Below are 47,857 nucleotides of genomic sequence, written 5' to 3'. Positions count from 1 at the left end.
CGTCGCCGAGCAGGTAGAGGTAGGCGCCTTCGCCGGCGGCGAGGGCCGGGACGCGGGTGGGGGCGGTGCCGTGGACGTCGGCGAGGAACGCGCCCACGCGGGCGTCGAGGTCACGGGCGAAGCGGGCGACCTGTTCCCCGGCGGGCGTCAGGGCCAGCCGGCGGCCGTGTCTGGTGTAGAGGGGGCGGCCGAGGGTCTCGGCGAGTTTCTGCACCTTGACGTGGAGGGAGGGCTGGGAGATGTGCAGGTCTTCGGCGGCCCGCGTGAAGTTGAGGTGGTCGGCGAACACGGCGAACGAGGCGAGCGCGTCGGTCGAGAGGCGGCTCATCTCCATAGATGACGACTATAGCTTCAGGACCGATCAATAGTTCTGCTTGAGGAGCGCGGGACCGAGGGTTGAGGCATGAACATCGAACCTCGGCTCGGCGTCGATTTCGGCCGGGTCATTCACGGCGGGCTCCTGGCCCCCGGCGACGACGACACCGCGTTCCTCGGCGGGAGCTTCGAGGACGCGCTCGCCTCACCCGCGACCCGGGGCGTGTACGAGGTCCTGCCGGGGCTGATCGAGGACTTCGGCGGACGGGCCTGGATCATCTCCAAGTGCGGCGACCGCGTGCGGAAGCGGACATTGGCCTGGCTCGACCACCACGACTTCTATGCGCGGACGGGGCTGCCCAGAGAGAACGTCCGGTTCTGCCGGAAGCGAGAGGAGAAAGCGCGGCACTGCCGCGAACTCGCGATCACCCACATGATCGACGACCGGCTGGACGTGCACCGGGCCATCCGGGACGTCGTCCCCCACCGGTACCTGTTCGGGCCGAAGGAAGGGCCCGGATGGGTGCGGCACATCCCCGACTGGGCGGCCGCCGAGGTCATTCGCGCAGATATTCCGGCGGGACGAGGCCGGCGAGCCACACCCCGTTCGCGCTGACGCGGAACTCGTGCCCGTCGGCGGCCATCCGCGCGGCCTGGACGACCAGGACGACGGGTTCGCCGCGGCGGGCGCCGACGCGCCGGGCCGTCTCACGGTCGGGGGAGAGGTGGACGGCGTGCCGCCCCATGGGCAGGAGACCGTCGCGCAGGATCGATTCCACGGAACCTCGCACGGTGCCGTGGTAGAGCGATTCGGGCGGGGACGCCGAGGGCAGGTCGAGATCGACCTGTATCGAATGCCCCTGGACGGCCCGGATGCGCTCGCCGTCGATGACGTAGCGCTTCTTGTCGTTGACCGCGACGACGTGTTCGAGTTCGGCGCGGGTGAGCGGGAAACCGTGCCGGGCGGCGGCCGCGAGCAGTTCGGTGACGCCGGCCCAGCCTCCGGAGTCGAGGGTGAGGCCGATCCGCCCGGGGCGGTGCCGCAGATGCCGGGCGAGGTACTTGGAGATCGTCACCGCGCGCCGCTCGTCCATGGACATGCGTCGGGGCCGGCGCGTCACCGGCCGGCCCCGTGCGTGCGGCTCTTACTTGGCCGCCTGCAGCGCGGAGGCGCGCTTGGCGATGGCCGACTTGCGGTTGGCGGCCTGGTTCTTGTGGATGACGCCCTTGCTCACGGCCTTGTCCAGCTTGCGCGCGGCGTGCTGCTGCGCGGCGACGGCGCCCTCGACGTTGCCGGCGTCGGCGGCCTCGCGGAACTTGCGGATCGCAGTCTTCAGCTCGGACTTGACGGCCTTGTTGCGCAGCCGGGCCTTCTCGTTCTGCTTGTTGCGCTTGATCTGGGACTTGATGTTAGCCACGTCTGTAGTGCCTCAGCTTGGTCGCGATCCTCGCCTGCGCGGACGGCAGGCTCTGACGAAGGGTCTGAACGGGGGCGGGACGGTACCCCCCGGGGCACGACGCTACGCCACACGCAGTCGCATAGCCTACCAAGCTCCAGGCCCCTCCCCAAACCGGGTTCGTGCACGGAGCATCGAGTCCGGCATGGGACCATGGGAGTACACATGTCCTTGCCCGTCAGTGAGTTTTTGCGAACGGACCCCGGTGGCAGCGCCCGAGCCTGACAAGACCGATCCCGCGATCATCCGCAACTTCTGCATCATCGCGCACATCGACCATGGAAAGTCGACTCTCGCGGACCGGATGCTGCAGTTGACGGGTGTGGTCGAGGGGCGCCAGATGCGCGCCCAGTACCTCGACCGCATGGACATCGAGCGCGAGCGCGGCATCACGATCAAGAGCCAGGCGGTCCGGCTGCCCTGGACGGCCGGCGGCACCGACCACGTCCTGAACCTGATCGACACCCCCGGGCACGTCGACTTCTCCTACGAGGTGTCGAGGTCGCTCGCGGCGTGCGAGGGCGCGGTCCTGCTGGTGGACGCGGCGCAGGGCATCGAGGCGCAGACGCTCGCCAACCTGTACCTGGCGCTCGAGGCGGACCTGCACCTGATCCCCGTCCTCAACAAGATCGACCTGCCGGCGGCGCAGCCGGACAAGTACGCCGAGGAGCTGGCCGGGATCATCGGCTGCGAGCCGTCGGACGTGCTGCGCGTGTCGGGCAAGACCGGCGAGGGCGTCCGCGAGCTGCTCGACAAGATCGTCGAGGAGGTGCCGGCGCCGGTCGGCGACCCCGACGGCCCCGCCCGCGCGCTGATCTTCGACTCGGTGTACGACACCTACCGCGGCGTGGTGACCTACATCCGGATCATGGACGGGCGGCTGTCGCGGCGCGAGAAGAGCATGATGATGGCGACCGGGGCCGCGCACGAGACCCTGGAGGTCGGCGTCATCGCCCCGGAGCCGAAGCCGGTGCAGGGCCTCGGCGTCGGCGAGGTCGGCTACCTGATCACCGGGGTGAAGGACGTCCGGCAGGCGCGCGTCGGCGACACCGTGACCGGCGCGTCGCGGCGGGCGCCCGAGGCGCTCGGCGGCTACCGCGACCCGAAGCCGATGGTGTTCTCCGGCCTCTACCCGATGGACGGCGACCAGTATCCGGAGCTGCGCGACGCGCTGGACAAGCTGCGGCTGAACGACGCCGCGCTGGTCTACGAGCCGGAGACGTCGGCGGCGCTCGGGTTCGGGTTCCGCTGCGGTTTCCTCGGCCTGCTGCACATGGAGATCGTCCGGGAGCGGCTGGAGCGCGAGTTCGACCTCACGCTGATCTCGACCGCGCCGAACGTCGTGTACCGCGTGGTGATGGAGGACGAGACGGAGCACATCGTCACCAACCCCAGCGAGTTCCCCGAGGGCAAGATCGCCACGGTGTACGAGCCGGTGGTGCGGACGACGCTGCTGAGCCCGGCCGAGCACATCGGCGCGATCATGGAGCTGTGCCAGGGCCGCCGCGGGGTGCTGCTCGGCATGGACTACCTGTCGGAGGATCGCGTCGAGATCCGCTACACGCTGCCGCTCGCCGAGATCATCTTCGACTTCTTCGACCAGCTGAAGTCGAAGACCCGCGGCTACGCGACGCTGGACTACGAGCCCAGCGGGGAGCAGGAGTCGGACCTGGTGAAGGTCGACATCCTGCTGCAGGGCGAGTCGGTGGACGCGTTCAGCCAGATCGTCCACCGGGACAAGTCCCGCGAGTACGGGCTGATGATGACGTCCAAGCTCAAGGAGCTCATCCCGCGGCAGCAGTACGAGGTGCCCATCCAGGCGGCGATCGGCGCCCGGATCATCGCCCGTGAGAACATCCGCGCCATCCGCAAGGACGTCCTCGCCAAGTGCTACGGCGGCGACATCTCCCGCAAGCGCAAGCTGCTGGAGAGGCAGAAGGAGGGCAAGAAGCGGATGAAGACCATCGGGCGGGTGGACGTCCCGCAGGAGGCGTTCGTCGCGGCGCTGTCCACCAGCGGCGGCGAGCCCACCGACAAGGGCCGCAAGTAGCCACGCGGGCCGGACCGCGCATCCGCACGGCCCGGCCCCGGCACGGGCCTACTTCTTCAGAATCGGCCAGGCCACGACGGGCGGCACGGCCCGGAACTCGCCGCGGTTGGCGGCCCTTCCCGCGTAGACGAGGTAGAACATCACGGCGGCCGTGAACAGCAGCGGCGCCCAGATGAGCACCTCGACCGCCAGCGACAGCAGCAGGCCGACGAACCACACGGCGATCGCCGCGAGCCCCATGTTGAGGCCCTGCGCGGCGTGCCTGCGCACGAACGGTGAGCGTGCCTTGCCGACGTAGACGATGGCGGGGGCGATCGCACCGATGAGGAACTGGCCCACGTACGCCATCAGCGACCACGTCTTGTCGTCGTGGGAGACGGGGCCGAAGTCGGCGGGCATCTGGGCGGTGCCCCCGCCCTGCTGCTGCGGCTGCTGCTGCCATGCCGAGCCGCCCTGCTGATGGGGCTGCTGCCAGGCGTTTCCGGGCTGCTGCCACGGGGCCTGCTGCTGCCATCCCGGCTGCTGCCCCTGACCGTGCGACGGGGGAGGCCCGTAGCCCATGGCGGAAGTCCTCTCCTGTGTTCGCTGTGCACTTCTTGGCGAAGTGTATGACTCCTTGGACGCGCCCGGAGTTCGGGTGGCTCCTCGCTTTCGCCGGACCGTGGCCGTTTCGCGCCACGACCGCCGGTCAGGCGGGCCCGGGGCGCCAGAGGACGGCCGACGGGCTCTCCCGCGTGAGCGTCACCGAACCCCGCCATTCGATGGACGACGGCTGCGGCAGGTACGACTCGTCCAGGAAGAACCCCCGGTTGATCGCGGTGACCGTGGCCGGCGCGCCGTTGTCGCCGATTCCCGTCGCACGGCGCAGCGCCTCGACCGCCGCGATGTCGGAGACCTCCGTTCCCTCCGGGAGTTCGACGGTGGTGGCGACGGCGCCGTCACGTTCGGCCGACCAGGTGGGCTGATCGTGGTCGGAGCGGTAGAGCGTCGCCGGATCGGACTTCAGGCGGACGCCGAGCGCCACCCCCGGCACCGAGCCCCACGCGGTCGCCGCGCCGGTCGTCTTGGCGAACTCGGCGAACAGGTACGTCCGCTGGTCGCCGACCTCGCGCGTAGCCGGATCGGACGGCCGCTCGATCTTGCCCTCGCGGACCATCTCCTGCGCCGCGACGCGGTACGTCCAGGGTTCGCGGTCCATGACGGCCTCGCGGGCCCGTCCGGCCGGACGGGTCCGGGACGTGTCGAGCAGGAAGCGCAGCGGCGGATCCGGCGAGACGACGTCGCACATGTTGTTGTTGTGCGTGCACGTCTGCAGCACCGGGTGATCGCCCTCGAAGCGGCCCGTGAACCGGAACGTCAGGTGCAGCGGCGCCTGGTAGACGGCGGTGCCGTCCACGCGCCGCCCGGACCCGTCCACCTCCACCCGGTACACCCACTCGATGTCGGTCGTGCGGCCCCAGCGGGCCATCAGCGCCGGCGTGTCGGTGCCGCCGTCCTCGTTGCTCCACACCATCGAGTACTCGATGATCCGGTGCCCGGGCGTGGCCGCGGGCCGCGTCTCGTGCCACGCGGTCAGCGGCGTGTCGGTGGTGGCGTTCTGGTAGGGGTCGCCGAACGGCCAGCCCGTCCGCCCGACGACGATGGGCGCGTGCCGCAGCACGACGGCGCCGGCGGACGGCATCCGCACGCGGGTGCGTCCCAGCCTGACCCGTTCGGCGGCCGGGGCGCTGCCCTCGGCGAACCGCAGCGTCACCCTGTGCTCGCCCTCCCGGACGTGACCGAGCCCGAGGCTCCGGGCCACCGGGTCGGACGACGGCACGACCAGGTCGGTGACATGCCGCCCGTCCACCGCGATCGACACGACGGCGGACTCGGCGCCCTCGCGGCCCCAGGAGACGCCCGGGGCGGACGCGGCGAAGGAGATCACGGCCTCCCCGTCCCGCGCCGCGGTGAACGCCAGCGACCGGGCGGGCCCGCCGCGGTCGACGATGATCGTCCCCGGCCCGGAGGCCCCGGCGGGCCCGGCGGGGACCAGGGGAGCGCCGGCGAGGGCGGCACCGGTCAGTACGAGCACGCCTCGGCGCACACGGCTTCTCATGATCGCCGAACCTAGACCGGCCGGGTCGCGATCCGGTGACGGCCCGGTCCCCCGTCGGTGTCGGGTTCGTCGTTGTCCGGCAGCGGGCCGTCAGGCCCGTCCGGCCCGCGTTTGCAGCGGGCTCCGCATCGGCCCCGCCGCGGACGGCGGCCGGAGGGACACGCCGGTGAACCGCTCCGCGGCGGCGTCGGCGCCGTCGGGTTCGTAGAGCGTGAGCCCCGCCGCGGCGAGCCGCGCGGTGCGCCCCCGCCGGACGACCTCGTGCCCGAGTTCCCGCAGCAGCGCCACCACGTCCTCAGCGGGCTCGTCGAGCAGCTCGACGCTCTCGAACCGCAGCCGCATCTCCGGGTTCCCGCTCCAGCCGGGCGGCCGCGTCGCGCAGATCTCGGCGAGCCGCTCCACGCCGTCCTCACCCCGGCCGGTGGACAGGGCCAGCCTCCCGCGCCCCACCCGGACGCTGCGGTGACCGGCCCAACCGCACAGGAACTGCGACGTCGGCGGACGCGTCCCGCAACGCTCCGCGACCGCGGCGAGCGTGCTCCATGCGTCCTGCGCCCGCGTCGAGAACAGCAGGCTCGCGTCCGGGAGCAGCGCGCCCCGGCCCGGTTCGAGCGTGATGGCGAACGGCGCGACCTGGCCCGGGAACCGCGCGGGATCGGCCTCCCGCAGCGTGACCAGGCCCTCCCACATGACGGGCTCGTCCACCGCGAACCAGGTGATGACGGCCTCGACGCCGAGATCGCGGAACGTCGCGTCGGTCAGCCGTTCCGCGACGACCTCGCGCAGGCCCTCAGCCGTCTCCGCCAGGCGCCGCCTCCACCACGCGGGCTCCGGCCCGGACCCCGCGTCCGTCTGCCAGCGCGTCCCCGCCCCGGCGAAATCCGTACGCCGCTCCACCCCCGAAGCGTCCACCGCCACGCAGTGCCACCCGTCCGGCTCACCGCACAACACCACCCGCGCAGGAGCTCTTTCTGTTTGCAATGCCCTCCTCCTTCGGGCGCGGGGCGCCCTCCAGTGTTCATGGCGTTTCTCTCCTCCTTCGGGCCTTGGGGCCCTCCATCGTCGAGAAACGCGTGCGATCGCTGGCATCGCTCCGACTCGCCTGGCGGCTCGCTGCGCGATCAGATTCTCGCATGCTCGAATCTGCCTTCGGACGCGATCGCGAGACCTGGGGTGGTCGCATGGCTGAGGCGGTGGTGATGTTGGTGAGTTCGCAGACGACACGGGTGGGCTGCCTTGTTTGTTCAGGGCTCATTGTCGGTACGGTCGGTTGGGTACCGTGCCGATCAAGCGGCTCTGACGACCTCCCGGAGGTAGCGTGACCCACCCCGAGCAGGTTCTGCGTTCCCCGAAGGAACGGGAGACGGTGAACGGCGCAGTGCGCGCGCTGCGGTCCGCGGCCCCCTCGGGCTGGGAGCGGCTCGACTTCAAGTTCCGCGCGACGGTCGGCATCGACAGCGCCTCCTTCGAGGTCGAGGACGCGGACGGCGAACGCCACACGGCCATGCCCCCCGGCCAGGCCGTGGGCAAGATGGACGAGCTTCGCCGTGTCATGTACCGGCGCGGCAAGGGCGCCTGGTTCACGGCCCGGCTGCAGATCGACCGTTCGGGCCACTTCAGCGCCGAGTTCGACTACGACGGCGAGCCCGACTTCACCCCGCCTCTCAACCCGTCCGCCTACGCTCTGGACCTGGACCGCTTCCCCCGGAGCGAGGAGCACATCCCCGACTGGCTCCGCGAGATGCTCAAGGAGGACTCGCCGGACAGAGCAGGGAGTTGAACGGGGCAGACTTGAAGGGTGCCTGCGACTCTTCCTGACGGTGATCCTGTACCGGCCGACGGTTCGCTGCCCGGTAGTGCCTTGGCGGGGCTGGGGGAGCGGCCGTTCGCGTTCTATGTGCATGTGCCGTTCTGTGTGACGCGGTGCGGGTACTGCGACTTCAACACGTATACGGCGGCGGAGCTCGGGCCGGGCGCGAGCCGCGATTCCTACGTCGGCACCGCCATCGGTGAGGTGCGGTCGGCCCGGCGGGTGCTGGGCGACGTGGATCTGCCCGTCGAGACGGTTTTCGTGGGCGGCGGTACGCCGACTCTGCTGCCGCCGGACGATCTGGGTCGTGTCCTGACCGCGATCGATGAGGAGTTCGGCCTCGCTCCGCACGTGGAGGTCACTACGGAGGCCAATCCCGAGTCGGTGGACGAGGCGTACGTGCACAGGCTGCGGGAGGTCGGGTTCACGCGTGTTTCGTATGGCATGCAGAGCGCCCGTGAGCATGTCCTGTCCGTGCTGGAGCGCACGCATACGCCGGGGCGCGTTCCGCAGGTGGTGGAGTGGACGCGCAAGGCCGGGTTCGACCACATCAACCTCGACCTGATCTACGGGACGCCAGGGGAGAACGACGACGACTGGAGGGCCTCGCTGGAGGCGGCTCTGGAGGCGGAGCCCGATCACGTGTCGGCGTACGCGCTGATCGTCGAGGAGGGCACCCGGCTGGCGGCGCAGGTGAGGCGGGGCGAGCTGACGGCGCCCGACGACGACGCCATGGCCGACCGGTACCTGATCGCCGATGAGATGCTGAGCGCGCACGGGCTGCGCTGGTATGAGATCTCCAACTGGGCCGCCGACCCCGGCGCCGTCTGCCGGCACAACATGCTCTATTGGACGGGTGCCGACTGGTGGGGTGTCGGCCCCGGGGCGCACAGCCATGTCGGCGGGACCCGCTGGTGGAACGTCAAGCATCCCGCCGCCTACGCCGCCCGTCTCGCGGAGGGCACCACGCCCGCGCACTCCAGGGAGCTCTTGGACGAGGACGACCGGCACATCGAGCGGGTCATGCTCGAACTCCGGCTCGCTCAGGGCTGCCCCGCCGGCCTCCTGGACGGCAAGGCCGTCCGCAGGGCGATCGGTGACGGCCTGATCGAGGCCGCGCCGTACGAGGAGGGCCGTGCGGTGCTCACCCTGCGCGGGCGCCTTCTGGCCGACGCCGTCGTCCGCGATCTGACCTAGCCGGCCTGGGGGACGGTGACGAAGTCGATGAGCTCTTCCACGCGGCCCAGGAGGGCGGGCTCCAGGTCCGTGAAGGCGTTCACCGAACCCAGGATCCGTTTCCAGGCCGCGCCCGTGTCGTCGCCCCAGCCGAGTTCTGCGACGACGCCCTCCTTCCAGGGGATGCCCCGGGGGATGCGCGGCCAGGCGCGGATGCCGACGGACGCGGGCTTCACCGCTTCCCAGATGTCGATGAACGGGTGCCCGGTGACCAGGACGTGAGGTGAGGAGACCTGGGCGGCGATCCGGGACTCCTTGGAGCCGTCCACCAGGTGGTCGACGAGGACCCCGAGACGGCGGTCCTCCTCCGGGCCGAACTCGTCCACGATGGCGGGCAGGTCGTCCACGCCTTCGAGGTACTCCACGACGACGCCCTCGACCCGCAGGTCGTGTCCCCAGATCTTCTCGACCAGCTCGGCGTCGTGGACGCCCTCCACATAGATGCGGCTCTCCTTCGCCACCTGGGCCCGCACCCCCTGGACGGCGATGGAGCCGGACGCGGAGCGGGCGGCCCCCCGGGGCGCGGAGGCCGGCCGGACGAGCGTCACGGGCTTGCCGTCGATGAGGAACCCGGACTTGGCCAGCGGGAACACGCGCCGCTTGCCGAACCGGTCCTCAAGCGTCACGCCGAACTTGTCGCAGCCGACGACGGCGCCGCAGAACCCGCTGCCGGGGTCCTCGGCGACCAGCCCGTTCTCGGCCGGGATCTCGGGGATCTGTCCTTTGCGGGGCCTGCGCCAGTCGCCGGCCAGCACATCGTTTCCATAGTCCTTGCTCTGCACGGGTCCGCACATTAACCCGGCGGGACGCCCGCGCGGTGTCGTCCCTCGTCCCTCGGCGTGGCGGCCGCGTCCGTTAAGGGTAGGATCGCGCAGCCGTGCGGGCTGTGCGCGGGCACTCCAGACCGGGGCCTCCGGGCCGTACACTTGGCACTCGGGAGTAATGAGTGCCAGCAGCGCGTGCGCGGAACGCCGCACGGGCCGCCGGCGAGGAGCCGATCGGGGGCCCATGGCAGGGGATGAAGGAGGTGACACGGTGCTGGACGACCGGAAGCTCGCGGTCCTGCGCGCCATAGTCGAGGACTACGTCTCCACCAACGAGCCGGTGGGGTCCAAGGCCCTCGTCGACCGGCACAACCTCGGCGTGTCCTCGGCCACCATCCGCAACGACATGGCGGTGCTGGAGGAGCAGGGGTACATCGCCCAGCCGCACACCAGCGCCGGCCGGGTCCCCACCGACAAGGGGTACCGGCTGTTCGTCGACCGGCTGTCCAACATCAAGCCGCTGTCGGTCGCCGAGCGCCGCGCGATCGAGACGTTCCTGTCCGGCGCCTACGACCTCGACGACGTCGTCGGCCGCACGGTGCGCCTGCTGGCGCAGCTCACCCGGCAGGTCGCGGTGGTGCAGTACCCGTCGCTGACCCGCTCGGCGGTGCGGCACGTCGAACTGGTGCCGGTCGCCGAGGGCCGGCTGCTGCTCGTCCTGATCACCGACACGGGGCGGGTGGAGCAGCGGGTCATCGAGACGGGCGCCAACGTCTCCGAGGAATCGATCGGGCACCTGCGGGCGTTGCTCAACACGTGCCTTGACGGGCTCGGCCTCGGAGAGGTGCCGACGGCGGTGGCGGACCTGCCGGACAAGGTGGTCCCGGACGACCGGCCGCTCGCGGCCTCGGTGCTGTCGGTGCTGCTGGAGACGCTCGTCGAGAAGCACGAAGAGAAGATCGTCTTCGCCGGCGCGGCCAACCTCGCCGCGGTGGACTTCTCACCGAGCCTGAGGGAGGTTCTCGTGGCGCTCGAAGAGCAGGTCGTGTTGATGCGGCTGCTCGGGGAGACCGGCGATTCCTCTACAGTTACGGTGCGGATCGGCACCGAGAACCCCGACCTGGGGCTCCGATCGACTTCGGTCGTCGCCGCCGACTACGGCGTGGGCGACCTCACTCTGGCCCGGCTGGGAGTGCTCGGGCCTACACGCATGGATTACCCCAGCACGATGGGAGCGGTACGGGCAGTGGCACGCTACGTGGGACAGATCCTGGCGGGGTCGTAAGGTGGCAAACGACTACTACGCGGCCCTGGGTGTCCGGCGGGACGCCAGCGCCGACGAGGTCAAGAAGGCATATCGCCGGCTCGCGCGGGAACTCCACCCGGACGTCAACCCGGATCCGGAGACCCAGGACAGATTCAAGGAGATCACCCAGGCGTACGAGGTGCTCTCCGACCCGAAGAAACGCGAGATGTACGACCTCGGCGCGGACCCGTTCGCGTCCGCGGGCGCGGGAGGCGCCGGCGGCTTCGGCGGCGCCGGGTTCCCGTTCAGCGACATCATGGACGCCTTCTTCGGCAGCGCGGCGTCCCGGGGCCCGCGGTCGCGGGCGCGGCGCGGGCGCAACGCGACGCTGCGGGTGGAGCTCGACCTGAGCGAGACGGCCTTCGGCACGACCCGGGAGCTGTCCATCGACACCGCGGTCGCCTGCACCGGCTGCGAGGGGACGGGCTGCGCGCCCGGCACCCACCCGGACACCTGCGAGACGTGCCACGGGCGCGGCGAGGTGCAGCAGGTCCAGCGCTCGTTCCTCGGCCAGGTCATGACGGCCCGGCCGTGCCCGGCGTGCGGCGGCTTCGGCTCGGTGATCCGCAACCCGTGCACCGAGTGCTCGGGCGACGGCCGGGTCCGTACCCGGCGGACCGTCAAGGTCAAGATCCCGGCCGGGGTGGAGAACGGCATCCACATCCAGCTCGCCGGCGAGGGCGAGGTCGGCCCCGGCGGCGGCCCGCCCGGCGACCTGTTCCTGGAGATCGCGGAGAAGCCGCATGCGATCTTCGAGCGGGAGGGCGACGACCTGCACTGCACGGTCGAGATCCCGATGACGGCGGCGGCGCTCGGCACCAGCGTCACGATCGAGACCCTCGACGCGGCCGAGAGCGTCGACATCAAGCCCGGCACGCAGTCCGGGCAGGTCATCACGCTCTACAACCGGGGCGTCCGGCACCTGAACGAGAGCGGCCGCGGCGACCTGATGATCCACGTGAACGTGGAGACGCCGGAACGGCTCGACGAGGAGCAGGAGGAGCTGCTGCGCCGCCTGGCGACGCTGCGCGGCGAGGAGCGCCCGCCCGGCAGGTTCGCGCCGGGGCAGCGCGGCGTGTTCTCGCGGCTCAAGGACGTCTTCAACCAGCACTGAAGAGCAGCGGCGGCGGCCTACGAAGAGGGCCGCCGCGGCGACTCCGCGCATGGTGACCAGGGAGGCCCATGAGCCCGCCGGTTTTCCTCGCCGGGTCGGACGCGCTGGAACGCGCGAGCGTCGTCCTGGACGGCCCGGAGGGGCGGCACGCCGCGGCCGTGCGGCGGCTGCGGCCCGGTGAGCGCGTCGACCTGACCGACGGCGAGGGCCTGCTGGCCGAATGCGTCGTCACCGAGGCCGGCCGGGCGTCCCTGACGCTGGACGTGCTGGCACGGCACCGGCAGCCGCCGCCGTCGCCGCGCATCGTGGTCGTCCAGGCGCTCCCCAAGGGCGACCGGGGGGAGCTGGCGGTCGAGACGATGACCGAGGCGGGCGTGGACGAGATCGTCCCGTGGTCGGCGGCGCGCTGCGTCACGCAGTGGCGGCCGGAACGCCGCGAGAAGGCCCTCGGGCGCTGGCGCGGCACCGCCCGGGAGGCGGGCAAGCAGGCCAGGCGGAGCCGGCTGCCTCAGGTCGCCGGGCTCGCGTCCACCGGCGACGTCGCCGGACGGGTCGCCGCGGCGTCCCTGGCCCTGGTCCTGCATGAGGAGGCCGACCTGCGGCTCAGCACCGTGGAGCCGCCCGCGGACGGCGAGATCGTCGTGGTGGTGGGGCCCGAGGGCGGCATCACCGGTGAGGAGCTGGAGCGGTTCGCCGCGGCGGGAGGCCGCCCGGCCCGGCTCGGCCCGACCGTCCTGCGGACGTCGACGGCGGGGGTGGCGGCCGCCGCCGTCCTGATGGCGGCGACCGGCCGCTGGTAGCGGCGGCGGGCTCGCGGCCCGCTCAGGGGGTGCCGGCGGCGGCGTCGCCCTGCTCGGTGCTCTTCGTGGTTTCGCTCGGCGGGGGCGACGAGGGTTCCTGCGTCGGCTTGCCCGGGTCCGGCGTCGTGGACGTCGGCGGCGTCGGCGTCGTGGTCGGCGCCTGCGACGTGCTGCCGCTCGGGCAGGGCTTGGGCGTCGCGGCCCCGGTCGGCTCCGACCCGGGGGACGCCGCGATCGTGGGCGACTCGGGCGGCGGCTGGATGCCGCAGGACGACAGGCCCGGCGAGGAGCTGGAGTTCGGCGTCTCCGAGGTGCTCGGGGAGCCGGACGTGCTGCCGCCCGGCGTCGACGGGCCGGGGGACGCCGGGTCGCCCTGGGTGCCGGTGTGGTCGCCGGCGGCGTGGTCGCGTTCGCCGCCCGCCGAGCCGTTGCTGCCCACCGACTGCTGGATGAGGTCGATGGTCTGCGGCGCGGTCACGCCGAGCCCGGCGATCGCCACGGCGGCGGCCACGGCGAGGACGGGACGCGCCCAGTTGACGGTGAACCGGTCGAACCCGAATCCGAACCGGGCCGGGCCGAACCGACCGAGACCGAACCGGCGGCCGGAGCCGTCGGCTACGCGGGCCCGGATGCGCTCCAGGCCGTCGCCCGCGGGGTTGACCGAGTCCGCCTCCGCGTTCAGGGCACGGCGGAGGATCTCGCCGTGCTCGTCGTGGGGGTCGGTGGTCATGAGAACTGCTCCAGGACGTTGCGTAGCGCGGTCATGCCGCGTGCCGTGTGACTCTTCACGGCACCGCGGGAGATGCCCATCGCGCTGGCGATCTCCGCTTCGGACAGATCCGCGTAGTAGCGGAGGACGAGCGCCTCCCGCTGGCGGGCGGGCAGCCGGGACAGCGCGTCGATGACCGCCGAGCGTTCCAGCTCCCCGATGGCCCCGGCCTCCGCGCTCGGCGCGTCCGGCAGGCCCTTCGGGGCGTACTTCTCGACGACGGCGCGGTGCCGGAGCACCGATCGCGACCGGTTCACCACCGACTGGCGCAGGTACGAAAGGGCCTTGTCGGGGTCGCGCAGCCGGCGCCAGCCGCCGTGCATCGCGACGAACGCGTCCTGGACGACCTCTTCGGCCGTTCCGGCGTCCCGCACGAGCATGGCTGCGAGCCTTACCAGCGAGCGATAGTTGGCGCTGTAGAGCGCGGTCACCGCCTGATCGGCATCCCAGGCGACGGCCACCGCCCCCGCCGTGCCCCTGGCCACGAGGGTCTCGGTCACGTCAGTTGGACGCGCACCCTCGTCGGTGGGTTTACGAAAGGGCATGTTCTGGTTTGCCTCGGTCACCTGTCCGCCACCTTTGCCGTCCCCCGGCCGCCCATTCGTACGGTCGCCTTCGGAACGGCGTGGATAGGGCGCGCCCGCCCGATCCAGGCGCGCCGCAATGCGTCGCGAACCGGGGGGTACGCCCTGAGCTGACAACCCTAACCAGTAGCGGGACGCGATGCCGACCGCCACGGAAGGTTGATCGCCGAAAACCTTATCCAGTGCGGGCCGCCGGGAGCCATGCTTCGCGGGTCTCGGTAGGATTCCGGGGCGGTCGCGGGCCGCCGGCGAGGGGAGAAGGATGACCGACTGCCTGTTCTGCAAGATCGTTTCCGGGGACGTGCCGGCCAAGATCGTCCGGGAGTCGGCGGGCACGGTGGCGTTCCGCGACATCAACCCGCAGGCGCCCACGCACGTGCTCGTCATCCCGAGGGCGCACCACGCGACCGCCGGCGAGCTCGCCGCGGCCGACGCCGGGCTGCTCGCCGAACTGGTGCGCGAGGCCCACCAGGTGGCGGTGGACGAGGGCATCGCCGGGACCGGCTACCGGGTCGTGTTCAACACCGGCGCGCAGGCCGGCCAGACCGTGTTCCACGTGCACGCCCACGTGCTCGGCGGCCGTGGCCTCAACTGGCCGCCCGGCTGACCGTCCCGCCCGATCGTTCCCCGCCTGCCCGTTCGCCGGGCGGCGCGGTTCCGCGCGCCCGGCGGCGCGGCGAAAACCATCCGCGTCGCGCCGGGCACGGCCAGTACGATGGAACCGGTACATCTGGACACCAGGAGCAGACAGAAGGCAGGTCGGAGAGGCCGCAAGGCCCGGCTAATGGTCGAATCAACTCACACGAGGTCGACTCGCACGGAGTCCACCAGCACGGGGCGCGACGACCGGACAGGCTCGCCCTCCCAGATCAGGATCGTGGTGCCGGACGACCATTCGATGGTGAGCCTGCTGGGCTCCCGGGATGAGCTGCTCCACGCGATCGAGCAGGCGTTCGGCGACGACATCGACATCCACGTCCGCGGCAACGAGATCACCGTGACCGGCCCCGAGGGCGAGACCGCCCTGGTCTCGCGGCTGTTCACCGAGATGCTCGAACTGCTGAAGGGCGGCACCCAGCTCACCCCCGACGCGGTCGAGCGCAGCCTGGCGATGCTGCGCGGCGAGAGCGACGCGCGCCCCGCCGAGGTGCTGACGCTGGACGTGCTGTCCAGCCGGGGCCGCACGATCCGCCCGAAGACGCTGAACCAGCGGCGCTACGTCGACGCGATCGACAAGCACACGATCGTGTTCGGGATCGGCCCCGCCGGCACCGGCAAGACGTACCTGGCGATGGCGAAGGCCGTCCGCGCGCTGCAGGACAAGAAGGTCAACCGGATCATCCTGACGCGTCCCGCGGTGGAGGCGGGGGAGCGGCTCGGGTTCCTGCCCGGCACGCTGTACGAGAAGATCGACCCGTACCTGCGTCCCCTCTACGACGCGCTGCACGACATGGTCGACCCCGACTCGATCCCCCGCCTGATGGCCGCCGGCACCATCGAGGTCGCGCCCCTCGCCTACATGCGCGGGAGGACGCTGAACGACTCGTTCATCATCCTGGACGAGGCGCAGAACACCTCGCCCGAGCAGATGAAGATGTTCCTCACCCGGCTCGGGTTCGGCTCGAAGGTCGTGGTGACCGGCGACGTCACGCAGGTCGACCTGCCGAACGGGCAGCAGAGCGGGCTGCGCGTCGTCCAGGGGATCCTGGAAGGCGTCGAGGACATCCACTTCTGCCACCTCGACAGCCGCGACGTCGTCCGGCACAAGCTGGTCACCGACATCGTCGACGCCTACAACCGCTACGACGAGGAGCAGGTGCCGGCGTTCAAGCAGGGCGCGGCGGGACGCGGCGGGGCCCGCAAGCGGGGGCGGTAGTGAGCATCGAGGTCCTCAACGAGTCGGGTGTCCCGGTCGACGAGAACGCCATCGCCGGCCTGTCCCGGCACGTCCTGGACGGCATGCGCGTCCACCCGCTGGCGGAGCTGTCGGTGCTGCTGGTCGACGAGGCCGCGATGACCGAGCTGCACGAGAAGTGGATGGACGAGCCCGGCCCGACCGACGTGCTGTCCTTCCCCATGGACGAGCTGCGGCCCGGTCACATGTCCGGCGGCGCCGACGAGGACGGCGACGGCGACCCCGGGCTGCTCGGCGACGTCGTCCTGTGCCCCGAGGTGGCCGAGCGGCAGGCGCGCGAGGCCGGGCACGGCACCGCGGAGGAGCTGGAGCTGCTGTGCGCGCACGGCATCCTGCACCTGCTCGGCTACGACCACGCGGAGCCGGAGGAGCACCGGGAGATGTTCGGCCTGCAGGCCGGGCTCCTGACCTCCTGGCGGGAGAAACGCGGCGGCTGATGAGCACCGCTCAGGCGTGGTTGCTGGCCCTCGCGGCGGGCCTGGTCCTCATGGCGGGCCTGCTGGCCAGTACGGAGGCGGCGCTCGCCCGGGTGTCGCGGGTCACCGTCGAGGAGATCGTCCGCGACGGGCGGCGCGGCGCGAGACGGCTGGCCGAGGTGGTCGCCGACCCGGCCCGCTACGTCAACATGGTGCTGCTGCTGCGCATCGCCTGCGAGCTGGTCGCCACCGTGATCTTCGCGGACCTGTGCATCTCGTGGCTGGACGAGACGTGGCGCGCCTACGTCACCGCCGCCGCGATCATGATCGTGATCAGCTACGTGGTGGTCGGGGTCGCGCCGCGCACGCTCGGCATCCAGCACGCCGACCGGATCGCGCTGGCCGGCGCCGCGGTGATCCATCCGGTGACGCGGGTGTTCGGGCCGCTGCCCCGGCTGCTGATCGCGCTCGGCAACGCCCTCACCCCCGGCAAGGGGTTCCGGGAGGGGCCGTTCGCGTCCGAGGCCGAGCTGCGCGACCTGGTGGACCTGGCCGAGCAGCGCAGCCTGATCGAGCCGGTCGAGCGGGAGATGATCCACTCGGTGTTCGAGCTGGGCGACACGCTCGTCCGCGAGGTGATGGTGCCGCGCACCGACATCGTGTTCGTCGAGCGCCGCAAGACCCTCCGGCAGGCGATGTCGCTCGCGCTGCGCAGCGGCTTCTCCCGGATTCCCGTCGTCGGCGAGAACGAGGACGACGTCGTCGGCATCGCCTACCTCAAGGACGTCGTCCGCCGCAGCCAGGAGCACCGCGAGGGCGAGTCCGTCGAGACGGTCGACTCGGTGATGCGGCCCGCCACCTACGTTCCCGACAGCAAGCCGATCGACGAGCTGCTGCGCGAGATGCAGGCCCGGCAGATCCATCTCGCGGTCGTCATCGACGAGTACGGCGGCACCGCCGGCCTGGTCACGATCGAGGACATCCTGGAGGAGATCGTCGGGGAGATCACCGACGAGTACGACCGGGAGACGCCGCCGGTGACCTGGCTGCCGGACGGCGCCGCCAGGGTCACCGCGCGCCTCCCGGTCGAGGACCTCGCCGAGCTGTTCGACGTGGAGATGGACGTGGAGGAGGTCGAGACGGTCGGCGGCCTGCTCGCCCACGCGCTCGGCCGCGTCCCCATCGAGGGCTCCACCGCCGAGGTCGGCTCCGGGGACGGGGACCCCGTCCTGTCCCTCAAGGCCGAGGCCATCGCCGGCCGCCGCAACCGGGTCGGCACCGTGCTCGTCAGGCGGCTGGGCGCGACCGCGGAGGGCGCACCGGACACGCAGGATTCCGGCCAGGCCCGCCAGTGAAGGGCCTGCCGATCACGAGCCCGCCGATCACAGGCCCGCTGGTCACAGGCCCGCTGGTCACAGGGTCGCCTTGACGCTTCCGTCGGGACCCGCCACGAGGACGGGGGCCTTGGCGCCCAGGTCCCGGACGGCGGTGACGTCGGCCGCGGCCGGGCTCTCGGCGGCGGTGACCACGGCGGCGGCCTCCAGGTCCTCGGCGCCGCTGGAGACGGCCATCGCGACGGCGACCTTGAGCGCCGAGAGCTTCAGGGACGGCAGGTCCACGCTCGTGGCGGAGTAGGTGCGGCCCGTCTCGTCGCGGACGGCGGCGCCCTCGGCGGCGCCCGTGCGGGCCCGCGCCGACCTGGCCAGGGTGATGATCTTCGCGTCCTCGGGGTTCAGCTCGCTCACGCCCCCAAGGGTACGGGCCCGGTGAACGGGCATCGCAAGCGGCGCTTGCGGCCGCGTGGTCCTCTCGCAAGTCACCGCCAAGTGGACGGCAAGGGACGCGCGCGATCCTCAGGATGACGAACAGAGCCGTTCTGGGGGAGAAAAGATGTCCCGTCTGCTTTACCGCCTGGGGAGGGCCGCGGCCCTGCGGCCCTGGCGGTTCATCGTCGTGTGGGTGGTCCTGGTCGCGTCGATGGCCGGCCTGGCGGGTGTCGCCGGAGGATCCCTGCACGACAACTACACGCTGGAAGGGACGGGGTCGCAGCAGGCCACCGACCTGCTGGAAGGGCGCTTCCCGGCGCTGTCGGGGGCGGACGCGAGGGTCGTCGTCCACGCGGACTCCGGGACGGTCGACCGGGCGGCGCTGTCGGCGGCGGCCGCGGAACTGGGCGAGCTGCCGCACGTCAGCGCGGTCGACCCGCCGCAGCCGAGCCCGGACGGCGCGACCGCGCTGATGACCGTCCGGTACTCGGTGCCGGTCACGGACCTGGCGCCGGGGGAGACGCTCGACCTGCTGAGGTCGGCGACCGGGAACCTCGACGCCGCGGGCTACCAGGTGGAGTTCGGCGGCCAGGTGCCCGAGAACGTCACGGCCCCCGGAGGCACCGCCGAGGCGATCGGGATCGGGGCCGCGCTGGTGATCCTGCTGCTGGCGTTCGGGTCGGTCGTGGCGGCGGGCCTGCCGCTGGTGGTGGCGCTCGCAGGGCTCGGCGCGGGCGTGTCGGGAATCACGCTGCTGGCCGCGTTCACCGATGTGGCGACCACCGCGCCGACCCTGGCCATCATGGTCGGGCTGGGCGTCGGCATCGACTACGCGCTGTTCATCCTGACCCGGCACCGCGAGGGCATGGCGGCGGGCCTCGGCGTTCCCGAGTCGGCGGGACGCGCCAACGCGACCGCCGGGCTGTCGGTGATCTTCGCGGGGTGCACGGTGCTGCTGGCGCTGTGCGGGCTGGTGCTGTCCCGGATCCCGGTCTTCATGACCATGGGTTTCACGACCGGGCTGGTCGTGGCGACGACGATGCTGAGCGCGGTCACGCTGCTGCCGGCGGTGCTGGGGCTCGCCGGGCGCCGGGTGCTGCGCCGCCGCGACCGCGCGTCCGGGGCGAAGATCGTGGTGGAGTCGCCGCGGGTGCGGCGGTGGGCCGAGCACGTCGGGCGGCGCCCGCTGCCGTGGCTGCTGGCCGGGACGCTGCTGATGCTCACGCTGGCCGCGCCCGCGCTCGGGATGCGCACGTGGCCGAGCGACGCCAGCAGCGAGCCGACGTCCAACACCGCCCGGCAGGCCTACGACCTGGTCGCCGAAGGCTACGGTGACGGCGCCAACGGTCCGCTCGTCGTCGCCGTCGACCTGGAGAAGGCCGACCAGAGCGCCCTGCCCGGCCTGGGCGAGCGGCTCGCCGGGACGGGCGGTGTCGCGGCCGTCGCGCCACCCCGGCTGTCCCCGGACCGCGACGCCGCGGTGATCATGGTCACGCCGGAGTACGGGCCGCAGGACGAGCGCGCCACGGACCTGGTCGACCGGATCCGCGCGGACGTGCTGCCGCCGGGCGCGGAGATCACCGGCCTGACCGCCGCCTATGTGGACCTGTCCCGGGTGCTGTCCGACCGGCTCTGGCCCGTGATCGGCGCGGTCGTCGCCACCTCCTTCATCATGCTGATGATCGTGTTCAGGTCCCTGCTGGCGCCGCTGAAGGCGGCGGTGATGAACCTGCTGTCGATCGGCGCCGCGTACGGGGTGCTCACGGCCGTGTTCCAGTGGGGCTGGGGCGCCGGGCTGCTCGGACTCCCGCACAGCGTGCCGGTGTCGAGCTTCATCGTGCTGCTGCTGTTCGCCGTGCTGTTCGGCGTGTCGATGGACTACGAGGTGTTCCTGCTCTCACGGGTCCGGGAGGAATGGCTGCTGAGCGGCGACGCGCACGGCTCGGTGTCCTCCGGCCTGGCCGCGACCGGCCGGGTGATCTCCAGCGCCGCGCTGATCATGGTGGCGGTGTTCCTCGGCTTCGCGGCCGACCCCGGACTGGTCATCAAGCAGATGGGGGTGGGGCTCGCGGTGGCGGTGGCGCTGGACGCGACGATCGTCCGGCTGGTGCTGGTGCCCGCCACGATGTCGCTGCTCGGGCGGGCGAACTGGTGGCTGCCGGGGCCGCTCGCGCGCGTCCTGCCGCACATCGACGTGCACGGCGGCTCCCGGCCCGCCGAGAAGGCCGGACGGGAACCCGAACCCAGCCGCGTGTGACGGCGGGGGAGCGATCACGATGGGGGGACATGTCCCGGTTAGGCTGATCGGGACATGTCGCCTGTCGTTCGCGTGCTCGGGGCCTTCGGCGCCGAGGTCGCCGGGGAGCCCGCCGACCTCGGCGGTCCACGGCAGCGTTCCGTCCTCGCGCGGCTCGCCGCCGCGCGGGGCCGGATGGTGACCGCCGACCGGCTCGTCGAGGACCTCTGGGCGGGGACCGCCCCGCCCAGGGCCGCCGCCGGCCTGCAGTCGTTCGTGTCCCACCTGCGCCGCGCCCTCGAACCGGACCGCCCGCCGCGCACGCCCGCGCGGATCCTGGTCACCGAGCCGCCGGGCTACGCGCTCCGGCTGCCGGACGGCAGCGTCGACGCGTGGCGGTTCGACGCGCTGATCGACGAGGCGACCGGGGCGCTGGAGGCCGATCCGGCGCGGGCCCGCCGCTGCGCGGAGGCGGCGCTCGCCGAGTGGCGCGGCCCCGCCTACGCCGAGTTCTCCGACCTGCCGTGGGCCGCCGCCGAGGCCGCCCGCCTGGACGAGCGCCGCCTGCTCGCCGTCGAGCGCCGCGCCGCGGCGATGCTGCGGCTCTCCTGCGCGGCCGAGGCCGTCCCCGACCTGGAGACCCACGCCGCGGCGAACCCGCTGCGCGAGGAGGCGTGGCGGCTGCTGGCCCTCGCCCTCTACCGCGCCGGCCGCCAGGGCGACGCGCTGGCCGCGATCCGCCGCGCCCGCGCGACCCTGACCGAGGAACTCGGGGTCGAACCCGGCCCGGCGCTGCGCCGCCTCCAGAGCGACATCCTGACCCAGTCTCCCGACCTCGGGGAGGCGGTGCGGCCCGCCGAGCGGCCAGCCGAGCGGCCCGTCCTGCGGGCGGCACCCGAACCCCGGGAGGAACACTCCGACTTCGTCGGACGCGACCGGGAACTCGCCCGGCTGGACGAGGCCGCCCGGGACGCCGCCGGAGGCGGGGGCGGCGTCGTCCTGGTCGGCGGCGACGCGGGGATGGGCAAGACCGCGCTCGCCGAGAGGTTCGCGCGGACCCTGGCCGAGCGGGGCTGGACGTGCGCGTGGGGGCGCGCCCTGGAGACGGCGGGAGCACCCGCGGCCTGGCCCTGGGCCGAGCTGCTGCGCGAGCTGGCCGGAGCCGTGCCGCCGGGAGCCGGGCTCGCCGCACGCCTCGGGCCGCTGCTGGACGACGCCTTCACCCCCGGCGGGGACGCCGACGTCGGTACCGGACGGTTCCGGCTGCATCTCGCCGTCGGCGACTACCTCACCGAGGTCGCGGACGCGGCGCCGCTCCTGCTCGTCCTCGACGACCTGCACTGGGCGGACGAGGAGACCCTCGCCCTCCTCATCAGGCTCGCCGGGCGGCTGCGCGACCGTCCCGTCCTGGTGCTGACCACGTTCCGGCAGACCGAGGTCCCGCCCGGGCTCGCCGCCGCGCTGGCCGCGCTCGCCCGCCACGAGCCGGTGCGGCTCGAACTGGGCGGGCTGTCGGCGGCCGAGGTCGCCGCACTGGTGCGCGGCATCTGCGCCACCGGGCTCGGCGACGCGGAGCTGTCGGCCATCGCCGAGCGGACGGGCGGCAACCCCTTCTTCACCCGGGAGACGGCCCGGCTCCTGGACGCCGAGGGCCTGCCCGCCGCCACCCGCCGGGTGCCCGCCGGGGTCGGGGACGTGCTGCGCCGCCGCATCGCCAGGCTCCCGGACCCGGTCCGGACCGTGCTGCGCGACGCGGCCGTCATCGGCCGGGAAGCCGGCCTGGACGTCCTGTCCGATCTCGCCGGGGACGAGGAGACCGTGATCGACGCCGTCGAGGCCGGCCTCGCCAGCGGCCTGGTCACCGAGCCCGCGCCCGGCCGGATGCGGTTCGCGCACGCCCTCGTCCGCGACACCCTCTACGACGGGATCTCGCGCGCCCGCCGGACCCGGCTGCACGGCCGGGTCGCCGCCGCGCTGGAGCGGCACGCCCCGGGCGAGGTCGCCGCGATCGCGCACCACCACCTCGAATCGGGCACCGACCCGGACGGCGCCGTCCGGTACGCGCGGCGCGCGGCGCAGGCCGCCGAGGCCCGTTTCGCCCACCGCACCGCCGCGGACCTGTGGGTCCGCGTCGTCGAGACGCTGCGCGCCCAGGGCCCCGGGGCGGCCCGGGACCGGCTGGAGGCCGAGGCCGCCGCGATCCGCGCGAGCGCGCTCGCCGGGCACGTCGTCGACGCCCGGGACCGGCGGCTGGCCGTCATCGCCGACGCCCGCGCGTTCGGCGACGTCCGGCTGCTCGCCCGGATCATCGTGAGCTTCGACGTCCCGACGCTGTGGACGAGCCGGGAGTACGGGACCCTCGACCAGGCCGTGGTCGAGGCCACCGAGGAGGCCCTCGCACGGCTCCCGGACGGCGAGCGCGAACTGCGCGTCCGGCTGCTGACCACCCTGGCGATCGAGCTGGAGGGCGAGCAGCGCGAACGCGGGGTCACCGCGTCCGGCGAGGCGGTCCGCACGGCCCGCGCCCTGGACGCCCCCGAACTGATCGCCGTCGCGCTGAACGGCGCCTACATCAACAGCTACCGCTCGGCGGACGGGCTCGCCCGGCGGCACCGGATCGCCGCCGAGCTGCTCGATCTCGCGACCCGGCACGACCTCGGCACCTACCTCGTCCTCGCGCACCTGCAGATGCAGCAGGCCGCCCTCGCCGGACTCGACACCGCCACCGCGCAGCGGCACCTGGAGGAGGGGCGGCGGCTGGCCGACCAGTACGGGCTGCCGCTCCTCGCCGCGATCGGCGGCTGGTACGCCGGGCTGACGCACGCCTTCAGCGCCACGTTCGAGGAGGCGGAGCGCACGTACGACCGGCTCAGCGACGCCATCGGCCGGACGAGGATCTGGTCGAGCGAGCTCGTCGTCGGATTCCTCGGCGTCTTCTGCCTGCGGATCGTCCAGGGCCGGACCGCGGAGATGCTGGAGGGCTCGGCATGGCTGCACCGCCAGTGGAGCCACGTGGCCGCCACCGCCGACCTGCACGCCCTCGCGCTGGTCGCCGCGGGCCGCACCGCGGAGGCCGAGCGGGTCATCGCCGGGGCCGGCCCGGTGCGCCTCGACTACTTCTTCGACCTCACCATGGCGGTGCGGGCGCTGCGCGCGATGGCCCTCGGCGACCGCGATCTGGCCGAGGAGGCCTACACGGCGCTGGCGCCCTACGCCGGGCAGTTCACCGGCGGCGCGACCGCCGTCGCCACCCTCGGCCCCGTCGCGCAGGTCCTCGGAGATCTCGCGGTGTTCCTCGGGCGTCCCGCCGAGACCGCCGCCGGGCACTACCGGAAGGCCGCCGAGGTCGCCCACCGGCTGGGCGCCACCCGGTGGGCCGAGGAGGCGGGCGCGGCGACGGCCCGTCTCGGCAGCCCCGCGGCGTAGTCCGGGACGTCCGGGTCCCGCAGGTGGGCGACAATTGGGGGGTGACAGTGATGGACAGTGGTGCGCGCGAGGGGTATCGGGCGGGGTTCGCCTGCTTCATCGGGCGGCCCAACGTCGGCAAGTCGACCCTCATGAACGCCCTCGTGGGGACCAAGGTGGCGATCACCAGCAGCCGCCCGCAGACGACGCGGCGGGCCATCCGGGGGATCGTGCACCGGCCGGACGCGCAGCTCGTCATCGTCGACACCCCCGGCCTGCACAAGCCCCGGACGCTGCTGGGGGAGCGGCTCGACAGCCTCGTCCGGGGCACGCTCACCGAGGTGGACGCGATCGGGTTCTGCGTGCCCGCCGACCAGCCCGTCGGGCCCGGCGACAAGTACATCGCCCGCGAGCTGGCGGCCGTGAAGAAGACCCCGGTCGTGGCGATCGTGACCAAGACGGACCTCGCCCCGCCCGAGCGGGTCGCCGAGCAGCTCCTCGCGGTCGGGCGGCTGGGCGAGTTCGCCGACATCGTGCCGTGCTCGGCCGAGAGCGGCTTCCAGGTCGGCCTGGCCGGCGACCTGCTGATCTCCCATCTCCCGGAGGGCATGCCGCTCTACCCGGAGGGCGACCTGACCGACGAGCCCGAGCAGATCCTCGTCGGCGAGCTGATCCGCGAGGCCGCGCTGGAGGGCGTCCGGGACGAGCTGCCCCACTCGATCGCCGTGGTGGTGGACGAGATGACGCCGCGCGAGGGCCGTGACGACCTCATCGACATCTACGCGCACCTGTTCGTCGAGCGGTCCAGCCAGAAGGGCATCATCATCGGGCACAAGGGGGCCCGGCTACGCGAGGTCGGCGCGGCGGCGCGGCGGCAGATCGAGGCGCTGCTCGGCTCCAAGGTCTTCCTCGACCTGCGCGTCAGCGTCCTCAAGGACTGGCAGCGCGACCCCAAACAGCTCCGCCGCCTCGGCTTCTACGACTAACCGTCCTCCAGCCCCCACCCGCCGCCTTCCAAAGGACGAGCTCCGCTCGACTGACCGTTCTCCAGCCCCCCACGCGCCGCTCGCTAATCCTTTTTGGGCTCGCCGGTGTCGCGCGGGGCGTCCTCCTCGGCCGCGCGGCCCCAGGCCTGGTCCTCCTGGGGCCAGACGGCGTGCGGGTCGTCCGGGTACTGCTGGTCCCAGTACCGCTGATCCGCGTACTGCCCCTGGTCCGGATACCCCTGGTCCGGATACCCCTGATCCGCGTACTGCTGGTCCGTGTACGGGTGCTGCGGCTGCTCCTCCGGGCGCCGCTGGGGCTTGGACACACGGTCGGCGATGGGGCGGGCCAAGCTGAACCCGACCACCAGCACGGACATGATGACGGCCACGTACCAGCCGTAGCGGACGGTGATCTGGTAGCCGAAGTCCAGGCCGGTCTGGGGCAGGTTGTCGCGGACGTCGCCGAGCCGCAGGACGAAGATGCCGCAGACGAGCAGGGCGAGCGTGCCGGGGATCGCGGCGAGCCCGCCGATCCGCGCGTCCCGCCCGATCAGGTCCCAGAAGGCCAGCGCGATCGCGACCACGGCCAGCACCGGGACGGCGACGATCATGGTGTCGGCGTCGATCCCCGCGAGGCTTCCCAGGTCGCGGGCGATCGGCCGGCCGAACAGCTGGATGACCATCTGCGCGTGCGCCCACGGCAGGAACGCCGACACCAGCAGCACGGCCGCCGCGGTGATCGTGGCGACGATCCAGGGGGCGCCGCGCCGCGGCTGCCCGGCGGACTCGCCGGGTGGGGGCCTCCAGGCGGCCTCCTGCGGCGGCGGATAGCCGTCGACGGGCGGCAGGAAGGACGGGCGCGACCGCTCGCGGCCCGCCCCGGAGTCCAGGTCACCGGTCATGGACCCAGCGTAAACGCAGGAACGGCATTGCCTGGTACGGCCACGTCGGGCCCCATGGGTCGGTAGTTTGGAAGAAGTCCGTTATGGGAGGAGTTCCCCGGTGTTGCTCGTTTTCGGCCTGACGGCGGTGTCTCGTACCGTCAGCGAGGGGACGTTCCACTGCCCGCAGTGCGGGGGCGACCGTGCCTACCGGAGGCGCGCCGGGCGCCGCTGGTTCTCGATGTTCTTCGTCCCGCTGGTGCCGCTGTGGCGGCTCGGGGAGGCGGTGGAGTGCCGCGCCTGCCGGGGCCGCTTCCCGGTGCCGGTCCTGCGGACGCCGACCGCCGAGCAGATGTCGGAGACCCTCGCCGCGGGCATGCGGGCCGCCGTGGCGCTGGTGCTGCGCGCCGGCGACCCCGCCGACCCGGTCGCCCGCGCACGCGCCATCGACACCGTGACCGGCTACGGCGAGCCCGAGTACGACGGCTCCGCGGTGAACGCCGACCTCGCGCTCCGGCGAACGTTCCTGGAGCAGGAGATCGTCCGGGCGGGGGCCCATCTCGCCGTGGAGGCCAAGGAGTGGTTCCTGGCGCAGGCCGCCCGGATCGGGCTGGCCGACGGGCCGCTCGGCGAGGGGGAGCGGCAGGAGCTGCACGCGATCGCGGACCTGCTCGGCATGTCCCGCGCCTACGCGCTGGGTGTGATCGTTACCACCGAGGGAGCGTCCCGCTGACATGGTCCCCGGCACGGACACGGACGACGCCGGGGCGGCGGCCGGCGCCGGGTGGGCGCTGGTCCGGCCCCCGGGGCCGCGGCTGGCCGAGGGGATCGTCACCCACGCCGCCCGCCGCCCCGTGGACGTCGCGCTCGCGGCGCGGCAGCACGAGGCGTACGCCGCGGCGCTGCGGTCGGCCGGCTGGCGGGTGCGGGCCGTCGCCGGGGCCGACGACCAGCCCGACGCCGTGTTCGTCGAGGACGCGCTGGTCGTCTGCGGCGGCATCGCCGTCGTGGGCCGGTCGGGGGAGGAGCGCCGCCGGGGCGAGCTGCCCGGCGCGGAGCAGGCGGCGCGGGAGCTCGGCCTGCGCGTCGAGCGGATCGAGGAGCCGGGCACCCTGGACGGCGGCGACGTGCTCCAGGTCGGCGACACCGTCTACGTGGGACGCGGCGCCCGCACGAACGAGGAGGGCATCTGCCAGCTCGCCCGCCTGCTGGGCGGCCGGAGGGTCGTCCCGGTGGACACCACCGGCTGCCTGCACCTGAAGTCGGCGATGACCGCGCTGCCGGACGGAGGCCTGATCGGCATGCCGGAGATGGTCGACACCTCGGTGCTGCCGTGCCTGCGGGTGCCCCGGGAGCCGGCGGGCGCCCACGTGGTCGTGCTCGGGGCCGGCCACGTCCTGATGGCGGCGTCGGCGCCGCGCACCGCCGCCCGGCTCGCCGCCGACGGGCTGCGCGTCACCAGCGTGGACATCAGCGAGTTCGAGGCTCTCGACGGCTGCGTGACCTGCCTGTCCGTGCTCGTCCCCTGAGCGGGCTCCGCAACGGCGCGGGGGAATGGCGCGGGTCTCGCGCGGCGTTCCCATGAGATGAGAGAGGCCCCCGTTGTCTCATCATGCGGACGCCGGTTTCCGTAACACGGATGGCATCTGTTAGCTTGGCGGACGTGTTCCGTGAGCTGCTCCTCCTTAGCGGCCGCAGCGGGGGCCTGTAACCAGGCCGGCTCCCTCGCTGCGGGACTGCGACGTGCACGTCGGCCGCGAGGTTCGAGCAGAAGGTTCTCATCGGATGTATCCGCGACAGCAGTCCTCTGGCATGCCGTTCCAGCGCTACCAGCCGTTCGCCCCGATCAAGCTCACCGACCGCACCTGGCCCGACGCGGTCATCACCGAGGCGCCCCGCTGGTGCGCGGTCGACCTGCGCGACGGCAACCAGGCCCTGATCGACCCCATGGACGCCGACCGCAAGCTACGGATGTTCGAGCTGCTGGTACGGATGGGCTACAAGGAGATCGAGGTCGGGTTCCCGGCGGCCAGCCAGACCGACTTCGACTTCGTCCGGCAGATCATCGAAGAGGGCAGGATCCCCGATGACGTCGTGATCCAGGTGCTGACCCAGGCCCGCCCCGAGCTGATCGAGCGGACCTTCGAGTCGGTGCGCGGGGCGAACCGGGCGATCGTCCACCTGTACAACTCGACCAGCACGCTGCAGCGCCGCGTCGTGTTCGAGCAGGAGCGCGACGGCATCACCGCGATCGCCGTCGAGGGCGCCAAGCTGTGCGCCAAGCTCGCCGAGGACATGGGCGACACCGAGATCCGCTTCCAGTACTCGCCCGAGTCGTTCACCGGCACCGAGCTGGAGTACGCCGTCGAGGTCTGCAACGCCGTCAACGACGTGTGGAAGCCCACCCCGGACCGCAAGGTCATCGTCAACCTGCCGGCGACGGTCGAGATGGCCACGCCGAACGTGTACGCCGACCAGATCGAGTGGATGAACCGGAACCTGGCCTACCGGGACTCCGTCATCCTGTCCCTGCACCCCCACAACGACCGCGGCTCCGCCGTCGCCGCCGCCGAGCTGGGCTACATGGCGGGCGCCGACCGCATCGAGGGCTGCCTGTTCGGCAACGGCGAGCGCACCGGCAACGTCTGCCTGGTCACGCTGGGCCTGAACCTGTTCACCCAGGGCGTCGACCCGCAGATCGACTTCTCCGACATCGACGAGATCCGCCGGACGGTCGAGTACTGCAACCAGCTGCCCGTCCACGAGCGCCACCCCTACGGCGGCGACCTGGTCTACACCGCGTTCTCCGGCTCCCACCAGGACGCCATCAACAAGGGCTTCGAGCACCTGCGGCGGGACGCCGAGGCCGCCGGCGGCACGGTCGACGACCACCGGTGGGAGGTCCCGTACCTGCCGATCGACCCGCACGACGTCGGCCGCAGCTACGAGGCCGTCATCCGGGTCAACAGCCAGTCCGGCAAGGGCGGCGTCGCCTACGTCATGAAGACCGAGCACTCCCTGGAGCTGCCGCGCCGGCTGCAGATCGAGTTCTCCCGCGTCGTCCAGGAGCACACCGACAGCGAGGGCGGCGAGGTCACCTCCGAGCGCATGTGGGAGATCTTCCAGAGCGAGTTCCTCACCGGCGGTCCGCGCGCCGGGCTGCTGGCGCACCGCACGACCTCGCGGGTGGACGAGAAGGACGCGATCAGCTGCGACATCCGCGTCGACGGCGAGATCCGCGAGATCGAGGGCGTCGGCAACGGCCCGGTCTCGGCGTTCGAGGACGCCCTCGCCACGGTCGGCATCGGGGTCCGGGTCCTGGACTACGCCGAGCACGCGATGAGCGCCGGCGGCGACGCCCGTGCCGCCGCCTACGTCGAGTGCGACGTGAACGGCACGTCCGTGTGGGGCGTGGGCATCGACGGCAACATCGTCACCGCGTCCCTCAAGGCGATCCTGTCCGCCGTCAACCGCGTCGCTCGCGCGTAGGGACCCGCGGCCGCGGGTGCTCGGGCGCCCGCGGCCTCCGGCGCCCGAGACGTCAGCGCGCGCGGCCGAGGACGTGGTGGACCAGCTCGAGGAGGGGGCCGTGGAGCTGGGTCTCACCGACGGTGGTGCGGTCGCCGTCGATGTCGATCTCGTACAGGTACTGGTCGGGGATGCGGCCCGGCGGCGGGACCGCCCTCAGGTCCACGCGGCCGACGAGCCTCGCCAGCATGGGGTCGCTGGCGCTGTCGGACTCGGCGCGCCGCTCGATCCCCGCGAATCCCCCGCTGCGGACGACTGTCACTCTCACTGATCACCTACACCGTGTAGGGGCCGGCGGCGGCGAGGCGCCGCGTCTTCGCCCCGCCGTCCCGGACGGGGCCGTCCCACAACGCTGCCAGCTCGCGGTGGTTCGAGCCACAGCTTTCGGCAGGACTTCGCGACCGATTCCGGTCACGGTATGTGATTGTCGGCCAGCACAGTGCTATTGCCCCCGGCGGCCGGTGAAGATCCTGGGGAGATGCCCGGATGCGGCGCCGAGTCATCCGGTCGTGTGCGCCAGAATGAACGGGTGACCCTTTACCGTGACGAGGGCATCGTCCTGCGCACGCAGAAGCTGGGCGAGGCCGACCGCATCGTGACGGTGCTGACCCGGCGCACCGGCCGGATCCGCGCCGCGGCGAAGGGCGTCCGCAAGACCAAGTCCCGGTTCGGGGCGCGGCTGGAGCCGTTCACGCACGTGGACCTCCAGCTGTACGAGCGGCGCTCCCTCGACCTGATCACCCAGGCCGAGACGCTGCGGCCGTACGGGGAGGCGCTGGTCACCGACTACCCCCGCTACACCGCGGGAACGGCCATGCTGGAGACCGCGGAGAAGCTCACCGCCGAGGAGGGCGAGCCCGCGCTGCGGCAGTTCCTGCTGCTGGTCGGCGGGCTGCGCACCCTCGCCGAACGCACCCACGACGCGCGGCTCGTCCTGGACGCCTTCGTGCTGCGCTCCCTGTCGGTCGCCGGATGGGCGCCCGCGCTCGACGAGTGCTGCCGCTGCGGAACCCGCGGCGGGCTGCGCGGCTTCGCCGTCGCGGCGGGCGGCGCGGTCTGCGCGAACTGCCGCATGCCGGGCGCCGCGACCCCCGCGCCGCCGACGCTCGCGCTGATGCTGGCGCTGCTGCGCGGCGACTGGGGGTACGCCGACGGCAGCGAGCAGCGCCACCGCGCGGAGACCAGCGGCCTGGTGGCCGCCTACCTCCAGTGGCATCTGGAACACGGAATCCGGTCCCTGCGCCACGTGGAGCGCGACCAGGGGGCCGCCGGAGACACCGCGCCGTCCGAAGACCCGGCGCCGGGCGGGGACGCGCCCGCCGACGACGCCGACACACCCAGGGAGAGAGTTTGAGCAGGGCCGTTTCGCCGCCGGAACCGCATCGGGACGGCGCCACGGCGCCCCCGATCCCCGCGGAGCTGGTGCCGCGGCACGTCGCCATCGTCATGGACGGCAACGGCCGCTGGGCGAAGGAGCGCGGGCTGCCGCGCACCGAAGGGCACAAGCGCGGTGAGGACTCGCTCTTCGACGTCATCATGGGGGCGATCGAGCTCGGCATCCCCAACCTGTCGGCGTACGCCTTCTCCACCGAGAACTGGAAGCGCTCCCCGGACGAGGTGCGCTTCCTCATGGGCTTCAACCGGGACGTGATCCGCCGCCGCCGCGACCAGCTCCACTCGATGGGGGTCCGGGTCCGGTGGGCCGGCCGGCGGCCGCGGCTGTGGCGCAGCGTCATCAAGGAGCTGGAGACGGCGGAGGAGATGACGCGCAACAACGACGTCCTCACCCTGCAGTTCTGCGTGAACTACGGCGGCCGCGCCGAGATCGCGGACGCGGCGGCGGCGATCGCCCGGGACGTCCGCGACGGCAGGCTCAACCCCGACAAGATCACCGAGAAGGTCTTCGCCCGCTACCTGGACGAGCCCGGCATCCCCGACGTGGACCTGTTCCTGCGCTCGTCGGGGGAGCAGCGCACGTCCAACTTCCTGCTCTGGCAGTCGGCCTACGCCGAGCTGGTCTTCCTCGACACGCTCTGGCCGGACTTCGACCGCCGCCACCTCTGGCACGCCTGCGAGCTCTACGCGTCCAGAGACCGCCGCTACGGCGGCGCGGTACCCAATGCGGTTGTTGCGGATCAGGCGCCCCCAGGCGCCTGATCCGCGTGTTTCAGACCAGTGCCGCGTCGAGGGTGATGGTGGTGCCCGCTAGGGCCTTGCTGACGGGGCAGCCGGTCTTGGCGTCCTGGGCGGCCTTCTCGAAGTCGGCCGGGGACAGGCCGGGCACGCTGGCCCGGACGGTCAGGTGGATGCCGGTGATGCCCTCTCCCGGCTGGAAGGTGACCTCGGCCTTGGTGTCCACCTTCTCCGGCGGCGTGCCCGCGCCGGCGAGGCCGTGCGAGAGCGCCATCGAGTAGCAGGTGGAGTGCGCGGCGGCGATGAGCTCCTCGGGGCTCGTCTTGCCGTTCGGCTCCTCGGACCGCGCCGGCCAGGTCACGTCATAGGTGCCGAGCTTCGACGAGTCCAGTGAGACGGTCCCCTGGCCGCTGGTGAGCGGCCCTTCCCAATGCGCGTTTGCGGTACGTGTCGTAGCCATGCTTCCGATCCTCCCATGGCCCGCCGCGCCCGGATCATGAACCCTGGAAGCCCCCGCGCCCGCGCGCCAGATCGTGGACTGCGCGCCCTGCCCGTGCTCAGGGCTCAGGGCCCAGTGCTCAGGGCTCAGGGCTCAATGCTTCTTCGCGGTGCACACGGCGCAGGTGCCGAACACCTCGACGGTGTGCGTTATGTTGGTGAAGCCGTGCTCGGCGGCGATCGCGTCCGCCCACCGCTCCACCGCCGGGCCCTCGACCTCCACCGTCCGGCCGCAGTCGCGGCAGACCAGGTGATGGTGGTGCTCCTCGGTGCGGCAGGCGCGGTAGACGGCCTCGCCCTCGTCGGTGCGCAGCACGTCGACCTCGCCCGCGTCGCTGAGCGCCTGCAGCGCCCGGTACACGGTGGTCAGGCCGATCTTGGAGCCGTCCGCGCGCAGGTCCGCGTAGATGTCCTGCGCGCTGCGGAACCCCTCGCACCCGGCCAGCACCTGCCGTACCGCGTCCCGGCGGGCCGTAGTCATCCCCCAAGCACCTCCGCCTCGGCGTCCATGCGCGTCTCGACCCCCGGCCCGGCCGCGCCGGGGACGGTCTGCCCGGCCGTGGCGGCCGCCGCGCGCCTGCGACGCATCACCGACCCCCCGGCGACCGCGACCGCGAACAGCGCGAGCGCCAGCAGCACGATCGAGGGGCCCGGGGGCAGATCGTACCGAAAGGAGCCCGCCAGGCCCGATACGGCCGACAGTACACCGGCCGCCATCGCCACCAGCATCGTCCCGCGGAATCCGCGCGTGAGCTGCTGCGCGGCCGCCACCGGGACGATCATCAGCGCGCTGACCAGCAGCAGGCCGATCGCGCGCATCGAGATCACGACGGTGACCGCGGCGGTCGCGGCGATCAGCACGCTGAGGAACCGGACGGGCAGCCCGGCCGCCCGCGCCACCTCCTCGTCCTGGCACAGCAGGAACAGCTCGCGGCCGAACAGCGCGACGATCCCGAGCACCACGGCGGCGAGCGCCGCGACCAGGTACAGGTCGGTGACCGTCACGCTGGTGATCGAGCCGAACAGGTAGGCGTGCAGGGTCGTCCCGCTGCCGCCGTTGGCGCTGGTGAGAAGCACGCCGCCGGCCAGCCCGCCGTAGAACAGCAGGGCCAGGGCGACGTCGGCGCCGCTGCGGCTCCGGGCCCGCACGAGCTCGATGGCCGCCGCGCCGGCGATCGACACGACCAGCGCGCCGAGGACGGGGGAGGTGCTCGTGAGCAGGCCCAGCCCGATTCCCGTCAGCGCGATGTGCCCGATGCCGTCGCCGAGCAGCGACAGCTTGCGCTGCACGAGGAACGTTCCCACCGCCGGGGCGGCCAGCCCGATGAGCAGTGCCATCACCAGGGCGACGCGCATGAAGGGGAACTGCAGCATCTCGCTCATGCGGGTCTTCCCATCGCCGTGCCGGCCACCGCGGCGGACTCGCGGACGATGCGGCCCTGGCCGAGCTCGATCGTGCGGGTGACGAGCGGTTCCAGCGGGCCGAGTTCGTGTGTCACGAGGACGACCGTGCGCCCCTCGTCCGCGAGCTCGCGCAGCGCGGACGCGAGCGCCGCCTGGCTGCGCGCGTCCACGCCCGCGGTGGGCTCGTCCATCACGAACAGGTCGGGCTCGCCGGCGAGGGCTCGGGCGATCAGCACCCGCTGCTGCTGGCCGCCCGACAGCAGGTGCGCCGAGTCCCCGGCGCGATCCGTGAGGTCCACGGTCCTCAGCGCGCGGTCCACGGCGGCTCGGTCGGCCGCCCGGTCGTTGAACAGCGCGGGCCACCACCGGGACCGCCGGGCCACCCGCCCGGAGGACACGACCTCCCGGACGGTGGCCGGGACGCCGCCGCCCATCGGCAGCCGCTGCGGGACGTACCCGATCCGGTTCCAGCCGCGGAACCGCGCGGGCGGCTCGCCGTAGATCTCGGTCCGGCCGGCGGACAGGGGGACGAGCCCCAGCAGCGCCTTGACCAGGGTGGACTTGCCCGCGCCGTTGGCCCCGAGGACGGCGAGCACGTCGCCGGCGCCGACCCGCAGGTCGATGCCGGCGAGGACCTCGCGGCCGTCCCGCCGCACGAGCCCGCCGGTCATCACCAGCGGCGGAATGTCCGGTCCCGCCGTCGGCGGGACGTGCGGCCGGTCCGTCATGTGCACTCCAGTGCGGGCCGCAGGGTCTGCAGATTCCGCTTCATGATCGTCATGTAGTCGTCGGAGGAGCCGTCCTCGATGCCCTCGATCGGGTCCAGCACGGCCGTCCGCACGCCTGCGGCCCGCGCCAGGGACTCGGAGACCTTCGGGCTGACCAGCGTCTCGGTGAAGATCGTCGTCGCGCCGGTGCCGGAGACCCGCCGGGTCAGCTCCGCCATCCGCCGGGGTGAGGGCTCGGCGCCCGGCTCGACCCCGGCGATCGGGATCTGCGTCAGCTCGTAGCGGTCGGCGAGGTAGCCGAACGCGCCGTGCGCGGTGATGATCTCCCGGCGCTCGCAGGTCTTCAGGCCGTCCCGGAACGTGCGGTCGAGCCCGGCGAGTTCGGCGGCGGTGGACTTGGCGCGCTCCCGGTAGCCGGACGCGTGGGCGGGGTCGGCCTTGGCCAGCCGGTCGCCGAGGGCGGTCGCGATCGTGGCCATGCGGGTCGGGTCGAGCCAGACGTGCGGGTCGTGGGACGCCTCTTCGTGCTCGTGCCCGTGGTCGTGCTCGTGCCCGTGGTCTTCGTCGCCCGTCTTCGGTGCGGGCAGCCCCTTCACGAGGCTCGCGGCGTCCAGGGAGTCGTCCTCGGCGTGCCGCTTGACGGCGTCGTCCACGGCCGGCTGGACGCCCTTGATGTAGACGGTGAAGTCGGCCTTCGTGATGCGTGCGACCTGCTTGGGCGTCAGTTCGAGGTCGTGCGGCTCTGCGCCGGGCTCGGTGAGCGTCTGGACGGATACGTCGCCGCCGCCGACCTTCCCCGCCAGCCAGGCCACCGGGTAGAAGGACGCGACCACCTCGGCCTTGCCGGACCGGGCGGCCGCGTCGCCGCCGCCGCAGCCCGCCAGCCCCGCCGCGAGCCCTGCGAGGGCCAGCGCCGTCGCGGGGAGGGTGCGCAGCGGGCGGCGCGGGCGCGGCAGGTCATGAATGCGAGGCATGTCGCGATTATGGACGAAGATGAAAACCGTTGTCAAAACCGCTCTAGGGCGCGTCCCACCGCGAATCCCACCAGAACGACCAGCGCGACGATCCGCAGGGCCCTGCCCCCGCCGTCCAGCCTGGGCCAGTTCAAATAGGCGAACCACGCCAGCACGGCCGCCAGCACCAGCAGCCCTGCGGCCGCGGCCCAGCCGCTTCCCGCCATGCCGAGCACCAGGAGGGCGAACACCGCGACGAGCACGGTCCACCGCGGTATCCGGTGCAGGAACACCACCGGCGCCGCGCTCCAGCGCTCGACCGCCGCGCGCATCCCGGTCGTCTCGGTGCCCTGTGTTCCCGCCTGGCCGCGTCGCGAATTCACGTGCCCAACGTAACCGAACCCGCTTCGCCTCCGGGAGCGCCGGACGGATCACGGCGGATTCGCTGCCAGGATTGACGGATGATCGCGATAACCCGGTACCGCGTGCCAGGCGGGGACGCAGACGACTTCGCCGAGCGCATGACCGCGGTGCTGGCGGCGCTGTCGGCCAGCCCCGGCTTCCGTTCCGGCCGGCTCGCCAGGACCGTCGACGACCCCGGGCTGTGGGCCCTGGTCACCGAATGGGACGGTGCGGGGCACTACCGCCGCGCGCTGGGCGCGTACGAGGTGCGGCTTCAGTTCATGCCCCTGGCGGTCATGGCCGTCGACGAACCCGGCGCCTACGAGATCGTCAGCTCCGCCTGACCGCCCGCCGGCCCGCGCCGCAGGTCAACGAACCGGGCAACTGCGGGGCAAGGAGTGCCCTCGGGCGGTTTCGCGGGTCCCGGCAAGGTCATCTTTGGCGCACCACGATCATGCCGTGGCCCCTCGGGCGACGACCGCGCGGGGGATCCTGCCTTCTTCCGGGGGGAAGTGATGCGCCGTGCCGGCCTGCTCAACACCGTCCTGTCCGGTTCCGTCCTGGCCGGCGTGGTGGCGGCGCCCGCCCTCGCCGTCCTCGGGACGGCCCCCGCGCGGCCCGCGTCCGACGAGGCCGCCGCGCTGACCGGTGCCACCGCGCCGACCGGTGGTACCGCGCCGACCGGTGGCGGGACGCGTGCGCCGCGCGTCGTCGAGTACCGGGGCCTGCGCATCCCCGTCCCGGCCGGCTGGGAGGTCCACGACCTCGACCGGGACCCGGCCCGCTGCATCCGCTACGACCGGCGCGCCGTCTACCTCGGCCGGCCGGGAGCGCGGCAGGACTGTCCCGCCCGCATCGTCGGCCGCACCGAGGCCGTCCACGTCCAGCCCGCCGGAGACGCCCCGGAGGCCCGCAGAATCGTGCGCGGCGGCAAGCTCGCCACCCTCGAGGTCGCGCCGAGCGTCGACCACGAGACGCGGATCGCCCTCCCCGACGCGGGGGTGACGATCACGGGCGTGTACGGGACGGACCCGGCGCCGCTCCAGCGGGTGCTGCGCGCCGCCCGCGTCACCGGGAACCAGGCCGGCGGGACCGGCGGCCAGGGGACGCCCGAGCCGTCCAGGACGGGCGTCCGGCGCGAGGACCCCGGCCCCCCCGAGCCGAGCGTCCCGGGACCGAACGCCCCCGAGGCACGGGACAAGAGGTGGGTGCGCGGCAAGGGGTTCGACACCTGCACGGCCCCGTCCCTCGCGACCATGAAGGCGTGGCGGCCCTCGTTCAAGGTCACCAACATCTACATCGGCGGCGCGGCACGCGGATGCGCGCAGCCCAACCTCACCCGGAGGTGGGTGCGCGAGGTCCGCGACATGGGCTACCGCATCACCCCGACCTACGTCGGCCTGCAGGCCCCCTGCGGCAGCAGGCCGCAGCAGTTCACCGCCGGGAACGCCGCGTCGCAGGGCCGGAGGGCCGCGGTGGACGCCGCCCGCAAGGCCAAGGCGCTCGGCATCCCGGAGGGCGCCCCGATCTACCTCGACATGGAGGCGTACAACAGCCGTAAGAAAGGCTGCAGGGAGGCCGTCCTGCGGTTCGTGGACAACTGGGTCCGCAAGCTGAAGGACGAGGGGTACACGCCCTGCCTCTACAGCAGTGTCGCCTCCGGCATCCGGGACGTGGGCCGCGCCGACGGGATCGCCAAGCCCGTCGGCATCTGGTTCGCGAACTGGGACGGCAAGGCCAAGGTCTACGGCGATCCGTACATCCCGGACGACTGGTGGCGCCCGCACCGCCGCATCAAGCAGTACCGCGGCGACCACGACGAGAGGCACGGCGGAGTCACCCTCAACATCGACAGCAACATCGCCGACGGCCTCGCCTACTAGCCTTCACGTACCAGCCGCCCTGGTGCTCTAAGCTGGGCAATGCTCGCAGGCGCCGGGCTAGGACCGCGCCGCAGGGCACCATCACCGGGGATCACACTCGCCGCCGCCCGCTGTTCCCGCGGACCGGGGCGCACTCACTGTCCCGCCGACCGCCAGCCGGATGGAGAACTCTCATGGCACGCCGTTCCGATGTGCTGGACACGATCGTCAACCTCGCCAAACGGCGGGGCCTGGTCTACCCGTCGAGCGAGATCTACGGCGGACTCCGCGCCTCCTGGGACTACGGGCCGCTCGGCGTCGAGCTGAAGAACAACGTCAAGCGCCAGTGGTGGAAGTCCATGGTGCAGGGCCGCGACGACATCGTCGGCCTCGACTCGTCCGTCATCCTGGCGCGCGAGGTCTGGGAGGCCAGCGGCCACGTGCAGGCGTTCGTCGACCCGCTCACCGAATGCCAGGCCTGCCACAAGCGCTTCCGGGCCGACCACCTGGAGGAGGCCTACGAGGGCAAGCACGGCCGCCCGCCGGCGAACGGCCTGGCCGACCTCGCGTGCCCGAACTGCGGCGCCAAGGCGTCGTTCACCGAGCCGAGGATGTTCAACGGCCTGCTCAAGACCTACCTCGGCGCGGTCGACGACGAGTCGGGCCTGGCCTACCTGCGTCCCGAGACGGCGCAGGGCATCTTCATCAACTACCTGAACGTCCAGCAGTCCGCGCGCCGCAAGGTGCCGTTCGGCATCGGGCAGATCGGCAAGTCGTTCCGCAACGAGATCACGCCCGGCAACTTCATCTTCCGGACCCGCGAGTTCGAGCAGATGGAGATGGAGTTCTTCGTCAAGCCCGGCAGCGACGAGGAGTGGCACCAGTACTGGATCGACGAGCGCCTGCAGTGGTACGTCGACCTCGGCATCCGCAAGGAGAACCTGCGGCTCTACGAGCACCCGGCCGAGAAGCTGTCGCACTACTCCAAGCGGACCGTGGACGTGGAGTACCGCTTCGACTTCGTCGGCGGCGAGTGGGGCGAGTTGGAGGGCGTCGCCAACCGCACCGACTACGACCTGTCGACGCACTCCAAGGCGTCCGGCGCCGACCTGTCGTTCTTCGACCAGGAGACCGGCGAGCGCTACGTCCCGTACGTGATCGAGCCGGCGGCGGGCGTCGACCGCTGCACGCTCACGTTCATGATGGACGCGTACGCCGAGGACGAGGCGCCCAACGCCAAGGGCAAGATGGAGAAGCGCGCGGTCATGCGTCTCGACCGCCGGCTCGCCCCGGTCAAGGTCGCGGTGCTGCCGCTGTCGCGCAACTCCGACCTGTCCCCGAAGGCCCGCGACCTGGCCGCGCGGCTGCGCCGCAACTGGAACGTCGACTTCGACGACGCGGGGGCGATCGGCCGCCGCTACCGCCGCCAGGACGAGATCGGCACGCCGTTCTGCGTCACCGTCGACTTCGACACCCTGGAGGACGACGCGGTGACCGTCCGGGAACGCGACACGATGAGCCAGGAGCGCATCGCGCTGAGCCAGGTCGACGCTTTCCTCGCCGCCCAGCTCGTCGGCTGCTGAGCCGGCCGCCTGGAGATCGCTACGGGCCGCCCCCGCTTGGTGGGGGCGGCCCGCATCCTTGTGTGGGAGCGCCGTCTGGGAGCGTGCGCTATCGGGAGCGTGTCAGGGAGCTTGGCGGGGGCGGGGGAGCTCGCCGGGCGTCAGCCGCCCGTGCCGTGCCCGGTCCGCCCGTCACGCGCTCCCCGTGACGTACAGGGACTGGTCGAACGTGCCGGACCCGGCGCTCGTCTCGCCGAGCAGTTCGTAGGTAGCGCTGATCTGGGCGGTGGACGGGCAGAGGAAGTTGCTGCCGTCCTGCTTGTTCACCGTGGCGTTGTTGACGCCGACCTGGGCCTGGGCGTTGTCGGCGACCGGCCGGTTGGCGTTGTCGCCGTTGAATCCGTCGGCGGTGAGGGTGCCGCCGAAGTTGCAGGTGATTCCGCCGAAGAGGTCGACGACCGCCTCGACGCTGAAGTTGGCGATGGTGACCGTGGCGTCGCGGCCGCCCGTGGCCGCCGGGTCGAAGGCCACGGAGCCGCCGGTCCACGGCAGGGCCATCGCGGTGATGGTCACACCGGCGGTGCCGGTGCATTCGCTGAAGCCGGCGCCGGTGATGCCCAGGCCGGTTCCGTCGGAGTTGATGGATCCGGTCATCGTCGACTCGCTGCAGGAGCCGCTGCCGATCGAGGCCTCGACGGTCGCTTCGCCGAGCAGCGATGCCTGGACGTTGCCGGAGTAGGGGCTGGCGGTCGCCGAGCCCGCGCGGATGGTGGTGGTAGCGGCGGAGGCGGGGGAGGCTGTCAGGGCGAAGGCGGCGGCCGCCGCCGTGCCGAGGACAACGACCTGTCTGAAACGTGCCACCGGAAACTCCTCTGTCCGGTTCGGGGTGGGCGTACGCGAAAGTAATTCGCTTTAACGGGCCGGGCAATGGATGGAGGCCGATTGCGGCCTGGCCGGATTGGGACACTCACCCGTGTCTGCTGGTCCGGGAGTCGGGGCGCGGAGGGCAACGGCTTTGTCACTCCGGTCCACCTTGACGGGATCTCGCCCCCGTGTTTTGTCAACGAAGCTCGAACTGCGCTCCCGTACCCTGAACCTGCGTTAGTTTGACTGGACCGCCCGCCGCCGCCCCGGCATCGTGGGCGGGACGACGGCCACGGGCCACGACCACGAGCCACGACCACGGGCCGAGGGGAGGAGCGGAATGCGCGACGTGCACCGTCCGCTGCTTCCGGTCGCCCGGCTGCTCGTCGTCGCGCTGGGGCTCCTCGGGTTCGTGGCCGGGCCCACCGGGTCCGGCACGCAGGGCGGAACGTCCTCCACCGGGACGATCTCCGCCGTCCGTGCGTGGGTCGTCCAGCACACCCCCACCCGCAACCGGGCCGCCGCCAAGCCGCGGCCGGGCGGGCACGCGCAGGCCGTGACCAGCGCGCCGAAGCGGCAAGCGATCGCGGCCGCCGCACCGGACGAGCTTCCCGCCCCCGCCGTGCCGGCTCCGCCCGGCTCCGGGATGGGACCGCCGCCGTCGCACGCCCTCCGGGCCCCCGCCGCCGCGTTCACCTCGCCCGGCCTCGCGCCGGCCGCGGAGCCGCGCGGCCGCGCCCCGCCGGTCCACGCACGGATCTGAGCCTTTCGTCCGCGGTGCCGCACGCCTCCGTACGGCACCGGAAGCCCCGTGTGGAGGTCTCCCTTTGAGCCGCGCCAACCTGGTGCGGGCGGTACTGGCATTCGCCATTCTCGCCACATCCTTTTACTTCGCGTTCACCGAATCCCCGCGCCTCGGTCTCGACCTGCGCGGCGGCACCCAGATCGTTCTCGAAACCCAGGACTCGCCGACGGTGAAGGCCGACCAGGAGTCGACCGACCGCGCCCTGGAGGTCCTGCGCCGCCGCATCGACGCCCTCGGCGTCGCCGAGTCGTCGATCACCCGGTCCGGTGACCGCCGGATCATCGTCGAACTGCCCGACGTCCAGGACCCGACCCGGGCGACCGAGGCGATCGGCAGGACCGCGCAGCTCACCGCGCACCCGGTGCTCCCCAACACCGGCCAGCCCGACAAGAAGAAGGGCCAGCAGCAGATCGCGGACGAGAGCGGGCAGCCGATCATCATCGGGCCGGCCGCGCTCACCGGCGAGGGCATCGGGGAGGCCGGCGCCAACTACGACCCGCAGAACCTCGGCGGCTGGGCCGTCAACGTCGACTTCAAGGGCGAGGGCGGCAAGACCTGGGAGCAGTTGACCGCCAAGGCCGCCTGCGCGACCGGCGACGAGCGGCGAGTGGCGATCGTCCTGGACGGCAAGGTCATCTCCTCGCCGCAGGTGACCGAGAGCGTGCCCTGCGGCGTCGGCATCACCGGCGGATCGACCCAGATCACCGGGGACTTCAGCGCCGACGAGGCCAAGGACCTCTCGGCCCTCATCGAGGGCGGCGCGCTCCCCGTGCCCGTGAAGATCATCGAGCAGCGGGTGGTCGGCCCGACGCTGGGCGACGAGGCGATCGACGCCAGCGCCAAGGCCGCGGTCATCGGCATCATCCTGACCGGCCTGTTCATCGTCGCCGTCTACCGCCTCGTCGGCCTGCTCGCCACCGTCGCGCTGGCCGGGTACGCGCTGATCTCCTACGGCGCCCTCGTGGCGATCGGGGCGACGCTCACCTTGCCCGGCCTGGCCGGGTTCGTCCTGGCCATCGGCATGGCGATCGACGCCAACGTGCTCGCGTTCGAACGAGCGAGAGAGGAGGTGACGGCGCATCCAGGGCGCCGGGCCCGGTCGGCGCTGGCGACCGGGTTCAACAAGGCCTGGTCGGCGATCGCCGACACCGCCGTCACCACGCTGCTCGCCGGCGCCCTGCTGTTCTTCCTCGCCTCCGGGCCGGTGCGGGGCTTCGGTGTCACGCTCACCATCGGTGTCCTCGGATCCCTCGTCTCGGCGATGCTGGTGAGCCGCGTCCTCACCGACGCGGCCGCCGCGCGGTTCCCCAAGCTCACCAAGGGCAGAATGGGCGGCCTCAGCGGCGCCGGGCGCATCCGGCGGTGGCTGGCGGAGAACGGCCCCGACCTGATGAAGCGCAGGCGGCTCTGGCTCGTGATCTCCGGGATCGTCGTCGTCCTCGCCTTCACGGGGATCTTCACCCGCGGCCTCAACTTCGGTGTGGAGTTCACCGGCGGACGCATCGTCGAGTACTCCACGAGCCGCCCGCTGAACATCGACGTGGCCCGGTCCGCGGTCTCCGACGCCGGGTTCCCGCGCGCCATCGTGCAGACCTCGGGCCAGGACGACATCTCCGTCCGGACGTCCGACCTGTCCAACGAGGAAGAGAAGCGCATCGGGGCCGCCCTGGCCGAGAAGGCCGGCGGAGCGACGAAGCAGCGCGACGAGCTGATCGGGCCCAGCCTGGGCGACGAGCTGCGGAAGAAGGCGCTGATCGCCCTCGGCATCGCCCTGCTCGCCCAGCTCGCCTACCTGACGATCAGGTTCCGCTGGACGTTCGCGACCGGCGCCGTGGTCGCGATGTTCCACGACATCATGCTCGTCACCGGCGTCTTCGCCTGGCTCGGCAAACCGATCGACGGGGTCTTCCTCGCCGCGCTGCTCACGATCATCGGATACTCGGTGAACGACTCGGTCGTCGTGTTCGACCGGATCCGTGAACTGTGGGGCGCCAATCCCAAGGGGAGATTCGCCGACATCGCGAACCGGGGCACCCTGCAGACCGTCCCGCGAACGATCAACACCGGTATGGGCGCCCTGTTCATCCTGGGGGCGCTGGCGTTCCTCGGCGGCGACTCGCTGACCGACTTCGCGATCGCGCTGCTGATCGGCATCGTCGTCGGAACGTACTCCAGCGTGTTCACCGCGACGCCGGTGGCGATCGTCCTGGAGCGGTTCGCGAAGTCCCCACCGCCGCAACCCAAGGACAAACCCAAGGCGCCCGTGCACCGCACCTCCGACAGCTCAGGCGCCGTCGTCTAAGGCCTGTTCAACAAGTCCCGTGGTGGGGGTTTGTTGAACAGCCGGGTTCGTTTCCGGTGTCTGTCCGGTGTGACCAGTGCCTCGCCCGCCGGTGTGGCGGGTGGGGGTGGTTCATCCGGGGTCGGCGCCGTACTGGTCCGGGTTTGCCGAGCAGAGGCCGCCCGCCGCCGGTTCCGCCGCCGTGGTGTGCGGTGGCGGGGTGTGGTGGGGGTGGCTGCCGCGTTCCCCGTCCCGGCAGAGGCTGTTGTGCCGGTGCCGGGTGCAGGGATGGGTGCGGTTGACTCGGATGCTCCTATGGATGTCAAGCTGCGAGTTCATGATCGTTTGGTGTGGTGATGAGCTGGTAGAGCTCGCGGGCGACGTAGCGTTTGAGGCAGCGGATGATCTCTTTTTTGGAGAGGCCGTCTTTGGTGCGTCGTTCCACGTAGGCGTGGGTGCGGGGGTCCCAGCGCAGGCGGCAGATGACGACCCGGTAGAGCGCCTTGTTGGCTTGCCGGTCGCCGCCCCGGTTGAGGCGGTGCCGGCTGGTCTTGCCGGACGAGGCGGGGATCGGCGCGGCGCCGCAGAGCATGGCGAACGCTGCTTCGGAGGTGAGCCGGTCGTGGTTGTCGCCGGCGGTGACCAGGAGCTGCCCGGCGACGTCGGTGCCGACTCCGTTGGCGGCGACCAGGCCGGGGTTGATGGCGGCCACCAGCGGGTCCAGGAGGTCGTCGAGGTCGGTGATCTCGGTGGTGAGCTGCTGGTGGCGGCGGGCCAGTGACCGCAGGGCGATCTTGACGGTGGTGGCCGGGGACGCGGCGTCGGTCCGGTCGGGCCGCAGGTTCGCGCAGGTGGTGATCAGGGCGTTGACGGGCATGCCGCGCAGCCGTTCACGCAGCTCGTCGGGGGCGGTGACGATCAGGGTCTTGATCGTGCGTTGGGCGTCGGCGCGCTGATCGACCGCGCTGCGGCGGGCGACCCGCAGGTTGCGCACCGCCTCGGTCCGTCCGTCACGCCGCTTGGGTGTGCCGGTCCGTTCCCCGGCCAGGGCGGTCTTGGCGGCCTGGACGGCGTCGATCGGGTCGGACTTGCCCTGGAACCGGCGGGTCTTGCGGTCGGGCCGGTCGACCTCGACCACGTGAACCTGCTCGGTGCGCAGCAGCTGGGCGAGCCCGGCCCCGTAGGCGCCGGTCCCCTCGACACCGACCCTCACCAGGCGCCCGAACGTGCGCATCCAGGTCAGCAGCGCGGTGTATCCGGCCGCGTCGGCGGGGAACCGCTCGCTGCCCAGCACGCGCCCCACCTGGTCGATCACCGCCGCGGTGTGGGTGTCGGAGTGGGTGTCGACTCCGCCGGCGACCTCGATGATCGCCGCGTCTTGGGGTGTAATGGAGGGCATCGTCGTCCTGTCGTTCGTGACTGGGGGCAGGGCGGCACGCACCAGCCGGGCGAACGGACAAGACAGAGATGGGGCCTCTTGCCAGGCTCCTGACTTGTTGAATCGAGCCCAGGCGCACGGTCTGCAGCCGTAGCGTCCCAGGGTGCCGGTCGGCACGGGCCCGCAGTGCTCCATGCCGCCCCAGCAGGGCAACCGGCGGGGCTGGCTCACTGATAGCGTGCCGCCGCCGACCGGCACCCGCGCGGTGTGGCTCGACAGAGGCATGGACATGCCTGGGCTCGAAGTCAGGGTGCCCACCGCACTCCTTCCCGTCCCATCGAGTGCAAGGTCAGCCTGTGATCCTGATCGGTATCGATCCCCACAAGTCCTCCCACACCGCCGTGGCCGTCGACCCGGCTGGCCACCGGGTGGCCCAGCGTCGGTTCGCCGTCAACGCCGGCACCTTCGGCCAGCTGATGCGCTGGTGCAAGCAGTGGCCCGACCGCCGCTTCGCCGTCGAAGGCGCCCGCGGCCTGGGACGCACCCTCGCCCAGCAGCTCGCCGCCGCGGACGAGAACGTGGTGGACGTGCCCTCGACGCTGTCGGCCCGGGCCCGGCTGCTGGCCACCGGTGGAGACCGCAAGACCGACGCCGCCGACGCGGCACACGTCGCCCAGGTCGCGCTGTTCCGCCACGACCTGCGACCCGTCGAGCCCGAGGACCAGACCACGATCCTGCGGCTGCTGACCGAGCGCCACGACGACCTGGTCCACGAACGCACCCGCGTGCTGAACCGGCTGCACGCCGTGCTGCGTGATCTGCTGCCCGGCGGCGCTCCCACCGGCCTGTCGGCCGACAAGGCCGCGGCGCTCATGAAGGGCATCCGCCCGATAACGGCCACCGACGCCTGCCGCCGCGACATCGCCCGCGACCTGCTGGCCGACTTGCGACGCCTGAACCGCCAGGTCAAGGACATCCAAGCCGAGATGCGCGATGCTCTGGCCGCGACCGGAACCACGCTCACCACCCTGCCGGGGCTGGGCACCGTGCTGGCCGCCAAGGTCATCGGCCACGTCGGCGATGTCAGCCGCTTTCCCACCGAGCACCACTTCGCCAGTTACACCGGCAGCGCACCCCTGGACGCCTCCAGCGGCAACAACGTCCGGCACCGGCTCAACACCGGAGGCAACCGCGCCCTCAACTCCGTCCTGCACGTTATCGCCGTGTGCCAGATCCGCGACGGCGGACGCGGCCAGGACTACTACCTGCGCAAGATCGCCGAGGGGAAGACGCCCGCAGAGGCGCGCCGAGCCTTGAAGAGACGGCTGTCCAACGTGGTCTACCGGCTCATGAAACGCGATCAACGCAACCACTTCACCCGAGCCGCTTGACACACAGAGGCGCTATTAGGTCACAACGCCACGCACGGTGAGTGCACATGAGCGCCTCCCGCACAGGATCGACAGATCCGAATAAAGGCACCGGGCCAGTCAGGGCTTGGGTCAGATCCCAGCGGGAGGCGCTCATCTACATCATCTCTGTCAGGGCTCCAGGCAGCCCTGGCCCGGCCGCGCAGAGCACGCGGCGGGAGGTTTGGTAGTCCACCCGTGCGGTGGACGGGTCGTCGGAATCGTGCAGGTGGGTGAAGGCGGCGAGGGCGGCGGAGACCAGGTCGCGGTCGCCGGTGAGGCCGCAGCCGCCGTCTTGGGTTGGGCAGTGGTGGGTGCGGACGCGCAGGGTTTTGGGGACGCGGTGTCCGCAGGGGCAGTGCTGGGACAGGGCGGTGGTGCGGGTGGCCGCCCGCAGCAGCCGCCCGCCCGTGTTGGCGCATTCGTGGTCGAGGGCGGTGATGAGCATGCCGGGGGTGAACCGGGCGCAGGCGCGTCCCCACAGCCGGAACCAGCCGCGGATGTCGCAGTCCTCGATCACCAGGTTCGGGCCGTGCACCGCCACGATCTGCCCGGCGGTCCGCCGCGCCCGGGTCCGGCGGGACTGGGTGATGCGCTGTGCGGCGGCCGCGTCGCGGGCGCGTAGCCGACGATAGGTGCTCGACAGGGTGTCGTGGCGGTGGGAGCGGCGGGGTGTGCCGTCGGCGCGGGCGATGCGCGGCCCGCCAGGCACCGTGACCTGCCGGGGTGACAGCCCGGCGGCTTGGCGGCGTCGTTGGCGTTTGCGCTGGCGTTTGCCGAGTTCGTATTGGGCGGTGTTGGACGCGCGCCGCGAGCGTTCCAGCGCCCGCTGCCGACGCCGCCGTTTGCGCTCCCGCCGGGCGATCCGGTCCCGCTCGTCGGACGCCGTCGCCACCTTCGACGAAACCACCGCCGCCCCCGGCGATGCCGCACCAGCAATGACCGGTTCGTCGGGGACAGAGACCACGGCGAGGTTGGAGACGTTGCCGTCCACCCCGCCCCGGCGGCCTGTGGGGGCCTGGGCCCGCCGCCCGGCCGTCGACGCGGGAACATAGGCGGGTGCCAGGACCATCAGGTGGGCCTCGTAGACCCACCCGCCCGGCTCGGCCGGGTCTTGGTGTCGTACCAGGTCGACCTTGTGGAACGTCTCCGGGTCGCTCAGGGTGTGCAGCAGGTGCGGCCACTGGCCCGCACCTTGGGGCAGCCGCACCGGCACGACGAGGTCACCCCGGTGCCCGTCCGGGCCACCGGCGTACACCAGCGCCAGCGGCCCGTCATGCTCCCACCACACCCCCTGCCCCTGGCCCCGGCTGCGCGGCGCCGTAGGGGCCGGCATCGTGCGGGGCTGGGCCAGCACACTGGTCCCCGGCGGCAACGCCGCCGCCTGCGCGGGTGTGGCGCCTTCGGGCAGGCCGGGCGCGGGGTGGGCGGCCAGGTGCCCGGCCAGGGTGCCGTGCAACCGGAACGTCTCCCACTTGTTCGCCTTTGGTGTGGGAACGGGCCCGGCCCGGGATCCGGGAGAACTCCCACCACGACCCCACCTTGGGCACACCGTGACGACGGCCCGACGCATCGGCGAACAGATGCCGCTCCAACCCCGTCCACACCTCGTCGGCGATGTGCATGGCCACGGCCTTGGACAGGTGGTGCTTCAGATGCCCCGAGGCGTCCAGATGCCGGTATCCGGCACGCTCCAGCGCGTCCCGCGACAACCCCAGCCGCACCCGCCACCGCTTGGCCGCCCTCGGGGTGCGGCGGCGGTGCCCGGCCCGGTAGGCCAGCGCACGGGACCGGGCATCACGCCGCAACGCCCGCTTCAGGCTCCACGCCGCCCCGAACAGCCGCTCCAGCCGGGGCCGGGTGGCCGGGTCCGGCGTCAGCCGCAACCGCACCACCGTCACCGGCCCGTCGACCGGACGCCGCCACGCCGGAGCCTTGTTCTTGCCCCGGAACCGCCGCCCGGCGGCCTGGGCCTGGTCCACCGGCCCGCCCGCGACCTCAGACACAGCCCCGCCGACGGTGGAGACGGCGAGGGCGCCATTCTCACGACCGGCTGCGGACTGCATCACGGTGGATACATTAAGTCACAGTACTCGAACACACAATCGAAGTCCGACGGCAACCCACCCACGCGATAGGCCC

48 protein-coding genes are annotated in these 47,857 nt (G+C 72.4%); 25 read left to right on the top strand and 23 right to left on the bottom strand.

The window, feature by feature from the left end; translation table 11 throughout:
- The coding region (locus E1285_RS11365) for a LysR family transcriptional regulator (RefSeq protein ID WP_132150942.1) at positions 1-334 on the bottom strand (334 nt) is incomplete at its 3' end.
- Between the two features lie 69 nt (positions 335-403).
- Here E1285_RS11365 and E1285_RS11360 point away from each other — a divergent pair.
- On the top strand, positions 404-931 hold the full coding sequence (locus E1285_RS11360) for a hypothetical protein (protein ID WP_132150940.1): 528 nt from the start codon (positions 404-406) through the stop codon (positions 929-931).
- Here the strand turns inward: E1285_RS11360 and E1285_RS11355 are convergent.
- A complete protein-coding gene (locus E1285_RS11355; RefSeq protein ID WP_132150949.1) occupies positions 873-1,409 on the bottom strand; it encodes an RNA 2'-phosphotransferase in 537 nt (178 codons plus the stop codon). The two genes, E1285_RS11360 and E1285_RS11355, sit on opposite strands and share 59 nt — an antisense overlap.
- Positions 1,410-1,460: 51 nt before the next feature.
- Complete coding sequence (rpsT, locus tag E1285_RS11350) at positions 1,461-1,733, bottom strand: 30S ribosomal protein S20 (protein ID WP_132150938.1); 273 nt, start codon at positions 1,731-1,733, stop codon at positions 1,461-1,463.
- A 244-nt stretch (positions 1,734-1,977) separates the two neighbouring features.
- On the opposite strand from rpsT, the gene lepA reads away from it, so the two are divergent.
- The gene (gene lepA / locus E1285_RS11345; protein WP_132150936.1) at positions 1,978-3,822 is read left to right on the top strand and encodes a translation elongation factor 4; all 1,845 of its coding nucleotides are present in this window, start codon (positions 1,978-1,980) and stop codon (positions 3,820-3,822) included.
- Positions 3,823-3,870: 48 nt separating this feature from the next.
- Here the strand turns inward: lepA and E1285_RS11340 are convergent, their stop codons facing one another.
- The 3 genes from E1285_RS11340 to E1285_RS11330 all read right to left on the bottom strand — a co-directional run bounded on the left by E1285_RS11340 (position 3,871) and on the right by E1285_RS11330 (position 6,817).
- Complete coding sequence (locus tag E1285_RS11340; RefSeq protein ID WP_132150934.1) at positions 3,871-4,383, bottom strand: DUF4870 domain-containing protein; 513 nt, start codon at positions 4,381-4,383, stop codon at positions 3,871-3,873.
- A gap of 127 nt (positions 4,384-4,510) precedes the next feature.
- Positions 4,511-5,920 (bottom strand): hypothetical protein, encoded by a 1,410-nt coding sequence (locus E1285_RS11335; protein WP_132150932.1) that lies wholly within the window; start codon positions 5,918-5,920, stop codon positions 4,511-4,513.
- A gap of 90 nt (positions 5,921-6,010) precedes the next feature.
- Positions 6,011-6,817 (bottom strand): hypothetical protein, encoded by an 807-nt coding sequence (locus E1285_RS11330; RefSeq protein WP_165966558.1) that lies wholly within the window; start codon positions 6,815-6,817, stop codon positions 6,011-6,013.
- A gap of 421 nt (positions 6,818-7,238) precedes the next feature.
- Here E1285_RS11330 and E1285_RS11325 point away from each other — a divergent pair, with 421 nt between their 5' ends.
- Together E1285_RS11325 and hemW are read left to right on the top strand one after the other, a co-directional pair.
- A complete protein-coding gene (locus E1285_RS11325) occupies positions 7,239-7,700 on the top strand; it encodes a hypothetical protein (protein ID WP_132150928.1) in 462 nt (153 codons plus the stop codon).
- An 18-nt stretch (positions 7,701-7,718) separates the two neighbouring features.
- Positions 7,719-8,927, top strand: coding sequence for a radical SAM family heme chaperone HemW (hemW, locus tag E1285_RS11320; protein WP_132150926.1), 1,209 nt, complete (start codon positions 7,719-7,721; stop codon positions 8,925-8,927).
- Here hemW and E1285_RS11315 read toward each other — a convergent pair.
- Positions 8,924-9,748, bottom strand: a complete 825-nt coding sequence (locus tag E1285_RS11315) for a DUF3097 domain-containing protein (protein WP_132150923.1) — start codon at positions 9,746-9,748, stop codon at positions 8,924-8,926. The genes hemW and E1285_RS11315 overlap by 4 nt on opposite strands.
- Before the next feature lie 253 nt (positions 9,749-10,001).
- Here E1285_RS11315 and hrcA point away from each other — a divergent pair, with 253 nt between their 5' ends.
- The 3 genes from hrcA to E1285_RS11300 all read left to right on the top strand — a co-directional run bounded on the left by hrcA (position 10,002) and on the right by E1285_RS11300 (position 12,950).
- Entirely contained in the window at positions 10,002-11,015 is a 1,014-nt protein-coding gene (gene hrcA, locus E1285_RS11310) for a heat-inducible transcriptional repressor HrcA (RefSeq protein WP_132150921.1), read from the top strand.
- A gap of 1 nt (position 11,016) precedes the next feature.
- A complete protein-coding gene (gene dnaJ, locus E1285_RS11305) occupies positions 11,017-12,150 on the top strand; it encodes a molecular chaperone DnaJ (protein ID WP_132150919.1) in 1,134 nt (377 codons plus the stop codon).
- Positions 12,151-12,218: 68 nt separating this feature from the next.
- A complete protein-coding gene (locus E1285_RS11300) occupies positions 12,219-12,950 on the top strand; it encodes a 16S rRNA (uracil(1498)-N(3))-methyltransferase (RefSeq protein WP_132150917.1) in 732 nt (243 codons plus the stop codon).
- A gap of 22 nt (positions 12,951-12,972) precedes the next feature.
- Here the strand turns inward: E1285_RS11300 and E1285_RS11295 are convergent, their stop codons facing one another.
- Together E1285_RS11295 and E1285_RS11290 are read right to left on the bottom strand one after the other, a co-directional pair.
- Positions 12,973-13,680: a hypothetical protein gene (locus E1285_RS11295; RefSeq protein WP_132150915.1), complete on the bottom strand. Its 708-nt coding sequence runs from the start codon at positions 13,678-13,680 to the stop codon at positions 12,973-12,975.
- Entirely contained in the window at positions 13,677-14,219 is a 543-nt protein-coding gene (locus tag E1285_RS11290) for a SigE family RNA polymerase sigma factor (RefSeq protein ID WP_229808129.1), read from the bottom strand. The genes E1285_RS11295 and E1285_RS11290 overlap by 4 nt, the downstream gene beginning before the upstream one ends.
- A gap of 346 nt (positions 14,220-14,565) precedes the next feature.
- Between E1285_RS11290 and E1285_RS11285 the strand changes: the two genes are divergently transcribed.
- The 4 genes from E1285_RS11285 (at position 14,566) to E1285_RS11270 (ending at position 17,989) form a co-directional block, all read left to right on the top strand.
- Positions 14,566-14,910, top strand: coding sequence for a histidine triad nucleotide-binding protein (locus E1285_RS11285; RefSeq protein ID WP_132150913.1), 345 nt, complete (start codon positions 14,566-14,568; stop codon positions 14,908-14,910).
- A gap of 291 nt (positions 14,911-15,201) precedes the next feature.
- The gene (locus E1285_RS11280) at positions 15,202-16,179 is read left to right on the top strand and encodes a PhoH family protein (RefSeq protein WP_243722719.1); all 978 of its coding nucleotides are present in this window, start codon (positions 15,202-15,204) and stop codon (positions 16,177-16,179) included.
- Positions 16,179-16,655, top strand: coding sequence for an rRNA maturation RNase YbeY (ybeY, locus tag E1285_RS11275; RefSeq protein ID WP_132150909.1), 477 nt, complete (start codon positions 16,179-16,181; stop codon positions 16,653-16,655). Before E1285_RS11280 ends, ybeY begins: the two co-directional genes overlap by 1 nt.
- Positions 16,655-17,989: a hemolysin family protein gene (locus tag E1285_RS11270; RefSeq protein ID WP_207946531.1), complete on the top strand. Its 1,335-nt coding sequence runs from the start codon at positions 16,655-16,657 to the stop codon at positions 17,987-17,989. Before ybeY ends, E1285_RS11270 begins: the two co-directional genes overlap by 1 nt.
- A gap of 57 nt (positions 17,990-18,046) precedes the next feature.
- On the opposite strand, the gene E1285_RS11265 is transcribed toward E1285_RS11270, so the two are convergent.
- Positions 18,047-18,379, bottom strand: a complete 333-nt coding sequence (locus E1285_RS11265) for a cytidine deaminase (protein WP_347814072.1) — start codon at positions 18,377-18,379, stop codon at positions 18,047-18,049.
- Positions 18,380-18,524: 145 nt separating this feature from the next.
- Here E1285_RS11265 and E1285_RS11260 point away from each other — a divergent pair, with 145 nt between their 5' ends.
- Genes E1285_RS11260 through era form a run of 3 tightly spaced genes read left to right on the top strand, consistent with a single transcriptional unit; the run spans position 18,525 to position 25,027 of the window.
- Positions 18,525-20,657, top strand: coding sequence for an MMPL family transporter (locus E1285_RS11260; RefSeq protein WP_132150905.1), 2,133 nt, complete (start codon positions 18,525-18,527; stop codon positions 20,655-20,657).
- A 54-nt stretch (positions 20,658-20,711) separates the two neighbouring features.
- Entirely contained in the window at positions 20,712-24,062 is a 3,351-nt protein-coding gene (locus E1285_RS11255) for a BTAD domain-containing putative transcriptional regulator (protein WP_132150903.1), read from the top strand.
- Positions 24,063-24,112: 50 nt separating this feature from the next.
- Positions 24,113-25,027, top strand: coding sequence for a GTPase Era (gene era / locus E1285_RS11250; protein ID WP_132150901.1), 915 nt, complete (start codon positions 24,113-24,115; stop codon positions 25,025-25,027).
- Positions 25,028-25,110: 83 nt separating this feature from the next.
- Here era and E1285_RS11245 read toward each other — a convergent pair whose 3' ends face one another.
- Entirely contained in the window at positions 25,111-25,929 is an 819-nt protein-coding gene (locus E1285_RS11245; protein WP_132150899.1) for a hypothetical protein, read from the bottom strand.
- Positions 25,930-26,029: 100 nt separating this feature from the next.
- Between E1285_RS11245 and E1285_RS11240 the strand changes: the two genes are divergently transcribed.
- The 3 genes from E1285_RS11240 to leuA all read left to right on the top strand — a co-directional run bounded on the left by E1285_RS11240 (position 26,030) and on the right by leuA (position 29,397).
- Positions 26,030-26,641: a TerB family tellurite resistance protein gene (locus tag E1285_RS11240; RefSeq protein ID WP_132150897.1), complete on the top strand. Its 612-nt coding sequence runs from the start codon at positions 26,030-26,032 to the stop codon at positions 26,639-26,641.
- A gap of 1 nt (position 26,642) precedes the next feature.
- Complete coding sequence (gene ddaH / locus E1285_RS11235; protein ID WP_132150895.1) at positions 26,643-27,437, top strand: dimethylargininase; 795 nt, start codon at positions 26,643-26,645, stop codon at positions 27,435-27,437.
- Positions 27,438-27,693: 256 nt separating this feature from the next.
- Entirely contained in the window at positions 27,694-29,397 is a 1,704-nt protein-coding gene (gene leuA / locus E1285_RS11230) for a 2-isopropylmalate synthase (RefSeq protein ID WP_132150893.1), read from the top strand.
- Between the two features lie 52 nt (positions 29,398-29,449).
- On the opposite strand, the gene E1285_RS11225 is transcribed toward leuA, so the two are convergent.
- Positions 29,450-29,704: a protealysin inhibitor emfourin gene (locus tag E1285_RS11225; RefSeq protein WP_243722718.1), complete on the bottom strand. Its 255-nt coding sequence runs from the start codon at positions 29,702-29,704 to the stop codon at positions 29,450-29,452.
- A 261-nt stretch (positions 29,705-29,965) separates the two neighbouring features.
- On the opposite strand from E1285_RS11225, the gene recO reads away from it, so the two are divergent.
- Positions 29,966-30,790 (top strand): DNA repair protein RecO, encoded by an 825-nt coding sequence (recO, locus tag E1285_RS11220; RefSeq protein WP_243722717.1) that lies wholly within the window; start codon positions 29,966-29,968, stop codon positions 30,788-30,790.
- A complete protein-coding gene (locus E1285_RS11215; protein WP_132150891.1) occupies positions 30,787-31,593 on the top strand; it encodes an isoprenyl transferase in 807 nt (268 codons plus the stop codon). The genes recO and E1285_RS11215 overlap by 4 nt, the downstream gene beginning before the upstream one ends.
- Positions 31,594-31,603: 10 nt before the next feature.
- Here E1285_RS11215 and E1285_RS11210 read toward each other — a convergent pair whose 3' ends face one another.
- From E1285_RS11210 to E1285_RS11185, 6 genes are all read right to left on the bottom strand, one after another.
- Positions 31,604-32,029, bottom strand: coding sequence for an OsmC family protein (locus E1285_RS11210; RefSeq protein WP_132150889.1), 426 nt, complete (start codon positions 32,027-32,029; stop codon positions 31,604-31,606).
- Between the two features lie 132 nt (positions 32,030-32,161).
- Positions 32,162-32,548, bottom strand: a complete 387-nt coding sequence (locus tag E1285_RS11205; RefSeq protein ID WP_132150887.1) for a transcriptional repressor — start codon at positions 32,546-32,548, stop codon at positions 32,162-32,164.
- Positions 32,545-33,450, bottom strand: a complete 906-nt coding sequence (locus E1285_RS11200) for a metal ABC transporter permease (protein ID WP_132150885.1) — start codon at positions 33,448-33,450, stop codon at positions 32,545-32,547. The genes E1285_RS11205 and E1285_RS11200 overlap by 4 nt, the downstream gene beginning before the upstream one ends.
- Complete coding sequence (locus E1285_RS11195; protein WP_207946532.1) at positions 33,447-34,142, bottom strand: metal ABC transporter ATP-binding protein; 696 nt, start codon at positions 34,140-34,142, stop codon at positions 33,447-33,449. The genes E1285_RS11200 and E1285_RS11195 overlap by 4 nt, the downstream gene beginning before the upstream one ends.
- Before the next feature lie 53 nt (positions 34,143-34,195).
- Positions 34,196-35,173 (bottom strand): metal ABC transporter substrate-binding protein, encoded by a 978-nt coding sequence (locus E1285_RS11190; protein WP_132150881.1) that lies wholly within the window; start codon positions 35,171-35,173, stop codon positions 34,196-34,198.
- 32 nt (positions 35,174-35,205) lie between these two features.
- Positions 35,206-35,535 carry a DUF6703 family protein gene (locus E1285_RS11185; protein WP_132150879.1) on the bottom strand — a complete coding sequence of 110 codons (330 nt, stop codon included), beginning with the start codon at positions 35,533-35,535 and terminating at the stop codon, positions 35,206-35,208.
- A 78-nt stretch (positions 35,536-35,613) separates the two neighbouring features.
- On the opposite strand from E1285_RS11185, the gene E1285_RS11180 reads away from it, so the two are divergent.
- The 3 genes from E1285_RS11180 (at position 35,614) to E1285_RS11170 (ending at position 38,999) form a co-directional block, all read left to right on the top strand.
- Positions 35,614-35,898: an antibiotic biosynthesis monooxygenase family protein gene (locus E1285_RS11180; RefSeq protein WP_132150877.1), complete on the top strand. Its 285-nt coding sequence runs from the start codon at positions 35,614-35,616 to the stop codon at positions 35,896-35,898.
- A 171-nt stretch (positions 35,899-36,069) separates the two neighbouring features.
- Positions 36,070-37,437 carry a DUF1906 domain-containing protein gene (locus E1285_RS11175; RefSeq protein WP_132150875.1) on the top strand — a complete coding sequence of 456 codons (1,368 nt, stop codon included), beginning with the start codon at positions 36,070-36,072 and terminating at the stop codon, positions 37,435-37,437.
- Positions 37,438-37,610: 173 nt separating this feature from the next.
- On the top strand, positions 37,611-38,999 hold the full coding sequence (locus E1285_RS11170) for a glycine--tRNA ligase (protein ID WP_132150873.1): 1,389 nt from the start codon (positions 37,611-37,613) through the stop codon (positions 38,997-38,999).
- 171 nt (positions 39,000-39,170) lie between these two features.
- Here the strand turns inward: E1285_RS11170 and E1285_RS11165 are convergent, their stop codons facing one another.
- Positions 39,171-39,839, bottom strand: coding sequence for a hypothetical protein (locus tag E1285_RS11165; protein WP_132150871.1), 669 nt, complete (start codon positions 39,837-39,839; stop codon positions 39,171-39,173).
- A 343-nt stretch (positions 39,840-40,182) separates the two neighbouring features.
- Here E1285_RS11165 and E1285_RS11160 point away from each other — a divergent pair, with 343 nt between their 5' ends.
- Positions 40,183-40,605, top strand: coding sequence for a hypothetical protein (locus E1285_RS11160; RefSeq protein WP_132150869.1), 423 nt, complete (start codon positions 40,183-40,185; stop codon positions 40,603-40,605).
- A gap of 64 nt (positions 40,606-40,669) precedes the next feature.
- Complete coding sequence (gene secD / locus E1285_RS11155) at positions 40,670-42,949, top strand: protein translocase subunit SecD (protein WP_132150867.1); 2,280 nt, start codon at positions 40,670-40,672, stop codon at positions 42,947-42,949.
- 111 nt (positions 42,950-43,060) lie between these two features.
- On the opposite strand, the gene E1285_RS11150 is transcribed toward secD, so the two are convergent.
- Complete coding sequence (locus E1285_RS11150; protein WP_132150865.1) at positions 43,061-43,267, bottom strand: hypothetical protein; 207 nt, start codon at positions 43,265-43,267, stop codon at positions 43,061-43,063.
- Complete coding sequence (locus E1285_RS11145; protein ID WP_132150863.1) at positions 43,251-44,327, bottom strand: IS110 family transposase; 1,077 nt, start codon at positions 44,325-44,327, stop codon at positions 43,251-43,253. The genes E1285_RS11150 and E1285_RS11145 overlap by 17 nt, the downstream gene beginning before the upstream one ends.
- A 335-nt stretch (positions 44,328-44,662) precedes the next feature.
- On the opposite strand from E1285_RS11145, the gene E1285_RS11140 reads away from it, so the two are divergent.
- Positions 44,663-45,697, top strand: a complete 1,035-nt coding sequence (locus tag E1285_RS11140) for an IS110 family transposase (RefSeq protein ID WP_165966555.1) — start codon at positions 44,663-44,665, stop codon at positions 45,695-45,697.
- Positions 45,698-45,833: 136 nt separating this feature from the next.
- On the opposite strand, the gene E1285_RS11135 is transcribed toward E1285_RS11140, so the two are convergent.
- Entirely contained in the window at positions 45,834-47,051 is a 1,218-nt protein-coding gene (locus E1285_RS11135) for a hypothetical protein (RefSeq protein WP_132150859.1), read from the bottom strand.
- Entirely contained in the window at positions 46,990-47,721 is a 732-nt protein-coding gene (locus E1285_RS11130; protein WP_132150857.1) for a hypothetical protein, read from the bottom strand. The genes E1285_RS11135 and E1285_RS11130 overlap by 62 nt, the downstream gene beginning before the upstream one ends.
- Positions 47,722-47,857: the final 136 nt, after the last annotated feature.

Origin of the sequence: Actinomadura sp. 7K507, assembly GCF_004348425.1 — a bacterium.
GTDB lineage: Bacteria > Actinomycetota > Actinomycetes > Streptosporangiales > Streptosporangiaceae > Spirillospora.
Note: the sequence above shows the minus strand (reverse complement) of the source record. Positions and strands in the feature narration are given on the sequence as shown.

Bases quoted from the DNA above. Each gene is read 5' to 3' on its own strand.
- E1285_RS11205 (WP_132150887.1), bottom strand. From the start codon at position 32,548: ATGACTACGGCCCGCCGGGACGCGGTACGGCAGGTGCTGGCCGGGTGC.
- E1285_RS11175 (WP_132150875.1), top strand. From the start codon at position 36,070: ATGCGCCGTGCCGGCCTGCTCAACACCGTCCTGTCCGGTTCCGTCCTG.
- E1285_RS11280 (WP_243722719.1), top strand. From the start codon at position 15,202: ATGGTGAGCCTGCTGGGCTCCCGGGATGAGCTGCTCCACGCGATCGAG.
- E1285_RS11340 (WP_132150934.1), bottom strand. From the start codon at position 4,383: ATGGGCTACGGGCCTCCCCCGTCGCACGGTCAGGGGCAGCAGCCGGGA.
- E1285_RS11180 (WP_132150877.1), top strand. From the start codon at position 35,614: ATGATCGCGATAACCCGGTACCGCGTGCCAGGCGGGGACGCAGACGAC.
- E1285_RS11160 (WP_132150869.1), top strand. From the start codon at position 40,183: ATGCGCGACGTGCACCGTCCGCTGCTTCCGGTCGCCCGGCTGCTCGTC.
- E1285_RS11355 (WP_132150949.1), bottom strand. From the start codon at position 1,409: ATGGACGAGCGGCGCGCGGTGACGATCTCCAAGTACCTCGCCCGGCAT.
- E1285_RS11190 (WP_132150881.1), bottom strand. From the start codon at position 35,173: ATGCCTCGCATTCATGACCTGCCGCGCCCGCGCCGCCCGCTGCGCACC.
- E1285_RS11255 (WP_132150903.1), top strand. From the start codon at position 20,712: ATGTCGCCTGTCGTTCGCGTGCTCGGGGCCTTCGGCGCCGAGGTCGCC.
- E1285_RS11170 (WP_132150873.1), top strand. From the start codon at position 37,611: ATGGCACGCCGTTCCGATGTGCTGGACACGATCGTCAACCTCGCCAAA.
- E1285_RS11200 (WP_132150885.1), bottom strand. From the start codon at position 33,450: ATGAGCGAGATGCTGCAGTTCCCCTTCATGCGCGTCGCCCTGGTGATG.
- E1285_RS11195 (WP_207946532.1), bottom strand. From the start codon at position 34,142: ATGACCGGCGGGCTCGTGCGGCGGGACGGCCGCGAGGTCCTCGCCGGC.
- era (WP_132150901.1), top strand. From the start codon at position 24,113: ATGGACAGTGGTGCGCGCGAGGGGTATCGGGCGGGGTTCGCCTGCTTC.
- E1285_RS11150 (WP_132150865.1), bottom strand. From the start codon at position 43,267: ATGAACTCGCAGCTTGACATCCATAGGAGCATCCGAGTCAACCGCACC.
- ddaH (WP_132150895.1), top strand. From the start codon at position 26,643: ATGGTCCCCGGCACGGACACGGACGACGCCGGGGCGGCGGCCGGCGCC.
- E1285_RS11270 (WP_207946531.1), top strand. From the start codon at position 16,655: ATGAGCACCGCTCAGGCGTGGTTGCTGGCCCTCGCGGCGGGCCTGGTC.
- E1285_RS11260 (WP_132150905.1), top strand. From the start codon at position 18,525: ATGTCCCGTCTGCTTTACCGCCTGGGGAGGGCCGCGGCCCTGCGGCCC.
- E1285_RS11245 (WP_132150899.1), bottom strand. From the start codon at position 25,929: ATGACCGGTGACCTGGACTCCGGGGCGGGCCGCGAGCGGTCGCGCCCG.
- E1285_RS11295 (WP_132150915.1), bottom strand. From the start codon at position 13,680: ATGACCACCGACCCCCACGACGAGCACGGCGAGATCCTCCGCCGTGCC.
- E1285_RS11135 (WP_132150859.1), bottom strand. From the start codon at position 47,051: ATGCCGGCCCCTACGGCGCCGCGCAGCCGGGGCCAGGGGCAGGGGGTG.
- E1285_RS11360 (WP_132150940.1), top strand. From the start codon at position 404: ATGAACATCGAACCTCGGCTCGGCGTCGATTTCGGCCGGGTCATTCAC.
- E1285_RS11285 (WP_132150913.1), top strand. From the start codon at position 14,566: ATGACCGACTGCCTGTTCTGCAAGATCGTTTCCGGGGACGTGCCGGCC.
- E1285_RS11210 (WP_132150889.1), bottom strand. From the start codon at position 32,029: ATGGCTACGACACGTACCGCAAACGCGCATTGGGAAGGGCCGCTCACC.
- E1285_RS11300 (WP_132150917.1), top strand. From the start codon at position 12,219: ATGAGCCCGCCGGTTTTCCTCGCCGGGTCGGACGCGCTGGAACGCGCG.
- E1285_RS11145 (WP_132150863.1), bottom strand. From the start codon at position 44,327: ATGCCCTCCATTACACCCCAAGACGCGGCGATCATCGAGGTCGCCGGC.
- leuA (WP_132150893.1), top strand. From the start codon at position 27,694: ATGTATCCGCGACAGCAGTCCTCTGGCATGCCGTTCCAGCGCTACCAG.
- E1285_RS11335 (WP_132150932.1), bottom strand. From the start codon at position 5,920: ATGAGAAGCCGTGTGCGCCGAGGCGTGCTCGTACTGACCGGTGCCGCC.